The sequence below is a fragment of the Bartonella sp. AA2SXKL genome, assembly GCF_042197205.1.
Lineage (GTDB): Bacteria > Pseudomonadota > Alphaproteobacteria > Rhizobiales > Rhizobiaceae > Bartonella.
The window spans coordinates 173,014-230,684 of record NZ_JBHIRN010000003.1 but is presented as its reverse complement, the minus strand read 5'-3'; the positions used below and the strand labels follow the sequence as shown (position 1 = coordinate 230,684).

General features: G+C 37.5%; 45 protein-coding genes and 3 pseudogenes (1 of these 48 running past the window's edge). 24 read left to right on the top strand and 24 right to left on the bottom strand.

Annotation, left to right across the window (positions count from 1 at the left end; genetic code table 11):
• The first annotated feature begins 308 nt into the window (after positions 1-308).
• The 3 genes from ACFINS_RS03590 (at position 309) to pgsA (ending at position 4,205) form a co-directional block, all read left to right on the top strand.
• Entirely contained in the window at positions 309-1,172 is an 864-nt protein-coding gene (locus ACFINS_RS03590) for a 23S rRNA (adenine(2030)-N(6))-methyltransferase RlmJ (RefSeq protein WP_375700761.1), read from the top strand.
• Between the two features lie 399 nt (positions 1,173-1,571).
• Positions 1,572-3,551 carry an excinuclease ABC subunit UvrC gene (gene uvrC / locus ACFINS_RS03585; RefSeq protein WP_375638105.1) on the top strand — a complete coding sequence of 660 codons (1,980 nt, stop codon included), beginning with the start codon at positions 1,572-1,574 and terminating at the stop codon, positions 3,549-3,551.
• A 72-nt stretch (positions 3,552-3,623) separates the two neighbouring features.
• Complete coding sequence (pgsA, locus tag ACFINS_RS03580) at positions 3,624-4,205, top strand: CDP-diacylglycerol--glycerol-3-phosphate 3-phosphatidyltransferase (protein WP_273723320.1); 582 nt, start codon at positions 3,624-3,626, stop codon at positions 4,203-4,205.
• Positions 4,206-4,540: 335 nt separating this feature from the next.
• Here the strand turns inward: pgsA and ndk are convergent, their stop codons facing one another.
• From ndk to bafA (ACFINS_RS03555), 5 genes and pseudogenes are all read right to left on the bottom strand, one after another.
• The gene (gene ndk / locus ACFINS_RS03575) at positions 4,541-4,963 is read right to left on the bottom strand and encodes a nucleoside-diphosphate kinase (protein ID WP_375612918.1); all 423 of its coding nucleotides are present in this window, start codon (positions 4,961-4,963) and stop codon (positions 4,541-4,543) included.
• A 268-nt stretch (positions 4,964-5,231) separates the two neighbouring features.
• On the bottom strand, positions 5,232-7,820 hold the full coding sequence (gene bafA / locus ACFINS_RS03570) for a BafA family autotransporter (protein ID WP_375705905.1): 2,589 nt from the start codon (positions 7,818-7,820) through the stop codon (positions 5,232-5,234).
• Positions 7,821-8,106: 286 nt separating this feature from the next.
• Positions 8,107-8,332, bottom strand: a pseudogene (locus tag ACFINS_RS03565) (hypothetical protein); the annotation flags it as partial.
• A gap of 323 nt (positions 8,333-8,655) precedes the next feature.
• Positions 8,656-11,220, bottom strand: coding sequence for a BafA family autotransporter (gene bafA, locus ACFINS_RS03560; protein WP_375611249.1), 2,565 nt, complete (start codon positions 11,218-11,220; stop codon positions 8,656-8,658).
• A gap of 360 nt (positions 11,221-11,580) precedes the next feature.
• Positions 11,581-17,085, bottom strand: a complete 5,505-nt coding sequence (gene bafA / locus ACFINS_RS03555; protein WP_375705904.1) for a BafA family autotransporter — start codon at positions 17,083-17,085, stop codon at positions 11,581-11,583.
• Positions 17,086-17,657: 572 nt separating this feature from the next.
• Between bafA (ACFINS_RS03555) and ACFINS_RS03550 the strand changes: the two genes are divergently transcribed.
• Positions 17,658-18,947 (top strand): MFS transporter, encoded by a 1,290-nt coding sequence (locus ACFINS_RS03550; protein ID WP_375611247.1) that lies wholly within the window; start codon positions 17,658-17,660, stop codon positions 18,945-18,947.
• Here ACFINS_RS03550 and ACFINS_RS03545 read toward each other — a convergent pair.
• Genes ACFINS_RS03545 through ACFINS_RS03535 form a run of 3 tightly spaced genes read right to left on the bottom strand, consistent with a single transcriptional unit; the run spans position 18,944 to position 19,822 of the window.
• Positions 18,944-19,210, bottom strand: coding sequence for a hypothetical protein (locus tag ACFINS_RS03545; protein WP_375611246.1), 267 nt, complete (start codon positions 19,208-19,210; stop codon positions 18,944-18,946). The genes ACFINS_RS03550 and ACFINS_RS03545 overlap by 4 nt on opposite strands.
• Positions 19,197-19,376 carry a hypothetical protein gene (locus ACFINS_RS03540; protein ID WP_375611245.1) on the bottom strand — a complete coding sequence of 60 codons (180 nt, stop codon included), beginning with the start codon at positions 19,374-19,376 and terminating at the stop codon, positions 19,197-19,199. Before ACFINS_RS03540 ends, ACFINS_RS03545 begins: the two co-directional genes overlap by 14 nt.
• The gene (locus ACFINS_RS03535; protein WP_375705903.1) at positions 19,376-19,822 is read right to left on the bottom strand and encodes a DNA polymerase III subunit chi; all 447 of its coding nucleotides are present in this window, start codon (positions 19,820-19,822) and stop codon (positions 19,376-19,378) included. Before ACFINS_RS03535 ends, ACFINS_RS03540 begins: the two co-directional genes overlap by 1 nt.
• Positions 19,823-20,219: 397 nt before the next feature.
• Between ACFINS_RS03535 and lptF the strand changes: the two genes are divergently transcribed.
• From lptF to rsmA, 6 genes are all read left to right on the top strand, one after another.
• On the top strand, positions 20,220-21,410 hold the full coding sequence (gene lptF / locus ACFINS_RS03530; RefSeq protein ID WP_375705902.1) for an LPS export ABC transporter permease LptF: 1,191 nt from the start codon (positions 20,220-20,222) through the stop codon (positions 21,408-21,410).
• Positions 21,407-22,498, top strand: a complete 1,092-nt coding sequence (gene lptG, locus ACFINS_RS03525; RefSeq protein WP_375705901.1) for an LPS export ABC transporter permease LptG — start codon at positions 21,407-21,409, stop codon at positions 22,496-22,498. Before lptF ends, lptG begins: the two co-directional genes overlap by 4 nt.
• Positions 22,499-24,859 (top strand): LPS-assembly protein LptD, encoded by a 2,361-nt coding sequence (locus ACFINS_RS03520; RefSeq protein WP_375649554.1) that lies wholly within the window; start codon positions 22,499-22,501, stop codon positions 24,857-24,859.
• Between the two features lie 109 nt (positions 24,860-24,968).
• The gene (locus ACFINS_RS03515) at positions 24,969-25,925 is read left to right on the top strand and encodes a SurA N-terminal domain-containing protein (RefSeq protein WP_375620739.1); all 957 of its coding nucleotides are present in this window, start codon (positions 24,969-24,971) and stop codon (positions 25,923-25,925) included.
• Positions 25,925-26,938: a 4-hydroxythreonine-4-phosphate dehydrogenase PdxA gene (gene pdxA / locus ACFINS_RS03510; RefSeq protein WP_375668198.1), complete on the top strand. Its 1,014-nt coding sequence runs from the start codon at positions 25,925-25,927 to the stop codon at positions 26,936-26,938. Before ACFINS_RS03515 ends, pdxA begins: the two co-directional genes overlap by 1 nt.
• The gene (rsmA, locus tag ACFINS_RS03505) at positions 26,929-27,759 is read left to right on the top strand and encodes a 16S rRNA (adenine(1518)-N(6)/adenine(1519)-N(6))-dimethyltransferase RsmA (protein WP_375611238.1); all 831 of its coding nucleotides are present in this window, start codon (positions 26,929-26,931) and stop codon (positions 27,757-27,759) included. Before pdxA ends, rsmA begins: the two co-directional genes overlap by 10 nt.
• Positions 27,760-27,788: 29 nt before the next feature.
• Here the strand turns inward: rsmA and gmk are convergent, their stop codons facing one another.
• From gmk to ACFINS_RS03470, 7 genes are all read right to left on the bottom strand, one after another.
• Positions 27,789-28,466: a guanylate kinase gene (gmk, locus tag ACFINS_RS03500; protein WP_375705900.1), complete on the bottom strand. Its 678-nt coding sequence runs from the start codon at positions 28,464-28,466 to the stop codon at positions 27,789-27,791.
• 298 nt (positions 28,467-28,764) lie between these two features.
• Positions 28,765-29,874: an endolytic transglycosylase MltG gene (mltG, locus tag ACFINS_RS03495; RefSeq protein WP_375611236.1), complete on the bottom strand. Its 1,110-nt coding sequence runs from the start codon at positions 29,872-29,874 to the stop codon at positions 28,765-28,767.
• A 96-nt stretch (positions 29,875-29,970) separates the two neighbouring features.
• The gene (gene fabF / locus ACFINS_RS03490; RefSeq protein ID WP_375611235.1) at positions 29,971-31,233 is read right to left on the bottom strand and encodes a beta-ketoacyl-ACP synthase II; all 1,263 of its coding nucleotides are present in this window, start codon (positions 31,231-31,233) and stop codon (positions 29,971-29,973) included.
• 101 nt (positions 31,234-31,334) lie between these two features.
• Positions 31,335-31,571 (bottom strand): acyl carrier protein, encoded by a 237-nt coding sequence (locus tag ACFINS_RS03485; RefSeq protein WP_004860281.1) that lies wholly within the window; start codon positions 31,569-31,571, stop codon positions 31,335-31,337.
• A 260-nt stretch (positions 31,572-31,831) separates the two neighbouring features.
• Positions 31,832-32,569 carry a 3-oxoacyl-[acyl-carrier-protein] reductase gene (fabG, locus tag ACFINS_RS03480; RefSeq protein WP_375676182.1) on the bottom strand — a complete coding sequence of 246 codons (738 nt, stop codon included), beginning with the start codon at positions 32,567-32,569 and terminating at the stop codon, positions 31,832-31,834.
• Between the two features lie 18 nt (positions 32,570-32,587).
• Entirely contained in the window at positions 32,588-33,532 is a 945-nt protein-coding gene (fabD, locus tag ACFINS_RS03475; protein WP_375705899.1) for an ACP S-malonyltransferase, read from the bottom strand.
• Positions 33,533-33,609: 77 nt separating this feature from the next.
• Complete coding sequence (locus tag ACFINS_RS03470) at positions 33,610-34,197, bottom strand: undecaprenyl-diphosphatase (protein ID WP_375611232.1); 588 nt, start codon at positions 34,195-34,197, stop codon at positions 33,610-33,612.
• A 335-nt stretch (positions 34,198-34,532) separates the two neighbouring features.
• Here ACFINS_RS03470 and rpsF point away from each other — a divergent pair, with 335 nt between their 5' ends.
• The 10 genes and pseudogenes from rpsF (at position 34,533) to ACFINS_RS03420 (ending at position 45,003) form a co-directional block, all read left to right on the top strand.
• Positions 34,533-34,940 (top strand): 30S ribosomal protein S6, encoded by a 408-nt coding sequence (rpsF, locus tag ACFINS_RS03465; protein ID WP_375611231.1) that lies wholly within the window; start codon positions 34,533-34,535, stop codon positions 34,938-34,940.
• On the top strand, positions 34,940-35,188 hold the full coding sequence (gene rpsR, locus ACFINS_RS03460) for a 30S ribosomal protein S18 (protein WP_012754957.1): 249 nt from the start codon (positions 34,940-34,942) through the stop codon (positions 35,186-35,188). Before rpsF ends, rpsR begins: the two co-directional genes overlap by 1 nt.
• 149 nt (positions 35,189-35,337) lie before the next feature.
• Positions 35,338-36,318 carry a hypothetical protein gene (locus tag ACFINS_RS03455; RefSeq protein WP_375705898.1) on the top strand — a complete coding sequence of 327 codons (981 nt, stop codon included), beginning with the start codon at positions 35,338-35,340 and terminating at the stop codon, positions 36,316-36,318.
• Positions 36,319-36,343: 25 nt separating this feature from the next.
• Positions 36,344-36,940: a 50S ribosomal protein L9 gene (rplI, locus tag ACFINS_RS03450; protein ID WP_375611229.1), complete on the top strand. Its 597-nt coding sequence runs from the start codon at positions 36,344-36,346 to the stop codon at positions 36,938-36,940.
• Positions 36,941-37,534: 594 nt separating this feature from the next.
• Complete coding sequence (locus ACFINS_RS03445) at positions 37,535-39,025, top strand: replicative DNA helicase (protein WP_273791081.1); 1,491 nt, start codon at positions 37,535-37,537, stop codon at positions 39,023-39,025.
• 613 nt (positions 39,026-39,638) lie between these two features.
• Positions 39,639-40,574, top strand: a pseudogene (locus tag ACFINS_RS03440) (DnaB-like helicase C-terminal domain-containing protein); the annotation flags it as partial.
• 6 nt (positions 40,575-40,580) lie between these two features.
• Positions 40,581-41,957, top strand: a complete 1,377-nt coding sequence (radA, locus tag ACFINS_RS03435) for a DNA repair protein RadA (protein WP_375611228.1) — start codon at positions 40,581-40,583, stop codon at positions 41,955-41,957.
• 142 nt (positions 41,958-42,099) lie between these two features.
• Positions 42,100-42,642 (top strand): CvpA family protein, encoded by a 543-nt coding sequence (locus ACFINS_RS03430; RefSeq protein ID WP_375611227.1) that lies wholly within the window; start codon positions 42,100-42,102, stop codon positions 42,640-42,642.
• Between the two features lie 115 nt (positions 42,643-42,757).
• Positions 42,758-44,251: an amidophosphoribosyltransferase gene (gene purF, locus ACFINS_RS03425; protein ID WP_375611226.1), complete on the top strand. Its 1,494-nt coding sequence runs from the start codon at positions 42,758-42,760 to the stop codon at positions 44,249-44,251.
• 2 nt (positions 44,252-44,253) lie between these two features.
• The gene (locus ACFINS_RS03420; protein WP_375611299.1) at positions 44,254-45,003 is read left to right on the top strand and encodes an SDR family NAD(P)-dependent oxidoreductase; all 750 of its coding nucleotides are present in this window, start codon (positions 44,254-44,256) and stop codon (positions 45,001-45,003) included.
• Positions 45,004-45,073: 70 nt separating this feature from the next.
• Here ACFINS_RS03420 and pssA read toward each other — a convergent pair whose 3' ends face one another.
• The 5 genes from pssA to cysS form a co-directional block, all read right to left on the bottom strand.
• Positions 45,074-45,913: a CDP-diacylglycerol--serine O-phosphatidyltransferase gene (gene pssA / locus ACFINS_RS03415; RefSeq protein WP_375611225.1), complete on the bottom strand. Its 840-nt coding sequence runs from the start codon at positions 45,911-45,913 to the stop codon at positions 45,074-45,076.
• A gap of 8 nt (positions 45,914-45,921) precedes the next feature.
• Complete coding sequence (locus ACFINS_RS03410; protein WP_375611224.1) at positions 45,922-46,620, bottom strand: phosphatidylserine decarboxylase; 699 nt, start codon at positions 46,618-46,620, stop codon at positions 45,922-45,924.
• A gap of 117 nt (positions 46,621-46,737) precedes the next feature.
• Positions 46,738-48,621, bottom strand: a complete 1,884-nt coding sequence (locus ACFINS_RS03405) for an ABCB family ABC transporter ATP-binding protein/permease (RefSeq protein WP_375611223.1) — start codon at positions 48,619-48,621, stop codon at positions 46,738-46,740.
• Between the two features lie 115 nt (positions 48,622-48,736).
• The gene (locus ACFINS_RS03400; protein ID WP_375649681.1) at positions 48,737-49,408 is read right to left on the bottom strand and encodes a DUF421 domain-containing protein; all 672 of its coding nucleotides are present in this window, start codon (positions 49,406-49,408) and stop codon (positions 48,737-48,739) included.
• A 39-nt stretch (positions 49,409-49,447) separates the two neighbouring features.
• Positions 49,448-50,956, bottom strand: a complete 1,509-nt coding sequence (cysS, locus tag ACFINS_RS03395; RefSeq protein WP_375705897.1) for a cysteine--tRNA ligase — start codon at positions 50,954-50,956, stop codon at positions 49,448-49,450.
• Positions 50,957-51,455: 499 nt separating this feature from the next.
• On the opposite strand from cysS, the gene ACFINS_RS03390 reads away from it, so the two are divergent.
• Positions 51,456-51,824 (top strand): TIGR02301 family protein, encoded by a 369-nt coding sequence (locus tag ACFINS_RS03390; RefSeq protein ID WP_375612942.1) that lies wholly within the window; start codon positions 51,456-51,458, stop codon positions 51,822-51,824.
• Positions 51,825-52,243: 419 nt separating this feature from the next.
• Here the strand turns inward: ACFINS_RS03390 and ACFINS_RS03385 are convergent, their stop codons facing one another.
• A complete protein-coding gene (locus tag ACFINS_RS03385) occupies positions 52,244-53,572 on the bottom strand; it encodes a dihydroorotase (RefSeq protein ID WP_375705896.1) in 1,329 nt (442 codons plus the stop codon).
• 64 nt (positions 53,573-53,636) lie between these two features.
• Here ACFINS_RS03385 and ACFINS_RS03380 point away from each other — a divergent pair, with 64 nt between their 5' ends.
• The 3 genes and pseudogenes from ACFINS_RS03380 to ACFINS_RS03370 all read left to right on the top strand — a co-directional run.
• Positions 53,637-54,509 carry a YgfZ/GcvT domain-containing protein gene (locus ACFINS_RS03380; protein ID WP_375700758.1) on the top strand — a complete coding sequence of 291 codons (873 nt, stop codon included), beginning with the start codon at positions 53,637-53,639 and terminating at the stop codon, positions 54,507-54,509.
• Positions 54,502-55,119 carry a YfbR-like 5'-deoxynucleotidase gene (locus ACFINS_RS03375; RefSeq protein WP_375700757.1) on the top strand — a complete coding sequence of 206 codons (618 nt, stop codon included), beginning with the start codon at positions 54,502-54,504 and terminating at the stop codon, positions 55,117-55,119. The genes ACFINS_RS03380 and ACFINS_RS03375 overlap by 8 nt, the downstream gene beginning before the upstream one ends.
• Positions 55,120-55,470: 351 nt before the next feature.
• Positions 55,471-55,612 (top strand): annotated as a pseudogene (locus ACFINS_RS03370) (integrase); the annotation flags it as partial.
• 99 nt (positions 55,613-55,711) lie between these two features.
• On the opposite strand, the gene panB reads toward ACFINS_RS03370, so the two are convergent.
• The 3 genes in view from panB to recO are tightly spaced (at most 23 nt apart) and all read right to left on the bottom strand, a layout consistent with a single transcriptional unit that may run on beyond the window.
• The gene (panB, locus tag ACFINS_RS03365) at positions 55,712-56,527 is read right to left on the bottom strand and encodes a 3-methyl-2-oxobutanoate hydroxymethyltransferase (protein WP_375611218.1); all 816 of its coding nucleotides are present in this window, start codon (positions 56,525-56,527) and stop codon (positions 55,712-55,714) included.
• Entirely contained in the window at positions 56,524-57,384 is an 861-nt protein-coding gene (gene panC / locus ACFINS_RS03360; RefSeq protein WP_375700756.1) for a pantoate--beta-alanine ligase, read from the bottom strand. The genes panB and panC overlap by 4 nt, the downstream gene beginning before the upstream one ends.
• Before the next feature lie 23 nt (positions 57,385-57,407).
• Positions 57,408-57,671, bottom strand: partial view of a DNA repair protein RecO gene (gene recO, locus ACFINS_RS03355; RefSeq protein ID WP_375638092.1) — the final stretch only. The gene runs 483 nt beyond the window's last position; only the last 264 of its 747 coding nucleotides appear in the window; its start codon lies off the right edge, out of view; it ends in the stop codon at positions 57,408-57,410.

Below are 57,671 nucleotides of genomic sequence, written 5' to 3'. Positions count from 1 at the left end.
TTTATAGTCTTCCTAGAAGAGTCCGCGATCATAAAAAATTTCTCTTACAACATAAATATCTCTATTGAAATGTTTGATCTCTTCTTGTCTATCTTTCATATAAAAAATTTAAAATTTTAACGATTAATCTCATAATATAAAAATAGCCTTGTGAATAAATGCTCCAATGACATTAATATTTTTTCTGTAGTGTATAATTTGGGAGTGAGGGTATTGTTTGATTTCTACAAGAGTATTTTTATGGATATCAATTCTATTATTCTATGCTAATAATCCGGTACAGTTATACATATGATAGAGTTTACTCCATGAATTATCGGCATATTTATCATGCTGGCAATTTTGCTGATGTTTTTAAACACATTATTGTCACTCGCATTGTAGAATATCTCAAACGCAAAGAAAAAGCTTTTCGCGTTATAGATACGCATGCTGGAATCGGTATTTATGACCTTTCTTCTTTAGAAGCACATAAAACAGGAGAGTGTCGCGAAGGTGTCCAACGACTTTTTTCAACTCCTATCCCAGAAGATTTAAGAACACTCCTTTGTCCATGGTGTGATATCATTGATGCCCTCAATAAAGGGGAAAAAGAAATTGTATTTTATCCTGGATCTCCTGTTCTTATTCGTCAATTATTACGGAAACAAGATCGCCTCACCGCAATAGAATTGCACAATGAAGATTATCATATTTTAGCAAAAAACTTTGCAGGAGATTATCAAACAAAAGTTCTGCATTTAGATGGTTGGCTTTCCTTAAATGCTCATGTACCACCAAAAGAAAAACGTGGGTTTATCCTTGTTGACCCTCCCTTTGAAAAAACTGGAGAGTTTTCCCGCCTTATTGATGGATTAACGAAAGCCTATCGTCGCTTTTCTGGAGGAATCTACGCTTTATGGTATCCTGTTAAATATGACAAAGAAATTGAAAGTTTTCTTCACGCGCTTTATCAAACCGGAATTCCTAAGATTCTACAGCTTGAAATGCGTATCCGAAAAAGTTCAAGTCTACCGACAATGAATGGAAGTGGTATGATTATTATTAACCCTCCCTACCTTTTGGAAGAAGAAATGAAAAAACTCAGCCCCTTTCTTATCAACCGTCTGGGACAAGATGAAAATGCCCAAATAACGCATAAGTGGCTTCAAAAAGAACATCTGTTATGTTAGATCTTTCTCTGATATTTTTTCTAAATCAAATATCATGTTGTAAAATACAAAGGCATTAAATGATAAAGTTCTTTGATTCTTTGGATAATACCAACATATTATAATGGTAAGCTAATAACGATCAGCGTGAATTAATTTTTTTCCTTTTAGAAAGTCTATCCTCTTAATCATCATGGATTTCTTATTTCAATCATTTTAATGGATAAATTGGGCAAATTCATAAAGCTGTCTTAGAATAACAACTCTCATATTTTTTATGAAAGATCGGCTCTCTAAAATCATACTCTTATGTTATAAGATATTATTTATAGAAAAAAATTATAAAGACATAAATAATCATTATTTAATAAAAAAGAATATTTCATATATTAAACAAACAACATATTCGTAACAAACGGAATGGTCCTGAAAAATAATACAAATTGTCCGCAAAATGAACGGGAAAAACTTTCTTTTCTCTCTAATGTTACATGGCATAATGCCAATCAAAGCAATGAGAAAAATCAGTTCCAAGGTATCAAATTCATACAAGAGTTTGTTAGACACCTTCCGCATAAGCCAGGGGTTTACCGGATGATTGGTGAAAATGGTGATATTCTTTATGTTGGCAAAGCCCGTAATCTCAAAAAACGTGTTTCAAACTATACACGTGAACAAGGACACAATAATCGTATTACCCGCATGATTCGTGCAACATATCATATGGAATTTATCGTCACCCATACAGAAACAGAAGCACTCCTTTTAGAAGCCAATCTCATCAAAAGATTGCATCCACATTTTAATGTACTCCTGCGTGATGATAAAAGTTTCCCTTATATTATGATTACAGATGATCATCGAGTGCCTGCACTTTACAAACATCGTGGTGCTCGAACACGAAAAGCTCACTATTTTGGTCCTTTTGCTTCTGCTGGTGCAGTGACACAAACAGTTCATGTTTTACAACGCGCCTTTTTATTACGAACCTGTACTGATTCAGTTTTTGAAAACCGTACACGCCCCTGTTTGCTTTATCAAATTAAGCGATGTTCTGCACCTTGTACTCATGAAATTAGTGACAGTGATTATAAAGAACTGGTGAAAGGAGCAAAAGCGTTCCTTTCGGGAAAAGATCAATCTATTAAAAGCGATATGGTTCAAGCTATGCATAAAGCCGCAGAAAATCTTGATTTTGAACAAGCAGCTTCCTATCGTGACCGCTTATCAGCCCTTTCTCACATACAAAGCCATCAAGGTATTAATCCTCAAACGATAAAAGAAGCGGATGTATTTGCAATTGCGCAAAAAGAAGGAATGACCTGTATTCAAGTGTTCTTTTTTCGCATGGGGCAAAATTGGGGAAACCGTGCCTATTTTCCTAAAGCAGATCCCTCTTTTTCCCGCACTGAAATTTTAGCGAGTTTTCTTGCCCAATTTTACGATGATAAACCACTTCCCAAAAGCATCCTTTTATCTGAAGAAATTGAAGAAAAGGCACTTCTTACAGAAGCATTTAGTCTCAAAGCAAACCACAAAGTATCCCTCTCTTTACCCAAACAAGGTGAACGGAAAACTCTTGTTAATCGTGCCTATCTCAATGCTCATGAAGCACTTGAACATAAGCTTTCTGAAACAGCCACCCATACAAAATTGCTTCAAGGTCTTGCTAAAACATTCCAACTACCTTTTCCTCCACACCGGATAGAAGTCTATGACAATTCTCATATCATGGGAACAAATGCTGTAGGGGCTATGATTGTTGCTGGTCAAATGGGATTTATTAAAAATCAATATCGAAAATTCAACATTCGCTCAACAGATATCACGCCTGGCGATGATTTTGGCATGATGAAAGAAGTGATTAAACGAAGATTTTCACGCCTTATCAAAGAGCATGATCTGCCAAATAGAAGTCATAACATAAAAGATGATGATCTTTTTCCCATTTGGCCTGACCTTATCTTAATCGATGGTGGTGAAGGACAAATCAACAGCGTACATGCAATACTTGCTGAATTACAATTAAATGATCTCTTCACAGTTGTTGGAATCGCCAAAGGTGTTGACCGTCATGCGGGACGTGAACGATTTTTTATAAAAGGTATTCCCCCCTTTACACTTCCTCCACGTGATCCTATCCTCTATTTTTTGCAACGTCTGCGTGATGAAGCACACCGTTTTGCGATTGGAACTCATAGGATAAAACGAAAAAAAGCAACATTCAAAAACCCACTTGATGAAATCGAAAATATCGGTCCGACAAGAAAGCGTGCATTGCTTCATCATTTTGGAAGTGCCAAAGCTGTTGCTAGTGCCTCATTTGAAGATTTAAAAAAAGTTACGGGAATCTCTATGACAATTGCACAAAAAATTTATAACCATTTTCATGAAAAATAGGCTTGTTTCATTACCTTCGCCTTGTTACGTTTAGGAAATATATTCTCTTTCACAAGAATTAAAAATGGCTCCATGAAAAATCATACTTTTTCTTTTCCAAATATTTTAACTTATGCACGAATTGTTGCAGTCCCAATGGTTGTTGCATGCTTTTTTTTAGAAGGGCGACTACAATCAAGTGATATCACTCGCTGGATTGCTGTTTCCATTTTTATCGTTGCATCCATTACTGACTTTCTTGACGGTTACCTTGCTCGTATTTGGGAACAAACATCCAATATTGGTCGCATGTTAGATCCAATTGCCGATAAACTTCTCGTCTCTGCTTGTTTGCTCTTGCTTGCCGCAGACAGTACCATCGCTGGGTGGACTCTATGGGCAGCTATTATCATTCTTTGCAGAGAAATTCTTGTATCAGGATTACGTGAATATTTGGCGGAGTTAAAAGTTAGTGTTCCTGTCTCTCGTCTTGCAAAATGGAAAACTTTTGTACAGATGATCGCTATTGTATTTCTTTTAGCTGGACCAGCCGGTAATAAAATTTTCCCTTACACAGTAGAGTTTGGCATTACTATGCTGTGGATTTCTGCCCTCCTTACATTGTGGACAGGGTGGGATTATTTTCGTGCAGGTTTAAAACACGTTATCCTATGAATAGTATGGAATTTTATAATGATGATTTATCTTTTTGTACTTAAATAAGAGATGAGAATAGCATAAGATTGATTTATTTTAAATCTATTAATGATAGATCAATAAAATGCTTTTTTGCACATTACAAGTAAGGGTAGCGTGTAGATAAAAACTCTTCAGAAAAGAGTAAATAGCCTTTATATTTTCGTAAAAGCAGCTGCAATATTAAAAGCTAAAAAAAACGATTAATGCTCCATATGCTTTCAAAAAAATCTATAATCTCATAAGCAAAAAACCGAAATATAGTGTTTCGGATTTTTGCTTCTTATATACGCTTTATTATTATAAACGCTTTATTAACCAACAATTTCTACCTCAGGAAACCAAAAGGCGATTTCTGTTTTTGCCGTTTCAGCACTATCGGATCCATGGACAGAATTTTCACCAATCGATAAAGCATGAACCTTACGAATTGTCCCTTCTTCTGCATCACTAGGATTCGTAGCCCCCATTACTTCACGGTTTTTAGCTATTGCATTTTCACCTTCCAAAACTTGTACAACGGTTGGACCAGAAGACATGAATTCAACCAATTCACTAAAAAAAGGACGTTCTTTATGAACAGCATAAAATTTTTCAGCCTCACGTTTGCTCATCCAGACACGTTTAGACGCAATAACACGTAGCTCCGCATCCTCAAGCATTTTAGTAATTGCGCCAGTCAAATTACGACGGGTTGCGTCTGGTTTAATCATCGAAAAAGTACGCTCTAAAGCCATTTAACCACCTTTATTTCATTTATAATATTCTCTAGCCATTTCTATAGCGAGCAAGGAGCCCTTTGCCAAGTGACTCTGCAAAAATCTACACAAATTCTCAAAAACATAGAATAAATTATAAAGAAAACTTTAATAAAAATACCTGCAATTGCTCATCCCATCATAAAGATACGCTACAGAATCTCAATAAATATTGAATCTTCTTTCATAATCTTAAATGCTTCCTATCAAAATTATCATTGAAATCAATCAAAAAATAACCATGTCGTTAGAAACTATAGCGTACACCTAAAATACCCTGAAAGGACTGTTTTGTTTTACGCCCTTTAATATAATGGGCCTCACCATATAACTTTAACTTCTCACTCACTAAACTGCTTAAACCTATTCCTAATTTACCTGCATTCCCTGATAAGTCCGTGGTAAATGAATGCCGTTGATTAATTAACGTTTGATTGTCATCTTTATTCTCACGCAACCATGCTGCTGTAATATACGCAAGCGATGAGGAATCCATGTGAAAACCAAATTCATATCCTAAAGATAAGCCAACCTCACTGCGTAATGAAGTAAATGGACGCATGTCACCTGTCATGCCATTCGATAATTTGATTTCTTTACCCTCAATACGCAACCATGTAAATTGTCCATAAGGCTGCAACCAACTGTTCTTTGACGTCTTAAGTCGATAACCAGCTTCAAAGGAAGTTCCCAATGCCCTTTGAGTATATGTTCCTTCAATCTCTAAACCATTCGTTGATACGGCTTTTAGAGTATTTTGATAATGATTGTATTTTAAAATACCATCGAGATACCATCCACTATGATCAAAATAAGTGACATAAGCGCCAATACCATAAGTATTGATTCCACTGTTACCCCCCCGTGCATGCGCAACACGGGCACGATCATAACTGCCAAAACCACCTATATAAAACTCTCCATTTTCCCACTCGCCTAAACCATTGATCCCCAAAACGATACCGGTCTGATCCAGTTTAAAATCTATATGCTCTGTCGCAATGCTCTCTTTAGATTTAATCGCATAAGTCCATAAAGCTGCATTCTTTTTACTTTTATCTAGAACTCCTCTTCCCGCACGTACGGTTTGCATTTCATTGTGAAAAACCATCACTGGAGCCACAGACATAGACAATACCGCATCTGTAGAGGGAGTGGTCAAAAAGTGAGAAACTGAAAGTTTCTCACTCAATTGTGGAAAAGGTTGTTCTTTATGAACTGGACGCAAAGTCATTTGATCGGCTAAAGATTGAGAAGAGGTTGAAACAGCAGTTTGTTGTTTTTCATCAGAAAAAGGATGAAGACCTGATAGAGGAAACGCTACAAGAGTCTGATTTTCTTGAGAGGGAGATACAGAAACACTAGAGACATTCTGTGCCCCTCTTAAATGACGTGGAGGTCGTGGTTTAGATGGCTGTTTTTTAGTAAGTGGACGAGGACCGGTATTTTTTCCTTCAGAAGAAGCCCCTTGATCAGACTGTATACCCGTATCAGCAGACAATGCAAGAGGAATCTTCGCTTTCTTATTCACACACTCTACTTCAGAATTAGAACCTTCCGTATCTCCAGAAGCTCTACTTAAATACCAAATTGTAGCACTACCACTAGAATCAGCACATCTTCCTCTCTTCACTAAGCGATACTGATAGGTTCCACCATCAACAGCTGTAATGTCCTTGCCCAAAAGATCTGCCAGAGTAAAATTAGCTCCGCCATTGTGGCTTCTATCGGTAATTAACGGAAGCTCAGTAACCAAACTATTCCTTTGTGAGAGAGGACCTGTAATTTCACGTCCAGAATCTGCAATATTTATTTTGTGATTCCCTGAGCCCTCACCAATCAACAAATAATCACTCGCATCCCACGTAGCGCTAATATTGAATCGAAAATGTAAATCCCCTGAAAGTCTCTCAACATAAAGTGAAATATGACGTGGATCATACGGAATAGAAGAAAAAATAACAGTCCCACCCTGCCCCCCTAAATCTTTAATTTTAATCTGTGGTTTTTCTCCTATCTTCCGTTCACCAACCTCAAATATTATCTCATCCACGCTCTCTTCTATAGGAATTTTTTTCTTAGTTATATGATTTGTCCTATCGCCAGCGAATAAATAAAGTTCTCCGCCACCATTGATCCTTACTTCTCCAACGACTTCTTGTACACCAACATGGAACCACGATTTAGCAAAATCGGTAATTGTTAAAGTATCTACAAATCCCATAGGATATACAACTTGAATAGCTTGATCCTTCAAAGTAGTTTTCACAGACTCCCCTAGTGCTAAGACATGCTGTCTCCCATTCCCAGAAACTTCTGTAAACATTGCTCTCCCCCCTTCCTTTCTTTGCCCCGCATAAATATTTTGTTCTCCATCATTTCCCACTTTCGCATACCAAGCACCTCCCCCATCATACACATTCTGCTGCCCTATTGCTCCATCTACACCAGTAACTGTGGAATTATATGCACTACTCCGTCTCAACACGCGTGTAAGATCAATATTGGGCTCTTCATGAATAAACTGCTTACCACCTCTAACTTCAGCATTAATTGCAGTTCCTCCGCGTACAACTATCTGCATCCCACCTTTTTTAATATTAGATCCTACGGAGGATTTTCCATTATCAACAAGCTCTACATCACCATCTTTGAGAATAGTATTATTGCGAAAAAAATTAGACATCAGTGCTATTTTTTTTTCTTCCTCTTCTCTATTTACCACATGTGTTGCTCTTGTTAGCACTCTATTCCTACTCTCAACTGCACTTGCAGATTGCACAAGACAACTACTGATCATCAATACTGAAAAACTTAATTTGTATCTATACCGCATTATCCACACTCCACTCTCAATTATTTAGAAAAATACCCCGCGGCTACATAGGTAGCTCGTTTTAGATTGTATCATAATGTGTTTTATTTATGTCTAAATACAATTTTTTAGTGTATTTTTTTAATTTAAGCAACTTTAAGTTGTTTATCTATGAGCCACTAAAAAACTCTAACTTAAGGCAGAAAAATTGAATAAAATTCAAAATGTTCACTTAAATTCAAGGAATAATTTGCATATCTGGAATTATAGATGAAAAAAATGCTCGTGCCCTTTAATGGGGCCCCTCTTCACGTAAAACAAAACGCCATTGGGTTGTACATTCACACACTTGTTTTAAAGAGATATCTCTCAACGCACCCAAGCCCATTTCGCGACGTCATCCATGAATGGTATACCGGTAAAGCCATTGAACCCCCATACGCTTATGGCGTAAGCAAACCGGTACCATCACACACTTTTCCAGCCCTAAAATGTTGCAACGCGACACCCTTTGGTACTTGAGGCAGTTTAATAAGAGGTATTTTTAGTTCTTTCTTGTACAATTTTTATCCACGCAGGCTTGCCTGCTTGTGACGTGCAAGAAAATGGTTTTGATTGATTCAACATAAACAGATTTGGAATGAGAGAATCCTATGATTTTCGCGACTCTCATTCAACATGCATAAAAATGAATTATTATTATAAATTCAGTATGTTGCCTTTAAAAGAGAGAGTATAAAGACATTTCTACTATTTGAGAAAGTCCTTAAACTCTCGAGAAGACATAGCCGAACGTTATCTGTTTAAGTTTGCAAAACAATTACATTTGTAAAGTTAATCAGCCATGCACACATATTTAGAAACTATAGCGTAATCCTAAAATACCTTGAAGAGCATTCTTAATCTTATGTCCTTTTAGATAATGTGCTTCCGCATAAAGTGTTAGTTTATCATTGACCGAACCGTTTAAACCAATTCCCAATTTACCCGCACTGCCTGATAAATCTGTAATAAATTTATACTGGTTATTAATTGTCGTATAATTATTATTTATATTCTCACGCAACCAAGCTGCCATAATGTAAGCTGTTAATGAAGTTTCTGAACTCACAAAAAATTCATGTCCTGCAGTCAATCCAACTTCACTGCGGAATGAAGTTAACGGGCTTAGATCACCTATCATTCCATTGGAAAGTTTTATTCTTTTACCTTCAACCTGCAAACCTGTTAGCTTGATATAAGGCTGCATCCAAGTATTCTGTGCCGGTTCAAAATAACAGCCAATCTCAAATGATCCACCTATCGCCCACTGATTGTAATGACTTTGAATGGCTAAACCATTCGTTGAGATGGCTTTCAAATCATCCTGGTAATAATTATATTTCAAAACACCATCCATATACCATCCACGATGATCAAAATAAGTTGCGTAAGTTCCAATGCTATAAGAGCTCAGATCACTATCACCACCTCGTGCATGAGAAATACGTACTTGATCATAACTCCCGAAACCACCAACATACAACTCTCCATGCCTTAATTCACTCAACTGATCAGCACCAAAGACTAAACCTGTCTGCCCAAGCTTAAAGTGTGTATGGCCTGTCGCAACACGTTCTCTGCTCTTAATCCCATAAGTCCATAGTTCGATATCCTTCTTATTTCTGTCCCAAATTTTTCTACCATTCCGTATAATTTGCAACTCATTATTAAAAATAAGCCCAGGAACTACGGACAACGTTAACACTGCATCTGTAGAGGGGGTTGTTGATGTTTCTCCAGGAAAAAAAGGATTTGTCGGATCTGGTATAGAAGGTTCTGGTCCATTGAGGCGGTCTGCCGATAAAAACCAAACTTTTCCATTTTCATCCTTTCTTTCTTTCAAATCATACATATAAGTTCCACCATCAATGGCGTTAATTTTTTCACCCTTAAGATCTGTCAGCGTAAAATGCGCTCCACCACTTTGATCCGTAATTAAATCACGCTTATTTGAAAAAGGATCCGTGATTTCAACTCCAGAATCAGCAACACTTATTGTATGTTTCCCAGCGCCTTTCTCAACCAAGAGATAATCACCACGGTTATGGGCAATCGTAGTATTGAACGCGAAATGTAAATTTCCTGAAAGATTATTCACATGAAGCTGAGAATAATATGGATCAGAACCTGTAAACGAAAAAATAACACTCCCTTCACCACTTAATTTTTGTATCAAAGAACTTTTTCCATCAAACTCATCAGTAATAGAGTATAGTTTTGTATCTTTTCCATTTAAAATAATATCTTCTACTGTGGTGCGTTGTTGATCATTTCCAGCATAAAGATGGATCTGCCCAGAATGGTTTACCTGTGTCTTGCCTTCTAATGTTGCTCCAGCATACACCCATGATTTTGTTTGATCATTCATTGTTAGATTTTTTACAGATCCATCAGTATATATTTCCTGAATAGCACTCTCATTTAAAGTGACTCCAATAGCCTGACCGCCTTTTAAGATACGTTGTTTACCACCACCAAAAACTTCTGTGTCAAATGCAAAACCACCATTTTTTGCACTTTGAGACTTTTGTCCAACCTCTTGGACACCCCCTTGCATAACTTTTGTATTCCAAACTTTTCCGCCATCATATACTTTTTGTTGGCCTAGTGTTTCATCTTGACCATAAATGATAGTATGAGAAGCACTACTGCCTTTAATCTCTCCTCCAATATCCCCCTCGCCGAAAACAAGCTGCTCACCGCCATAAATTTTAGTCCCCTCTACTTTCCCTCCATTTCCAACACTTTGGTGCCCGCCTTCTTTAACAACAGCATTTTTCGAAAAACCTTGTTTTCCCTTTAAAGCCTGAACATTTTCAATTCCACCATGTTCAATTTTACTATTCTCACTGAGTCCTCCTGCATACACATAAAGCTCTGCACCATTCCTTACAGTGTTATTAATGGATCGCCCTGGACTATCAATCTCACCATCATTTGAAATGTATGCTTTACCTTCATTATCAAGGATATAATTTTCTAATATTGCCCCATCTTTAATGGAAATAAGTTCAGGCTTTTTAAGAAACGCAGTATTTTGTTCTTGTGCATTATATCCAGCATTGTCACGATGACTGCTGTCAAGCTCCTGTTGACTCGCAAACACTCTAGCACCCTTATCCATGATAAAATCGCTAGGCTTTTTCAAAAAGTCTAATTCATTGCGCGTTCTTATCATGACATCATGAGAGGCTCCAAGTATGCATCTGCCTGTTTTCATATCCTCATTGTATTGATCGTGAAATACCTTATCATTTTCATAACTTGAAGATTGACAAAAAAGTGCTGCTCTTCCCTCATTTGCAGCAGCAGCTTGCACAAAACAGCTGCTCAACATGAGTATCCAACAATGTCGTTTCCATTTATATTGTAGAGCCATATCCTCCCCCCTTCACGCCTGCATAGACACTGAACGTAATTAGCTCTACAAAACATATTTTCAACCTTAGATTGCAACAATCCTTCTTAAAAATCCTCCTTATTTCATAAAAAACCGTTCTTTACAGTTTTTTTAATACTTTTTTGATCAAGAATATAAGGGCGTTTTTATAGTGCTTCTTTAGCATTTCCTCAGAATTTTCTTATCAAAAAAAAGTAATGCATAATCAAGTATATAAGGGTATACAGTTTATCATGAACAACGAAGCTGCGTGCTCTGAAAAATTGTTCTCTGATGCTGCATTAAAAACTTAAAAAAACTAATCATACATTTAAAGATAACTAAAAAATAACCATATCGTTAGAAACTATAGCGTACACCTAAAATACCCTGAAAGGACTGTTTTGTTTTATGTCCTTTAACATAATGGGCCTCACCATATAACTTTAACTTCTCACTCACAAAACTGCTTAAACCTAATCCTAACTTACCTGCATTGCCCGATAAGTCCGTGGTAAATGGATGACGTTGATTAATTAACGTTTGATTGTCATCTTTATTCTCACGCAACCATGCTGCTGTAATATACGCAAGCGATGAGGAATCCATGTGAAAACCAAATTCATATCCTAAAGATAAGCCAACCTCACTGCGTAATGAAGTAAATGGACGCATGTCACCTGTCATGCCATTCGATAATTTGATTTCTTTACCCTCAATACGCAACCATGTAAATTGTCCATAAGGCTGCAACCAACTGTTCTTTGACGTCTTAAGTCGATAACCAGCTTCAAAGGAAGTTCCCAATGCCCTTTGAGTATATGTTCCTTCAATCTCTAAACCATTCGTTGATACGGCTTTTAGAGTATTTTGATAATGATTGTATTTTAAAATACCATCGAGATACCATCCACTATGATCAAAATAAGTGACATAAGCGCCAATACCATAAGTATTGATTCCACTGTTACCCCCCCGTGCATGCGCAACACGGGCACGATCATAACTGCCAAAACCACCTATATAAAACTCTCCATTTTCCCACTCGCCTAAACCATTGATCCCCAAAACGATACCGGTCTGATCCAGTTTAAAATCTATATGCTCTGTCGCAATGCTCTCTTTAGATTTAATCGCATAAGTCCATAAAGCTGCATTCTTTTTACTTTTATCTAGAACTCCTCTTCCCGCACGTACGGTTTGCATTTCATTGTGAAAAACCATCACTGGAGCCACAGACATAGACAATACCGCATCTGTAGAGGGAGTGGTCAAAAAGTGAGAAACTGAAAGTTTCTCACTAAATTGTGGCAAAGGTTGTTCTTTATGAACTGGACGTAAAATCATTTGATCGGCTAAAGATTGAGAAGAGGTTGAAACAGCAGTTTGTTGTTTTTCATCAGAAAGAGGATGAGAACTTCCTGAACCTAAAACTTCAATAACGTGACTTCCAAGAGAGAAAACAGTTGGAGATACAGAAGCCTGAGATTTTTGCCTTAAGTTTTGGCAGTTCTCTCTTCGACGTGGCAATTTTATAACATGCGCTTGTGGTGCTGCAATCGTTGAAAGAGAAGAAACCGATTGATTTTGATTTAAATGCCGCACAGATCTGCTTCTACTACGTGGTAAACTGTTGAGAAATGAAACATTATCAATAAATACTGCAGATAAATACCAAACTTTTTCGCCCCCACCCTCATCAATTCTCTGTTTTAAACCATACGTATAGGTTCCGCCATCAATAGTTTTAACATTTGCACCAGAAAAGCTTCTCAGGGTAAAATGTGCTCCTCCACTTTGATCAAAAATTAAATCAAGTCCTGCTGAAGAAGGATCAACAATTTCAATACCAGAATCTACGACACTTATTGTATGAAAACCACTCCCATTCTCAATAAAGAGGTAATCACCTTTTCCTTCTGCAAGGCTAACATTAAGGTCAAAATGTAGACTCCCTGCTAGATTATCAATATAAAGCTGAGAGTAATATAAATCATCTTCAGAAGAAGTAAAAATGACTTTTCCTACACCGCTTAACTGCTGAATGCGTGTACTTTTATCGTCAAACCCACGAGCAACGGAGTATAATTGAGCGTCTTCTCCGTTTAATTCAATGTTTTCTACTATAGTTTGTTGACCATTATCTCCAGCATCAAGATGGAGCCCACCAAAATCCTGAACTTTTATTTCTCCTCCTAATATTGCACCAGGAGAAATCCATGAATTAGCATTACCTTCAATCGTTAGATTCTTTACAATTCCACCTGCATAGACTTCTTGAACACCACCAGTGCGTAAAATGACTGTATTTGCTTCACCTCCTGCTAAAACACGCTGCACACCCTCTGAAAAGATTTCAGCATTTACAGCTAAACCGCCGGCTTTTTCTGCAAAGTTATCATCATTAGGAAACCATTTAGCAAGAGTTTGTATTCCTCCACTCATCACTTTTGTTCCCACAGCCATCCCATCATCATATACATTCTGCTGTCCTGGCGTATCACCTTGACCATACAGTATCGTGTTATAAGCGCTGCTCCCCACAATTCCACCATTTACATAACCATCTCCGAAAACAAGCTGCTCCCCACCATAAATTTCAGCTCTCAATGCGGTTCCTCCTCCCTCCACTCTTTGTTTTCCATCCTCGTAAATAATCGTAAATTCTGAAATCCCTTGTTCCCCTACAATCTCAACACCACCATTTTCAATGGTTGTATTTTTACTGAAACCACCAGCTTCAACATAAAGTCTTCCTGATCCCTGAATTGTATTATTAATAGACTTCTTAAGAACACCTTGCTCTCCATCATCAGAGACATAAACTACGTTATTATCACCGAGCCAAGAGCTTTGTAGAATTCCTCCTCCTTCCCCAATGCTGTAATGAATTACATCAGAGATACTAAAATCTTTTGACGATGTCATATTTTCTTCTTTTTCAGGAAGCTTATCTATAGGCGACTCCACATGAGGTGAAGGAATTACAGGAGCAGAAGTTATTTGTGATGTAGCCAAAGACCAAGTCTTTCCCCCATTATCATCTTTTGTCTTTAAGCCATACATGTAAGCTCCACCATCAATCGTACTCGTCTCTTCACCAGAAAAATCTGTCAGAGTAAAATGCGCATTTCCGCTTTGAACATGAATTAAATCAAGCTCCAAAACTAAATTCTGATCTTGTAGAGGAGAATTGGTAATTTCAACACCAGAATCGATAACACTTATGGTGTGATTACCTGATCCTTGTTTTATCAGAAGATAATCACCGCGCTGTTCTGCAAAATTAGTATGCAACCTAAAATGTAAACTCCCTGAAAGATCATTGATCTCAAGTTTAGAGTAATGTGGATTAAACATGGTAGAAGTAAAAATAACACGACCATTCCCACTCAGATTCTCAATCAAAGAACTTTCACCATCTATATTAGAGGCAATCGCGTACAATTTTGTATCTCTGCCATTTAAGACAATTTTTTCTACTTCAGTACGAGATTGCTCTGCACCAGCATAAAGATAAATCCGTCCAGAATCATTAACCGTTGTCTTTCCTTCCAATGTTGCGCCACCATGTAACCATGATTGTGCTTGATCCTTAACGGTTAAATCTTTTACATAACCTCCTAAATCTATTGCCTGAAAAGCAGTCCCTTCTAAAAGAACGCCAATCGCGATTCCTCCCGCTAAAACATGTTGCTGTCCACCAGAAAAGACCTTCGTATCAAAGGCAAAACTGCTATACTCGTCTAGATCCTCTTCTCCATAAAGATTTTGTATCCCTCCTTCCATGATCTGTGTGTTAAAAACCTCTCCATCACCATACACATTCTGATATCCTCGCACTCCATTCTCACCAGAAACGATAGTGTCATAGGCGCTGCTCCTCACCGTCGCACCTTTAATATCAGACTTTCCTGAAACAAATTGCTCACCTCCGTAAATTTTAGCCCCTTCAGCTTTTCCCCCCTCTTTAACCTTTTGTTGCCCACCTTTATGAACAATAGTATCCTGTGAAAGACCCTGTGTTTTAATAAGCTCAGTGCCACCTCTTTGAATTGTCGTATACAAGCTAAAACCACCGCTATAAACGGAAAGCTTTCCACCATCTTTAACTGTATTACTAATTGAAGTTTCTCCATTGCTATCAACTTCCTTGCTACTCGTGTCAAAGCTAGGATCTGCAATAGAAATAGTTGTTCCTTGATCAATTGTGAGTTCTGTAAGTAAATCACTTGATGAACCAGTATATGGTTTCAATACACTATCAAAAACTTGAGAAGTTGTCTCATCAATGGTGTGGTTTGCATCTAAGTACCAAATTTTACCAGTACCCTTATTGTTTCTATGTTTCAAACTGTACCGATAGGTTCCGGCATCAACAGTTCCGATTTTTTCACCAAAAGTGTTTGTCAGAGTAAAATGGGCATTTCCGCTGCGATCAGTAATTAATTTAAGCTTTTTGTAAGAAGAATTTGTAATTTCACGCCCAGAATCAGCCACACTTATTGTGTGAGAACCAGAGCCCCTTTTTTTAATCACAAGATAATCACTAAGCTGCTTGGCAAAATTGACATTAAAATCGAAATGTAAAGAACCTGAAAGATCATCGATATTAAGCTGTGAATAATGCTTATTAGTCCCTAAAGACGTAAAAATAACTCTCCCATTTCCTTTTAAATTCTTAACATTAATCTCAGTTTTTTTGCCGTTATCTTCAGACGCAATAATGTATAGTTTGCTATCTTCTCCATTTAAATTAAGATTTTCTACTTCCGTAACAGCTTCACCATTTCCAGCATAGAGATAGAGGTTGCCAAAATCATTAACATTTGTATCCTTATCTAATATCGCACCGGCAAAAACCCATGATTGTGCTTGATGATTAATTGTTAGATTATCCACGTATCCAGAATCATATATCTTCTGAGTAGCTCTATCGTATAAAGTAACTTCGCTCGCATTCCCTCCTGCAAAGATATTCTGCATACCATTTTTAAAAAGTTCGGTACTCAGTGCAAAAGCCCCCTCATTAATTGTAAAATCTTCATCTTTTATATCGGCTGTATCAGCATCTTCTGAGAAACCGTTATGAAAATTCTCTTTACCATCAAGATTCTGGACACCACCTTTCATAATCTTTGTGTCAACAGCCATCCCCCCACTATAGACACTTTGTATTCCTAGCATTCCATCTGCAGCATGAATTTCAGTGCCATAAGCACTACTTGCCTTATCTTCACGCGACAAACCATCCCCAAGAAACCCCTTACCAAAAATAATCTGCTCACCGCCATGGATTTGAGCCCCTTCTGCATTTGCACCACTCTCAACAATTTGTTTTCCCCCTTTTTTAACAGCGGCATATTCCGAACTGCTCAAGTTTTGGACAAACTCAATCCCACCATGCTCAATTGTCGTATCCCTGCTAACACTTGCTGCATCAATGTAGAGTTTTCCCCCTTCTCTAACCGTATTATTAATGGAATAAGCTGCATCTTTATAGTTAAAGCTATTTATTTCAGAACCTTCAGAGTCACGGTTAGTAATATAGATCGTAGCACCATCGCTTATTATTGAATTTGGGAGTACTTCAAAGAATAGCTTTTCTAATCTCTTCCTTTCCTCTTCTGAAAGATCACTTCCTTCTACTGTCTGTTTATTCTCTATCTTTTTTGATCCCCCCTTTTTTTCTTTTAGTCCCCTCACTTCCGATAACAACTTTCTTGTCTCTTCTAGGTGTTCACTGATACTTACTGGTGTTAATAACTTTTCTCTTGGTGTAGCTACTCCATATGCACTCGCAATCTTGACAAAAAAACCACTGGCCATTACCGCACAAAAACTTAATTTCAATTTGCGTTGCATTATTTACACTCCATAATTTTAAATTTAAATTCTCCCATTTAGAAAAAAGTGCATAGATCAAAACAACACAACGTAATTGCTCAACCTCATGTCTTTTAAGATAGCAAAGCATTCGATGGATTAAGCTCTGACAGATCAAATATACACCATGTGTTTTAAAATGCATGCACAACTAAAAGATTTAATTTGTTTTAGATACACTTTAAAAGTGTTATAATTGCATCCATGAAAAATATTTTTAATATTTTGAGACACTAAACACTGATCTACGAATAAGATTGATTCCTTAATAGATAAAAATGGCATTAAACTTTAAAGGAAACAGCAATGTGAATGAGAGCTGCGTTTATGGCCACCTATTGCCATCTTCTACAGCATTTAAAACAGTGTCTTTATTTTATTCAATATGGATAATATATAGACCACTTATTCATACTCATCAGTCCATAATCATTGTTCTAATATATAACGAAGTGTCATAATATTGACTCGACACCGATTTGAAATTTCTATAGTTATAGTCAGTTAACTCGTCATTTGATTTGTCATATACTAAAAGGGACATTCTATTCATGTCTATAAACTCAGAAATGAAAGCTACAAGCAACAGAAACTCCCCTCGTCGGATTTTATTTGCAAGCCTTATTGGCCCAACAATTGAATTCTTTGATTTTTATGTCTTTGGCACTGCCGCAGCTCTTATATTTCCTCATGTGTTTTTTCCAACACAAAATGATCAAATTGCTATTTTACAATCTTTCCTAATATTTGGAGCAGCCTTTTTTGCCCGCCCTTTTGGATCAGTTGTTTTTGGACATTTTGGAGATAAGATTGGAAGAAAAGCAACACTTATCGCTTCTCTTCTCACAATGGGTCTTTCAACAGTCATTATTGGTTTTCTTCCTACTTATGAAATAGCTGGGTGGTTTGCCCCTTTCCTCTTAACCTTGTGCCGTATTGGACAGGGAATTGGATTAGGAGGAGAATGGGGAGGAGCTGTTTTGCTCGCTACAGAAAATGCCCCTCCAGAAAAGCGCGGCTGGTATGCAATGTTTCCCCAATTAGGCGTTTCAATAGGTTTGTTTTTATCTATTGCTGTTTATTTGGGTCTGCTGCATTTCCTTGATCGTGAAGAACTTTTAGCTTGGGGATGGCGTATTCCTTTTATTGCTTCAGTTGTTTTTATGATTATAGGATTATGGGTCCGTCTTTCAATCAATGAAACTGTTCAATTCAAAAAAACTCTTGAAAGTAAAAAACATGTCAAAGTTCCTATCATAGATGTCTTTTTAAAATGTCCACGAATCCTATTTCTTGGAATATTTTCTGGTATGGCAACTTTTGTTTTGTTTTACTTGGTTACTACATATTTGTTAAGCTATTCAACAAACCATTTGCAATTGCCATTTCATCAAGCTCTTCAAATCGAAATTGTCGGTGCTATTTTTTGTGGGATTTTTACTGTCATCACGGGAAGACTCGCTGACCGTATTAGACGTAGAACTTTGATGATTTGGATTACAATCATCACCGGTATTTATTCTTTCGCAATTCCTTATTTCTTAAATTCTGGAGTTATAGGAGTCCTTGCAATGTCTGTCATTGGCTTATCTCTCATGGGAATGATATACAGTCCTCTTGGTGCTGTTTTGGCTTCACCATACCCAACAGCAATTCGATATACCGGTTCTTCTATTACTTTCAATTTATCTGCTATTGTAGGAGCATCTCTCGCGCCTTATATTGCAGAATATCTGGTGCAACATTTCGATACATCTTATATCGGTTATTATTTGCTTCTTGCTTCTTTTATTTCACTGATTTGCTTCGTCGGATTTACAGATGATGAAATATCCAACTAAAATATAATAACGAAGAATAAAATAAGGACTGGCGGCAAAAATGCTGCCAGTTTCGTTTTTAAAGATAGGGGTTGAGGTATTTTCCACCACAATATTCCTGCAAACAAGGCACTCAAAAAGAAAAATAAAAAATCTGCAATATTGCTTATATAAGAAACAGCAAACATTTCTGATAAGATATGCGTTGTCCCCAACCATGAAACGCAAAAGAAGGCCAACATCACAGCCCATAAAACAAGCAAAATTCGATCAATAATTATCATTATGGCGTTTCGTTTTTTTAATTATAGTCCATATATTTAACATGCCTAAAAGAAAAATCACAATAAAAACCCAACGCCCTCCCCCTGAGCCTTCCGTAATAAAAAGTGCAGGATTTACTATTCCCAGTAATCCTATAAAAATCAGAACAATAGATACAAGACGCATTAAACCTGTTTTTCCCAGCGACAATCTTCAGTCTGTTGCCAATACGTTAAATTATGATTTTCCATTTTATATTTTTTCCACTGTGCACGAACGAGATTCAACTGCTCTTCACTTCTACCATCAAATATCACGACAAGCCGTTGATAAGCATCAATATCCGAACAAACAGCTCCCTCTATGAGAAAACGAATCTTTGAATCATTCGGATTTTCTTGTCCTGTCGTAAGAAATACAGGCTGAAAGTTTGGATATTGATCACACTCCGTTCCATGTCCAATAAATGATTCATCAGTATAAACCCATAAATGTATATCTATAGAATCGCGTTGTTCTTTACTCACACACTGTACTGTTACTTTACCAAAACGAGCCAATGCACGCTCCACAAGCGTCGGCAAAATATCCTTCAGCGTTGACTGCGTCAAATGATAGAATAAAATATCCAATCTCTTAAGCCTTCATCATTCTTTATAAAAAGCTAACATCTTTTTAAAAAAAACTTCTATATCCCTAATACAAAGGAAACGGTTCAAGATATAAACCCTCTTTTTTGATTGAGATGCATTATCTTTTTGCACGTGTCTTTAAAAGACAAAAATTTTTATCTTCAACGTTAATAAAAAAGTTTTTTAAGTTATTTTCTAGATTCTTTGTAGACTATAGTTGAAAATAAAATATAATGTACGGAAAATTTAAAGAGGACCTCATAGGCAATTTTATATTATTTATTTGGTAAAAATATCCAATTCATGAAAGGGTATTTTTTCAAACTTTATTACATTTTAACCGAAAGCAGTAAGAATATTTGCTATCGAATTAAAAACTGAGGATTTTCCCCAATTTATGCGTATTATTGAGTTCTACATCCTGAAACGTGTCATTGTTTTGTTTAGTTCTGTCATGATTGCAGCAGTGGGCGTTAGTTGGACTATACAAATTCTTGCACGGATAAACTTTCTCACAACAAGTAAACAAACACTCCTCACAGTCTTACAATTTTCACTCTCATTGGTTCCTTCTGTTATTTTTGTTGTCATTCCGTTTGCATTAGTGATCGCAATTACAACCATCCTCTCAGCAATGCATCAAGAATCAGAACTTGCTGTCATCAATGCCTCTGGTTTTCCTAAAAGTACTGTTTGGAAACCTATCCTTCTTCTTGCTATTGTTGCATCCTGTACCTCCTTTTCTATAGCTAATTTTGTTGTTCCTCAAGCGCGTCTTCATATGCGACAAATGCTAGCAAGCGCTCATTTTGATCTTATTAATCTATTCATTAGTGAAGGGAGCTTCCAAAAACTCACCAATAACCTTTACATAGAAATTGGCGAACGAAATCCAAATGGAACACTTGAACGCCTTTTCATTGCCGACCAGCGTGATCCTAAGACTGATCTTTTTTATTATGCAACAGACGCATCCATTGTGAGCAATAAAAACGGCAGTTTTCTGGTTCTCAATAACGGTGAAATAGAAAGAGTCAATCATCAAAATAACAGTGTTTCAATCGTGCAATTTAGCTCATATACTTTTAGCCTAGGAGAGTTTATCCCCAGTGATAAAACACCTACTCTTTATCCAAAAGATCGGTCTCTTTCTTATTTACAAAACCCTGACCCAAAAGATCCCTACTATCAACGAAAACCACTCCAATATAAAGCTGAATTTCACCGCAGATTAACACAATGGCTCTACCCTATTGTTTTTTCACTTATTGCATTAGCAGCAGCAGGGGATGTACGCTCCCATCGACAAGCTCGTCATTCCGCAAATCTCTCGGCAATTGCCCTCTCTTTTCTGGTGTATTGGATAGGATATTTTTTCGCAGAAAAAGCAAAAAGCGATCTTGCATACGTTCCTCTCCTTTATATTATACCCATAGGAACAAGTGCATTTGTCTTTTTTATGCTTTTAACGAATCATAAAATTGGGCTTCCCACAAAAGTTAATGAGATACTTCAAATCGCTTTTCAAAAAATAATGAACAAATTTGAACAGCAAAAATCTCAAGATTCCTCGGATAAAATATCATGATTGGGTGGACACTTGGACGATATTTTTTTATACGGTATCTTAAAATAACTTGTTATTTCTGGGGAAGCATTTTTGTTCTTGCTCTTTTAATCGATTTCACAGAGAATTCTGGTAGGCTATCTTCCCTTCCGCATTATACAGCAAAAGATGCATTTTTCCTCTCTGCTTTACGCATCCCTTTTATCATGCAACAACTTATCCCTTTCATTGCACTCTTTTCTGCAATGGCAACGCTTATCTCGCTCAACAAAAAACTTGAACTTGTAGTGACTCGTTCAATCGGTGTTTCTGCATGGCAATTTCTTATGCCAGCTTGTTTTGGAGCTTTTCTTTTGGGATTATTTTCAATTCTTCTCATTAATCCACTTGCTGCATGGGGATTTTCTCAAGCAGAAAAAAAGATGACTGAATGGCGCAATCACAATGTACTAACACCTCTTCACAATACAAGTATCCACTGGTTAACACAACGTACAAATTTAGGCAGAACAACCATTGGTGCCAAATCTATCACCGATCAAGGACTTTCTCTTCTCGATGCCACCTTTGTACAATACAATGACAACGCAACCGTCAAAAATTGGATTAACGCCCCAAAAGCAACCTTGACTAATGGATTTTGGCTATTAACAAATGGAACAATCTATAAAATAGGGCATCCTCCTGAAAAATTTACCGTGTTGCAAATAAAAACCAATCTAAAACCTGAATTTTTAACGGAACGTTTAGTGAATCCCGCAACTATTTCATTTTACCAATTGCCAAAAAAAATTATGATTGCACGTTCATTTGGCTATTCTGCTAATAATTTTGATATGTATTTTCAATCTTTGATTGCATTACCGGCATTGCTTGTGGCAATGACCCTCATTGCAGCAACTGTATCTTTAAATTTTACACGTTTTGGGCAATCTAGAATGTTGATTCTTGGTGGCGTAATAGCTGGGTTTATGCTTTATGTTATTTCCGTACTTGTTCAAGCTTTCGGTAATGCTGGATATATTCCACCAATTATTGCAGCTTGGACACCCGTTGTTATTGCGTTATTCTTAGGAATCTCTTTTTTACTTCATAAAGAGGATGGCTAAGTGAAAGCATTAACACTTAAAAAAACTATTTTAACAAAATTAAGTGCTCTCGCTTTTAAAAGTGTTGTGGGGGTTATTTTAGGAAGTGCTTTGTCTTATTGTGCGCACGCTCAAAGCCTTCAATCTCCTTCTCAAAGTCGCATTCAAAATCTGGAACCTCCTCTTTTGCTCTCTGCGGATGAACTCATCTACAATCGTGATGAAAACACTGTTTCTGCACACGGTAATGTCCAAATCGAATATGATGGCAATAAAGTTGTCGCTCAAAAAATTATTTACAATCAAAAAACAGGACGGCTTATAGCACAAGGGAACGTTGAAATTACTCAAAAGGATGGTAATAAAATTTATTCCAACCAAATTGATATGACCAAAGATCTTGGCGAGGGTTTTGTAAACGCCCTACGTATTGATACAGCCAACAATGTTCACTTTTCAGCCCAAAATGCTACACGCAAACACAATCACATAACAGTCTTTGAAAATGCAACCTATACAGCCTGTGAACCTTGCTCTTATAAACCAGATAGAGACGTCCTATGGAAAATTAAAGCAAGAAAGATCATATGGAATAATAGCGTCAAAAAAATTCGGTTTGAAAATAGCAGTTTTGAAGTTTTTGGTGTACCGATTATAAAATTTCCAAATTTTGAGATCTATGATCCAACGGTCAGGCGTGCTAGCGGTCTGCTTACTCCTCATTTTTTTTATACTGATTATCTCGGTATGGGGATAAAGAATTCTTATTTCTGGAATCTCGCCCCCCATTATGATTTTACCCTTTCTTCTACGGTTTATACCCAACAAGGGCTTTTAACCGAAGGGGAATGGCGTCAGCGTTTAAAAACGGGACGTTATAACATTCGCTTTGCTCATATATATCAAATGAAACCGCATAGATTTGATAATGATACGATTGATGCCCAACATAAAAACCGTTATATGCTGGCGACAAAGGGGGATTTTCGTATTAATTCACACTGGACTTATGGATGGGATATTCTTGCACAATCAGATCGGCATTTTAGTCGTGCCTATAAACTTGAAAACTATAACAATCCTACACAACTTTCTCAGATCTATCTGAATGGTCTTGCAGGAAAAAATTATTTTGATATGCGTTTTTATCATTTTAAAGTTCAAGATTCAATATTGAATGATCCTCATTATGAACGTCACTCTCGGCAAGCGTGGGTCTTACCACGCATCGATTATTTTTTCACACCAGATGAACCCATTTATAATGGAGAGCTTACCTTCCATAGTAATATGCAATCAGTTTATCGTCGCCATGCTGACTTCAGTTCACCCGACCAGAACGGAACCCCTCTCAACACAGTAAAACTTTCTGGTATGGCTGGAAATAGTTTGCGTTTAACAAACGAGCTTCAGTGGAAAAAGCGCTTCAACACGCACAACGGACTCATCTTAACCCCTCTTCTCTCTCTACGAGCTGATATCATTACAACCAATGCAAGCGAAAATCACACAGATTTTATAGAAAACAATACCTTATCCGCAATTCATGGTTCAGCAATTCGTGGCATGGCAACAGCAGGGTTGGAACTACGCTATCCCTTCCTCATTACAGCTGATCATTCTACACATATTATAGAACCAACTGCACAAATTTTTATACGCAATAATGAACAATATATTGGACAAATTCCTAATGAAGATGCTCAAAGCTTTGTCTTTGATGCAACCACTCTCTTTCAACGAGACAAATTTTCTGGTTATGATCGTGTAGAAGGTGGTACAAGAGCCAATATAGGTATAAGATATTCTGGAAGCCTTAATGATAATTGGTCTCTTTATGGTCTCATTGGACAATCCTTTCATCTAGCAGGAAAGAATTCTTTTGCAGAAAAGGACTTTATCAATGTCGGTACTCATTCTAGCTTAGAGGCAAAACGTTCAGACTATGTTGCAATGTTTGGTACAACCCATAAAAGTGGTTTTTCCTTAGAAACGCGTGGACGCTTTGATAAAAAAACAGGAAAAATCCGCCGTAGTGAAATCGAAGCATCACAAAAATGGCAAAATTTTTGGGCGGCTCTACAATATGCCTATATCGCAAAGCAACCAGATTATGAATATTCTCAAGAGCGCCAAGAAATTTCTTTTCAAACAGGACTTAAATTGGCAGATTATTGGTCCATTAATAGCAACGCCGGTTATGATTTAGTATCTGGTACATTTATAAAGCGAGGAATTAGCTTGAGTTATATGGATGAATGTTTCGGGTTAACATTCGGTTATCAACAGGTAACGAATCCAGGCAGGAAAGCACCCTTGCAAAACTTTAATTTCTCTCTTTCATTGCGTACGATTGCAGATATCGGAAAAAAGATAGATTAATTTATAAAGGGAATGTATCAGTCATTTAACTTATCATTGTTTTTATGAAAGAAAGCGTGTATTTTAAGTTGTTGATGAGAATTAATAAACAATGCGAAAGCCTATTTACATGAATAAATTGAAAAAGCGTTTTCTTGCTTTATTTTATATTGCATCTTTGAGCGTAAGTAGCCTGCTAATAAATGGATTTTTGATTCCGACAGTCTTTGCGCAGACTTCTATTGTTGTTACAGTTAATGGCAACCCCATCACAAATTATGATATACAAAGACGCCTTGCTTTTCTCAGGCTACAACAAAAGCAAGGCAATTTGGTGGCACAGGCTAAAAAAGAGCTTATTGATGAAAAGCTAAAAAATATTGAAATAAAACGTCGTAATATTGAAGTAAGCAATGATGAAGTTGATAGAGCTTTTGAGAATTTTGCGACACAAAATAATATGACGATTGATCAGCTCAACCAGATTCTGATCCAAACTGAGATCACAGTGCAACACTTTAAAGATTACATCCGTGGACAAATAGGATGGGGGCGTCTTGTTAGCGCACGCTATCAAGCTGAAACAGGTATGATTAGCGAACAAGAAGCTGTACGCAGAATATTAAAAAATGGTGGTGTAAAACCTTCAACCAACGAATATACATTACAGCGAATTGTTTTTGTCATTCCTGCACATCGTCGTTCAGAGATCTTTGAAAGACGTCAAAGAGAAGCAAGTAATTTTCGCGCACATTTCCGTGGATGTGCCAATGCTCACAATCAAGCAAGAGGTATTTTAGACGTTACTATCCGCCACTTAGGAAAGTTTCTGGAGCCACAACTTCCTAATGCATGGGAACAAGCTATTCTTGAAACGCCTGCTGGAAAAATGACAAAATTACAAGAAACATCTGATGGAATCGAAGCAATTGCTGTCTGCAAAATAAAAAGAGTTTCTGATGATTATGTCGCTCGACTGATATTTTCTCTTCAAGATAGTAAAAAAAGAAGCCCGCAAAAACTTGAAGAATTAAGCGACAAATATTTAGGAGAACTGCGCCGAGTGGCACGCATTCAAAATTCATAATGGCTGCTCTTATTGTTAGCGGTGGTGATCCTGCCGGAATTGGTCCTGAAATAGTACTAAAAGCGTGGAATTTGCGTGTTACGCGCCAAATTCCACCTTTTGTACTTCTTGCTGATCCAGATGTTATTCGTTCGCGCGCTCGTTTTTTACAGATTGATGTTGAGGTGCAATCTGTTTTAATCAATAATCCTGCAAAAAATTTTCAAAGCGCTCTTCCTATCATACCGTTAAAAAACAAACAAAGTGATCAATTAGGTATACCTTCATCGAAAAATACAGCTGGAATTATTGAAGCAATTAAACGCTGTGTTCAATTGATTCAAAATGGCCATGCATGTGCACTTATCACTTGTCCTATTGCAAAAAAGAGTCTTTATGATGCCGGTTTTCAATTTCCAGGTCATACAGAATTTTTAGCCGATTTAGCCCATAAAGCTTTTCATAAATGTTATCATCCAGTTATGATGTTAGCAGGACCTCGATTAAAAACAGTACCAATAACTGTTCATATTCCATTTAAAAATGTTCCTTCACAGCTTACCCGTGATTTAATTATTCAAACGGTACTTATTACTGAATATGACTTAAAAACAAGGTTTAAAATAACATCACCCCGACTAGCTGTTGCTGGTCTTAATCCTCATGCTGGAGAAGGAGGTGCAATGGGAAAAGAAGATATTGAAATTATCACTCCTGCTATTGAATATCTTAAAAAGAAAGGACTCAATATTGCAGGCCCGCTGCCTGCCGACACAATGTTCCATGAATGCGCAAGAAAAGCATATGACGTTGCCATTTGTATGTATCATGATCAAGCCCTTATCCCTGTTAAGACATTAGACTTTGATAGCACTGTTAATGTCACGTTAGGTCTACCTTTTATTCGCACGTCTCCAGATCACGGAACTGCTTTTGACATTGCTGATAAAGGGATAGCCTCTCCCGAAAGCTTTATTGCTGCTCTTAAACTTGCAAATCAACTTGCAAAAAATAGTTTAAACCCATGCCAATAGATAATCTCCCTCCTCTGCGTGAGGTCATTGATATATATGGATTACAAGCGCATAAATCTTTGGGGCAGAATTTTCTTTTTGATCTTAATTTAACATCTAAAATTGCTCATCAAGCAGGCAATATAGAAGGAAAACCTGTTCTTGAAATTGGTCCTGGTCCTGGAGGTCTCACACGTGCCTTGCTAGCAAAGGGTGCCATTGTAACAGCAATAGAACGCGATGAGCGCTGCATACCGGCTCTCTTAGAAATAGAAAAACACTATCCTAAAAAATTAAAAGTTATTTGTAATGATGCACTGAAGCAAGATTTCTCAAAACTCTTTGAAACAAGCCCTGTAAAACCGCGCATTATTGCAAATCTTCCCTATAATATTGGGACACAACTCTTATTAAATTGGCTTTTGACTGAACCATGGCCTCCTTTTTATGAATCAATGACATTGATGTTTCAACGTGAAGTTGCCAAACGGATTACAGCTAAACCTCAATCTACTCATTATGGACGTCTTAGTGTCTTAACTGGCTGGCGTACCACTGCTAAAATTGCTTTTGATGTCCCCCCTCAAGCCTTCATACCAATACCTAAAGTAACGTCTTCCGTTGTTCATATTATTCCGCGAATACAACCTCTTTCCTGCTCTGCACAAAAACTAAGCCTCGTCACAAAAACCGCCTTTGGGCAAAGACGAAAAATGCTTCGTCAAAATCTCAAAATACTTGGAGGTGAAGAGCTATTAGAAAAAGCTGGAATTGATGGAACGCGCCGTGCTGAAACGCTCTCGATTTCTGAATTTGTAACTTTAGCGCATCTAGTGCTCTAAAAAATGCACTTTGTGTTATAAAACCTTTTTTAATCACAACATTTATCGATTTTTTCAGCAACAAGCCCATCAACAAAAGAGCCAAGATAAGAACAACGCTCACGTTTTACGGTTTCAGCTAAATAAATTGATTTAATAAAAGATAAAGACTGATCTAAATCTTCGTTAATCACAACATAATCATAAGAAAGCCAATGCTTTAACTCCGTTCGTGCATTTTCCAATCGCAAATTGACAGTATCTTGACTATCTTCTGCTCGACGATGTAAACGCGAAACAAGCTCTTTCATTGATGGTGGAAGAATAAAAACAGATACAGTGTCTCCTAGCATCTTTTTTTGCAGCTGCTCGGTACCTTGATAATCAATATCAAATAACATATCTTGGCCAGCATTCAATGCGCTTTCAACAGTTTCACGTAAAGTGCCATAATAATTTCCGTGAACTTCTGCCCACTCAATAAATTCATCCCTATCACGCTTATATTCAAACTCTTCCTTTGAAATAAAGTAATAATGCAGCCCATCTACTTCACTAGGACGCCTTTTCCTTGTGGTCATACTTACGGAAAGCTCTAATTGTCCCTCTTTTAGAAGTAATCGAGAAATTGTTGATTTACCAGCACCTGAAGGCGAAGAAAGAATAAATAAAAAACCGCGGCGTTGATTTATTTTTATAGCACTCAATTTACTTTCAAAGACTGTCATTACATCACTCTACTTTGTTCATAAATGTTTCTCCAAAATTTGAATTATACATTATCTCAACCTCTCCCCTAATCAATGTGTTTTCTTAGCAATTCTCAATGTTATTTTGCTCTTTTTTGAGATAAGGTATTAGCAGTATATTCACTTTTTTCTTAAATATTTTTATCCATACGCCAACCCACTTGTGACAGACAAGAAAATGATTTTTTATCATTCTCATAAAAAATTTAAATAGAAAAATTTTACTATATTTGGGATTCTCATTTACGATGCAAAAAGATGTGTTATCACTATAAATTCAATGTTTTGCCTTTAATTCTCGCCACTTGCGAACATTCATATTATGTTCCTCTAAAGTTCGAGAAAAAACATGCCCTCCTGAACCATCAGCAACAAAATAAAGTGCATCACTGCTTGGTGGATGTGCCACCGCTTTTAAAGAATCTCGACCTGGATTTGCAATAGCCGTTGGGGGCAAACCATTAATTTTATAAGTATTATATGGTGTTTCCTTCTCAAGATCTGAACGATAAATTGCACGACCGGATGGTTTTCCTTTTCCTCCGAAGAGACCATAAATTACTGTTGGATCCGATTGAAGACGCATATGCTTTGTAAGGCGGTTATAAAATACCGCAGCAACCATTGGTCTTTCTGCTGCAATTCCCGTTTCTTTCTCAACAATTGAGGCTAATATAACAAATTCATCAATTGATTTAATGGGTAAATCAGGTGAACGCGTAGCCCATATAGCATGAATTAATTTTGTCTGTCCTTCACGCAACCTGTTTACAATCTCTTTACGCGTTGTTCCCCGAATAAAACGAACAGTATCCGTCATTAAATAACCTTCTGGAGGCAAAATTTTTGGAAGGTCTCCAATCAAAATTTCATTCGCAGCTAATCGATCGAAAACTTGCTGAACCGTTAAACCTTCAGGTACTGTAAATGTATACTCTATAGATTTTCCTTTCACAAGAATATCCATAATATCCTGCATCGAAGCATGAGCTGGAATTAAATATTCACCAGCCTTCAGATGCGTTGTTTTTTGGTGATAACCAACCCCATAAACAAAAATATCTGATGATCGAATGAAACCACGTTTTTCTAGCAATGAAGCAATTTCACGAATTCCGGTACCAGGATGGATAAGAACAATTTGTTCTTCCTCAATTTTTCCCTTTTCTTCAAAAATACTTTTTCCAATATAAAGAGGAATACTTATGGCAAAAAGAATAATCACAATCAGCATAAGAAAAAAATGACCGAGAATGACCAACGGATTACGGACGATAGATGATTTCTTTCGTTTTTTATGTATTAACATGTCATAACTATCTGCTAAATGATTCGAAGAGGAATCACTTACGTCCTTTAATGATTTTCCATTTTTCACATCGGACATAACCCCTCAATAGCGATTAAGGATAATATTATAATTTCTTATTCACCTTATAATAAAGTAGAAAACTCAAAAGCAAAAATTAAATAAAAATACTTATTATCCCCTAAAACGTCGCATCACCAACGATGCATTTGTCCCACCAAATCCAAAAGAATTAGAAAGAATCGTATCAATCTTTCGTTCACGCGGTTTGTGTGGTACAAGATCGATTTTCGTTTCAATCGATGGATTGTCAAGATTAAGTGTCGCTGGGGCTATATTATCCCGTATAGCTAAAATAGAAAAAATAGCCTCAGCAGCACCGGCTGCACCAAGTAAATGCCCGATAGATGATTTCGTTGATGACATAGAAACTTGTGGTGCATAACTCCCTAAAACACGCTCAACAGCCGCTAGCTCTATGGAATCAGCCATCGTAGATGTACCATGAGCATTAATATAATCAAGTTCACTTACATTCACTTGTGCACGCTTAAGAGCAGCTATCATACTACGCTGAGCCCCTTCACCACTTTCTGAAGGCGCTGTAATGTGGTAAGCGTCACCAGATAAACCATAGCCAATAACCTCAGCATAAATACGCGCTCCTCGTTTTTTGGCATGTTCCAGCTCTTCTAAAACAACAACAGCTGCTCCTTCCCCCATCACAAAACCATCACGATCAATATCATAAGGACGTGACGCCCGTTCAGGATCATCATTGCGACAAGTAGAAAGAGCTCTACAAGCTGCAAAACCTGCAAGAGATATCCGATTTATCGGAGATTCAGTCCCCCCTGCCACCATGACATCTGCATCACCAAACATAATCAAACGTGCCGCATCACCAATTGCATGCGCCCCTGTTGAACAAGCCGTTACAACAGAATGATTAGGCCCCCGTAAACCATATTGAATAGACACATAACCAGAAGCAAGATTAATCAAACGACCTGGAATAAAAAAAGGAGAAACACGACGTGGGCCCTTATCACGAAGCGTATAACCAGCTTCAACAATACCCTCAACTCCCCCAATTCCCGAACCAATTAACACGCCTGTACAAATCTGATCTTCATCACTCTTAGGAAACCATTCGGCATCTGCAAGCGCTTGGTTAGCAGCTGCCATTGCATAAACAATAAATGCATCAACTTTACGTTGCTCTTTAGGTTCCATATACAAATCAGCATTATAAGTCCCCTCTGTTCCATCCCCTAAGGGGATACGCGCAGCAATCTGGCATGGCAAATCTGACACATCAAACTCAGTGATACGTCGGACACCACTTCTTCCTTCAAGAAGTCGTTTCCAACTATATTCAGTATTACCAGCTAATGGAGATACCAACCCTAAACCAGTAACAACAACACGTCTCATAACTTCTAACCTTGAACTAAACTTCACCTCTCAAAGCTCTCTTTTCAAAAGAGCTCCGAAGAATATAGGCAAAAGCAATTTATGCCTTTGCCCTTTAGTAATCACGCAGAAGCTTTATCAATGAACTTGACTGCATCGCCAACTGTAAAAATCGTTTCAGCAGCTTCATCTGGAATTTCTACCCCAAACTCTTCTTCAAAAGCCATAACGAGTTCAACCGTATCAAGGCTATCAGCCCCTAGATCATCGATAAAGCTTGCATTTTCTACAACTTTATCAGCATTAACCCCAAGATGTTCCACGATAATTTTCTTAACGCGCTCTACTGTGTCACTCATGTTGAAATCCTCGAATTTATATTTCCTATAATTTGGTTAACTATATCGGTTCATCTAATCAAGCAATAGATGCATTACTTTAAAAGATTTTAGTAATGATTTAAAACATCCTGTGGATATCCCCTACAAAATGAACCAATCTGACATTCCGACATCAATTGATCAACGACCATATTAAAGAAATAGATGCATCTATCCATTTCAATCGTTACTATCTAAAATAATACAACTCATAAATCAATGTGGAATAAAATAAATACTCAAATCATTGCCATTCCACCATTGATATGGAGTGTTTGACCTGTCGTATAGGCTGCTTCATCGCTTGCTAAATAAACAGCAGCAGCGGCTATTTCTTGCCCACTTCCCATACGCTTCATTGGAATCGCAGCCATAATGGCTTCTTTTTGCTTTTCATTAAGCTTGTCTGTCATTGCAGATTTAATAAATCCTGGAGCAATACAATTGACCGTGATATTTCGCGAAGCAATTTCTTGTGCCAATGCTTTAGAAAAACCTATCAATCCTGCTTTTGCAGCACAATAATTCGTTTGTCCAGGATTTCCCACAACACCAACAACAGATGTAATGTTAATAATCCTTCCATAACGGCGGCGCATCATAGAATGTATTAATTCACGCGTCAAAAGAGAAGCAGCTGTTAGGTTAACTTCTAAAACATCATCCCAATCTTTATCTTGCATACGCACAAAAAGACCATCCTTAGTGATTCCAGCATTGTTAACCAAAATATCGACGCCATCCATTTCTCTTTCTGAAACTTCAACCAATTGTCTAATCGATTGGCGTTCAGAAAGATTAGCGGGAAATACAAAAACATTCTGCCCTAATTCTGCTGCCACTTCTCTAAGCTTTTCTTCACGTGTTCCATGAAGTCCAACAATGGCTCCTTGTGCATGAAAGCAGCGTGCAATTGCCTCACCAATTCCTCCTGATGCCCCCGTTATAAGAGCTTTACGCCCTGTTAATTTAAACATTTTTAAACTCCTTATAGATTAAATGCCAAGCATACCTAGCGCTGATTCTATTTCATCAACTGTTCCAATAGTTACCCCTTTTATATCCTTGTTAATACGACGCGTTAAACCTGTTAATACTTTTCCAGAACCAACTTCAAAAAGCGTATCAACCCCATTAGCCCCGATCCATTCTATTGTTTCACGCCACCTCACCCTCCCCGTCACTTGTTGGACAAGAAGAGTAGCAATACGTTCTGGATCCTTTTCTGGTGTAACAGAAACATTGGCAATTAAAGGAACAATAGGTTCCATTTTATTAACAGTCAAAAGCGCTTTCTTCATGGCATCAGCAGCAGGCTGCATTAAAGACGAATGAAAAGGTGCAGAAACTGGAAGAAGAAGTGCACGTTTTGCACCTTTTGTTGATGCAATCTCTACCGCTGTCTCAACTGCTTTTGCTTTACCTGAAATAACAATTTGCCCACCACCATTATCATTAGCAATCTGACATAGTCCTTCTCCAGAAACAGTTTCGCAAATTTCTTCCACAATGTGCTCTTCTAAACCAATTAATGCAGCCATAGAACCTTCTCCAACCGCGACAGCAGCCTGCATAGCATTGCCACGAGTACGCAAAAGCCTTGCCGTATCTGTGAGAGTAAATGTATCAGCAGCACAAAGAGCCGAATATTCGCCTAAAGAATGACCAGCAACAAATCTTACCTTGTCTTCTATACGAAGCCCTAATTGTTTCATCACACGAATGACAGCCATAGATACAGCCATTAATGCCGGTTGTGCATTTGCTGTTAACGTTAAAACATCTGCTGGTCCTTCAAAAATAATCTTTGATAATTTCTCACCCAAAGCATCATCAACTTCCTCGAAAACCATCCGTGCGGCAATAAATTGCTCTGTAAGCGCCTTTCCCATACCAACAAGTTGACTCCCCTGCCCTGGAAAAATAAAAGCTGCACCCATTTATCAACTCCTAAAACTGTACAATTAAATTATTTTCTTTTGACCTTATTCATCCGCACAAATCAAGATAAAGCCCTTTATTTAAAACGAATACCACACTTAAAATTATATTTTAAGGGCGGAATTTGATATAAAAACTTAGGGAAATAGGGTGCTATAAACTGAATAACACCCAAACTTATGAGACTTCCTAAAAGTGCACCTGCTAAAATATCAAAGGGATAATGTACGCCCACAAAGATGCGCGCCCAACAGATTAAGCATAAAAACACTACGGCAAATTTAAAAGTAACTTTGTATCGGTAAAAATAAAAGTTAGCTGCATAAGATGCAATGGTCAAGGCATGATTACTAGGAAAAGAAGCTGTTGCACGATGTTGAATAAACGGTGTCGTCAGCCCTACCACGAATGGGCGAGGATGAAAATAAAAAAGAGAAATGAGATAACCTATGAAAAGAGATGCACAAATACTCATGCAAATGCTTAGCACAACACACCGTTCCCTCTCCCCACCACAAAACCACAACGCACAAAGATGGAGAGGAATAATATAAATTAAAAACTTTGCACAAAAAATACTAAACAAAACTACAATCGACCAAGCTTGATGATTGCCGACAAACATTTCAAAGAGTGTAACATCAATCTGGTTTAAAAAGTCCATTTTTCCCTCCTTTGCCTTTATATTACAGTATTATCTTTTTGTAGAAGAAGGAAATATATCAAGATTTAACAAATCAATTTTTTTATGTGCATAAACTTGCTATTTTAAAAGATAACCTGTAGATATGAAATATTCTTTGCCGGCACTTTAGCTGGAGGTTGAACGGAGGGCTGTAAAATATCAGTAGGAAATACAATGTTTCCGGCCTCCCGTATCTCCGCTCTGAGATGTCTCGAATTGTAAACGCGTCCTTTCTTCTTTGGATTTCCAAAAAAGACAAGTCGCAGAGGCTTTGCGCTAAAACCGGTGAAATTTAATTGAAGAAAGGCAAAACAATGGCTCTTTATGAACATATGTTCCTTGCCCGACAAGACATTGCACCGCAGCAAGTTGATGAACTTTTGAGTCTCTACAAAGGTGTCATTGAAGTGCATGGTGGAAAAGTTGGGCGTATAGAAAATTGGGGACTTCGTCCTCTTGCTTACCGTATTCGTAAAAACCGTAAAGCTTATTATGTCTTAGTCAATATTGATGCACCAGCTTCAGCAATTGCTGAAGTGGAGCGTCAGATGCGCATCAATGAGGATATTTTGCGTTATATGACCATTCGCGTAGAAAAACACGAAAAAGAAAAATCTGCTATGCTCTCACACCTTGATCGCAATAGTCACATTGGACATGATGAAGAGCGTCCTCGTTTTCCACGTCGTCAACGTGAAAATACTATAGAAGGGGTAGAATAATGACTGATACTAATCAAAACTCTGCACGTCGCCCCTTTCATCGTCGTCGTAAAACGTGTCCTTTTTCAGGGACCAATGCTCCCAAAATTGATTATAAAGACATCAAGTTGTTACAACGTTATATTTCCGAACGTGGGAAAATTGTTCCTTCACGGATTACTGCTGTTAGTCAGAAAAAACAGCGTGAATTAGCTAATGCTATCAAACGTGCTCGCTTTTTAGGCTTACTTCCGTACGTTATAAAGTAAGCAATCAATACGCTATGCAACTGGAGAGTTTCTCCAGTTGCATTTCTTATATGGTTAAAAAATAGCTTGTTGTATCCTATGTTAAGCTATTAAATGTCAAAGTTGGGGTATTGACACACCTCTAACTGCAGAAAGCAGGACAGCAATAAATGAAAAAAAATCGTACTTATGAGATATTAACCGGTATTTTGGCAGGATTATTTGCTGTTGTGATAGGACTGGCAATCATCAGTGTTGCAAATATTGGGCCCTTTTTTTCTCTTCTTCTTGGCTGCTTTCTTTCATTGCCAATTTTTATTGTTGCGTTCGGTCAAGGAACATTAGCCAGTCTCATCGCCCTCATAAGTGCCACTGTTGTTCTTATCATAACCACTAATACCTATATTGCTCTTGGCTTTATGTTCTTATTTTTCCTTCCTGCTGTCTATGCTTCTTGGCTTCTTGGGCTTGCACGACCAGCGCAAAAAGAAAACGAACTGATATGGTATCCATTATCATCGGTTATTTTTCATTTAACTAATTTTATCGCTCTTATAGCAACTTTCATTGGGCTCTATGTTCAAACACGTCCTTCCACACCCATCGTTGCAAAAAAAATCACCGAAAACATAGCACAAACTCTGCAACAAACACAGTCAATAAAAGAAGCCGATATACGCGCTTTTAATGAGCTTTTAATGACGCATACAGCAACTTTTACTGCTTTTTCTTTGACTATTTATAGTTTGGTTTTTCTCATTGGTAACCTTTACTTTTCCATGATAGCAGCACAACATATGAAATGGCTGAAAAGACCCCGTGATGATTGGAGCCAAACTCTCCGCCTTCCCATTTCTGGAATTGTTATTTTCATTATTGTTTGCATAGCATCGATGGTTGAGCTGAGCGCTTCTCTTAACTTGAGTACCCGTGTCTTTAGTACTGCATACATTGTCATCATATTAATTAGCGGTCTAGCATATCTTCACAATATTACAAAAGGGGTAAACGGTCGGATTATTATACTTTCTCTTGTTTATATTGCTATTTTAACAGTCGTTTTTACTCCACCTATTGTTTTCATGATGCTTTTGATGGGAATTTGGGCTGCTATTCAATACAATTTTCAATCACGCAAAAAACTCCACTAAATTTATTTGTTCGAAAGGAAAAACTATGGATATTATTTTACTTGAGCGCATTCCTCGTCTTGGTCAGATGGGTGATATTGTCTCAGTTAAAGATGGTTATGCGCGTAATTTTCTCTTGCCTCAAGGTAAAGCTTTACGCGCAAATGAAGCTAATAAAAAACATTTTGAGATACAACGTGCACAACTTGAAGCACGTAATCTTGAACGCAAAAGCGAAGCGCAAAAAATTGCTGAAAAACTTGATGGACAATCATTCATTGTTGTTCGTTCTGCTGGTGAAACAGGACAACTTTATGGTTCTGTGTCAACACGTGATATTGCTGAAATCATAACAGATGAAGGCTTTTCTATTGGAAGAAATCAAATCGAACTTAATCATCCAATAAAAATGATCGGTCTTCACACTATCACTCTTAGCTTACATCCAGAGGTTCAAATTTCTGTGATTATTAATGTTGCGCGTTCTACCAGTGAAGCACAACGCCAAGCAGAAGGTGAAACCCTCACTTCGGCTAAAGAAATATATAATATTCAAGAAGAATTATTAGAAGAAAGTCAGGAAGAATTATTGGCAGAAGAAATTAATGACAACGATATAAACAGTTCTCATCAAGAAGCTTAATTTCTATTTTTTCTTTCTGTTTTATATTTTTTATTCCATTTTAAATATCGATCATAAAATACTCGCACTTTAAAAGTGAGTATTTTATGGCTATCGTACATAAAGAACCTAATTTTTATGAAAGAATTAGAAATATACTATTTAAAGGCATTACATGCCGAGAATGGTAGTATCACTAAGAGGAAATGTCTTTTGTTTTCCAGCATATAAAGTAAAAATAATTTAAAGTTCTACCCTTAAGACTAAAGTTTGTATGAGCGTTAATTTGATTATATCCTCACATGATCTGAAATAATTTCAGTTATAAAAAATAATTCTACTTACACAGATATTGGAATTTTAAGGTTAAGTAACTTAAAAAATACTTAAATTTAGAGTAGCAAAACTTCCACTTTAAAATCACATATTATAAAATAAAATAGATAGACGTTATATAAATAATACACAAATGATAAATGAGGAACGAAAAGAGAGTTTTAAAAAATTATATAATTTTAACTTAAAATGAAGGTTTGTAGCTCTATTCTTTTAATTATACGATTTTCAATTTATCGCCTAAAGTAGCTAGACTTAGAATTTTAGTGGAAAAATATTATGGAAGAAACTAACGTTGTTAATGTCAGCTCTTCAAAGAAAGAGGATTCTCCTTCTTTTCGGCAACTTCCGCATAATATTGAAGCTGAACAGGCATTGCTTGGTGCCATCTTTATCAACAATGATTCTCTTGACCGCGTTTCAGATTTTCTAAAACCAGAACATTTTTTTGAACCATTGCATCAAAAAATTTATCATGTTTTATCTCACCTTATTAAAACAGGAAAACGTGTAGATCCAGTTACAATCAAGCCCTATATCCAAATGGAAGAAAAAATTGGAGATATTACTGTATACCAATATGTTGTTCGCTTAGCCACAGAGGCAGTCACTATTATTAACGCTGAAGATTATGGACGCGTCATTTACGATCTTTTTATCCGACGGTCTTTGATTAACCTTGGAACTCAAGTTGTCAATACAGCCTTTGATGCTCCTGTAGAACTCACGCCTACCCAACAAATTGAAACTGTTGAAAATCAGTTATTTGAGCTAGCAGAAAAAGGGAAATATGGAGGTGGATTTGAAAATTTTAATGAGGCTATTAAAAAAGCTATCGATATGGCAAGTGCTGCGAAAAAGCGCTCTTCACAATTATCAGGGATAGCCACCCATATTAAAACACTTGATGAAAAAATGGGAGGATTACAAGCATCTGACTTAATTATCCTTGCGGGCCGCCCTGGTATGGGTAAAACCTCACTGGCTACCAATATTGCCTTTAATATTGCTAATGCTTATAATCGTAATGCCAATATCCAAGAAAATGAAGGCGGCATTGTGGGATTCTTCTCACTTGAGATGTCATCCGAACAGCTTGCAACCCGTATTATTTCTGAACAAACAGAAGTCTCTTCTTCTGATATTCGGCGTGGCAATATTTCAGATGAACAATTTTCAAAAATTATTCGTGCGGTGAACCAACTACAAAAGGCACCACTTTATATTGATCAAACTGGGGGAATATCAATTACGCAATTAGCTGCTCGTGCGCGGCGTCTCAAGCGGCAACATGGTTTAGATATCTTGTTTATTGACTATATCCAACTCATGACAAGCAGTTCAAAGCGTTCATCAGAAAATCGTGTTCAAGAGATTACAGAAATTACCACAGGATTAAAAGCATTAGCGAAAGAACTTAATATTCCTATTATCGCTCTCTCTCAACTTTCACGTCAAGTAGAAAATAGAACAGATAAACGTCCACAGCTCTCAGATTTACGTGAATCTGGTTCAATTGAGCAAGATGCCGATATCGTTCTGTTTGTCTATCGCGAAGAATATTATCTCAAAAATGAAGAACCAAAACTAGGTAGCTTGGAACATACGAAATGGCAAGAAATAATGGATAAAGCTTTTGGAAAAGCTGACGTTATTATTGCAAAACAGCGCCATGGGCCGACAGGAATCGTGCCCCTTGCCTTTCAATCTGATTTCACACGCTTTAGTGATCTGGCCGATAGCAATTACCTTCCAGAGCAAATTGGTTAAATCGACATGGCGCGTAATCGTATTCAATTTATCTGTCAAAATTGTGAAACCATCCTTCTCATTAAAAAATGTAGTTCTTATCAAGAATGATAATTTCTTACAAAGAATCATTTTTCAATGATTCTAGCCACCGTTATTTGCTATTTAATAACATTCTTCTTGCATGAAATGATAACACATCTCTTAATGTTGTAAGTGGGGTACATATATTAAAATCCATAGCTAATCTAAATCTTTCTATATTGTTCCTTCTTTTAAAAAACTCCTTCTCACAAGACACTCATTTTCTTGTTTTTAAATTCAAAAATAATTGCTGCTGTTGTGCAAGGCTGACTATTATGTAGAATATCAGAAACTTTCCTCTTTATAGGACAACCTCTAACCTTTTAACAAAAATATTTTCTAATCTATCTGAAAAATTACCCTAATTACCGCAATATAAAAAACAAGCAGTGTTTTAAATAATACAGCACAGAGAAAATTCTACAACATGCAAAATATTCTTGATATAAAATTGCATAAAAACTGATATCTAACAAAAGGAAAGTGTATAATTATGCTAGAAAAAAAAGAAGACTGCGATAGTAGATTTGACAGTCTTGATGACGCTATCAAAAGAGTTGTTGATATAGCAAGTGCTGCAAAAAAACGCTCTTCGCAAATATCAGGGATAGCGACTCATATTCAAACACTTGATGAAAAAATGGGAGGATTACAACCATCCGACTTAATTATCCTTGCGGGACGCCCTGGTATGGGTAAAACTTCACTTGCTACCAATATTGCCTTTAATATTGCCAATGTTTATAATTATAATGGTAATATCCAAGAAAATGAAGGCGGCATTGTGGGATTCTTCTCACTTGAAATGTCCTCAGAGCAGCTTGCAACACGTATTATTTCTGAACAAACGGAAGTCTCTTCTTCTGATATTCGACGTGGTCATATTTCAGATGAACAATTTTCAAAAATTATTCGTACGGTAAATCATCTCCAAAAGGCACCCCTTTATATTGATCAAACTGGAGGAATATCAGTTTCACAACTGGCTGCCCGTGCTCGACGTCTCAAGCAAAAACATGGTTTGGATGTCTTAATTATTGATTATATCCAACTCATGACAAGTGATTTAAAATACACATCTGAATATCGTATTCAAGAAATCACTGCAGAATTAAAAGCCTTAGCGAAAGAATTAAATATCCCTATTATTGCTCTTTCACAACTTTCACATCAAGTTGAAAACAGAACAGATAAACGCCCAAAACTTTCAGATTTAGGTGGATTTGGTTCTATTGAGCAAGATGCCGATATCGTTTTATTTGTCTATCGTGAAGAATATTACCTCAAAAATGAAGAACCAAAGTTCGGTAGCCTTGAACATATGAAATGGCAAGAAATAATGGATAAAGTTTTTGGAAAAGCTAACGTTATTATTGCAAAACAGCGCCATGGGCCGACAGGAATCGTGCCCCTTGCCTTTCAATCTGATTTCACACGCTTTAGTGATCTGGCCGATAGCAATTACCTTCCAGAGCAAATTGGTTAAATCGACATGGCGCGTAATCGTATTCAATTTATCTGTCAAAATTGCGGAACCATCCATTCTCGTTGGGCAGGGAAATGTAGCGCTTGTGGGGAATGGAATTCCCTTATCGAAGAAACTATAAATAGCGGCATAGGAAGTGGTCCTAAGCAGAATGCTCGTAAAGGACGCATTGTCACACTCACATCTCTTTCTGGAAATATCGAAGATGCTCCACGTATTCATTCTGGTATTGCTGAACTTGATCGTGTTACCGGTGGGGGCTTTGTCCGTGGATCAGCACTCCTTGTTGGAGGTGATCCGGGTATTGGTAAATCAACATTGCTAACACAAACAGCTGCTGCTTTATCTCGTAAAGGATATAATGTCATCTATGTTTCAGGTGAAGAGGCTATTGCGCAAATTTGTCTGCGCGCACAAAGGCTTGAAGCTAACAATACAGAAGTGAAACTTGCTGCTGAAACCAATGTTGAAGATATTCTGGCAACCTTAAGCGAACATAAAAACCTTGATATGGTGATTATCGATTCGATTCAAACCCTATGGTCAGATACAGCAGATTCAGCACCTGGCACTGTCACACAAGTACGTATCGGTGCTCAGGCAATGATCCGCTTTGCCAAGAAAACAGGAACCGCCGTTGTTCTTGTTGGGCATGTTACAAAAGATGGACAAATTGCTGGTCCTCGAGTCGTTGAACATATGGTTGATGGCGTTCTCTATTTTGAGGGTGAAGGAGGACATCATTATCGCATTCTTAGAACTGTAAAAAATCGCTTCGGACCAACAGATGAGATTGGTGTCTTTGAAATGTCTGATAAAGGATTACGCGAAGTGATAAATCCATCTGAATTATTTTTAGGGGAACGTAATGAAAAAGCACCAGGCGCTGCTGTTTTTGCAGGAATGGAAGGGACACGCCCGATACTCGTAGAAATTCAAGCGCTTGTTGCTCCTTCTTCCCTTGGGACACCAAGACGTGCAGTTGTCGGATGGGATGGAAATCGCCTTTCTATGATTCTTGCCGTTTTAGAAGCCCATTGTGGCATTCGTTTTGGACAGCATGATGTCTATCTGAACGTAGCAGGTGGATATCGCATATCAGAACCCGCTGCTGATTTAGCTGTAGCCGCTGCTTTGGTATCTTCTCTTGCCAATATCGCATTGCCAACGGATTATGTATATTTTGGTGAAGTCAGTCTTTCAGGAGCTACCCGCGCTGTTGCACATTCAGCACAGCGCATCAATGAAGCAAAAAAACTCGGCTTTCAAGGAGCCTTTCACCCCACAACAACAACCGAAATGATGAAGTCGCTCAACTTTCAACAAAAAACTTTCTCCGACCTTCCCGAACTCGTTGCTACTCTTACCGTAAGTAAAAAATGATCTGCACCACAGATATGATAATATAGAAAAAACTCTATAAAATACAAAAGATCCTTGCTATAAGAACAAAAAATGGCATAACAAAAAATATATTTGCACACAGACTTAAAAGAACACAACTTTATGTATAAGGAACAAACAAATGATCATAACAATCCTTGATGGAATTGTCGTAGTAATCATCCTGTTGTCCGCTTTTCTTGCTATGCTTCGAGGATTTTCACGTGAAGTGTTATCGTTGATTTCTTGGGCAGTTGCAGCTGTTACGACACTGTTTTTATTCAAACCTGTCTTACCTTTCTTTGAACAATATCTCTCTAATAAAATGATTGCATTGATCACAACATTGGTCACAATTTTTATTATTGTTCTCATTATTACTTCAATTATTACAATGAAGATCTCTGATTTTATTATTGATAGTCGAATTGGTATCCTTGACCGTGCTATTGGTTTTATTTTTGGAGCACTTCGTGGTTTATTTATCATGGTCATCGGTATGTTGCTGCTTAATGCACTGATTAAACCCGAGCTTCAAGCGAATTGGTTAAAAAATGCAAAAACAAGGCCTATTTTAGATTCATTGGGACAAAAAGTTTGGGAAATACTCCCCAAAGATATTGGATCTGTTCTCGAAAAGACGGAAAATTTGTTTAAAGACAGCAATAAACATACGTATGAGTAACACTCTCATGAAAAGATAATTTTCAAAAAATAGAGAATAGTTTTTCATGAGGAAAGAGAACTAAATGATGTAAAATGTGATATTAATGATTCCTACATATCACAACTGAAAGAATATGATGATAAAAAGCGATGTTTTCTGTCAAGAATTTTCATTAGATGATGATACCCTTCATGAAGAATGTGGAGTTTTTGGTATTCTTGGGCATGAAGATGCCGCAACATTAACAGCTCTTGGACTCCACGCACTTCAGCATCGTGGGCAAGAAGCAGCTGGGATTGTTTCTTACCATAATAAAATATTTCATCAAGAAAAGCATTTAGGTCTTGTTGGAGATCACTATACAAACCCTGCAACACTTGCGCGCTTACCAGGAAATCGTGCTATTGGACATACCCGTTATTCAACAACTGGAGAAGTGGCATTACGCAATGTTCAACCCCTTTTTGCTGAATTGAAAGTTGGAGGTATTGCTATTGCGCATAATGGTAATCTTACCAATGGTCTCACATTACGCCGTGAACTCATCGCTTCTGGTGCTATCTGTCAATCAACGTCGGATTCAGAAGTTTTTCTCCATCTTATTGCCCGCTCACGTTATGAGTCGTCCTCTGATCGTTTTGTTGATGCGATTCGGCAAGTAGAAGGTGGGTATGCTATGTTAGCGCTCACACGTACAAAACTTATTGCGGCACGCGATCCAACAGGAATTAGACCTCTCGTGATGGGGGAACTTGATGGTAAGCCTATCTTTTGTTCTGAAACTTGTGCTCTTGATATTATTGGAGCAAAATATGTCCGTGATGTTAAAAATGGAGAAATCATCATATGTGAAATACAAAAAAATGGGGAAATTACAAAAAAAATTATAAAACCAGAAAATACACAACCAGAAAAACTTTGCTTGTTTGAATATGTTTATTTTGCCCGCCCAGACTCAATCGTTGGAGGGCGTAGTGTTTATACAACACGCAAAAATATGGGAATCCGTTTAGCACAGGAAGCCCCTTGTGAGGGTGATGTTGTGGTTCCTGTTCCTGATGGAGGAACGCCTGCTGCAATTGGCTATGCACAAGAAATTGGAATTCCCTTCGAGCTTGGCATTATTCGTAATCACTATGTTGGCCGCACTTTTATCGAACCAACACAACAAATTCGCGCTTTTGGCGTCAAGTTAAAACATTCGGCAAACCGTCCTGTGATTGAAGGAAAACGTGTTATTCTGGTTGATGACTCTATTGTGCGTGGAACAACATCCCTTAAAATTGTACGAATGCTTCGCGATGCAGGAGCAAAAGAAGTTCATATGCGCATTTCTAGCCCTATGATTTTTTATCCTGACTTTTATGGTATTGATACACCTAAAGCTGAAAACCTTTTAGCAAATCAATATCCAGATTTAAAATCTATGTGTGATTTTATTGGAGCGGATTCATTAGAATTTCTTTCAACGGATGGATTATATCTTGCTGTAGCAGGGGAAAAACGGAATAACGCCAATCCACAATTTACTGACCATTATTTTACTGGATATTATCCTACGCATCTGGTTGATCAAGAAAATCTCTCCAAAATTCATCAATCATCTGTTCTTAAAACAAGAGATTAATGATGACAAAACGTGACTTTAGTCTCCATGGGCGTGTTGCACTTGTTACTGGCGCATCAAGAGGGATTGGCTATCATTTGGCACTCGAGCTTGCTGCACGCGGCGCTCATATTATTGCTCTTGCACGAACAGTCAGTGGACTTACTGAATTAGATAATCAAATCCGAGAAAAAGGGGCTCATACAACCCTTGTTCCCCTTGACTTGCATCATATGGAAAACATCGATACCCTTGCTATCTCAATTGCCAAACGCTGGAAAAAACTTGATATTATCGTTGCAAACGCAGGAATTCTTGGAACACTCTCACCAATAGCGCATATAGAAAACACGGTATTTGAAGATGTTTTTCAAATAAATCTTTTCAGCCAATGGCGCTTAATGAAAGCCGTTGAGCCTTTATTACGTGAATCTGATGCTGGACGAGCCATCCTGTTATCCTCAAGCGTTGCGCATGCTGCGCGCCCTTTCTGGGGAGCTTATGCAGCCTCTAAAGCGGCTTTAGAGGTGATTGCCCGCTGTTGGGCAGAAGAACTCAAACAAACCCCTATTAAGATTAATTGTGTCAACCCTGGTGCCACACGCACTGCCATGCGCGCTGAAGCTATGCCCGGTGAAGATCCACAAACTCTCCCTTCACCACAAGAGGTTGCAAAAAAGATAGTCCATTTGTTATCACCTGATTTAAAGGAAACTGGAAAACTCTTTAATGTCCATAAAAATCGGTTTGTAGATTATCATGTACCTGATTGATCATCATATGAGAAGTAAATCGTTTGACTCTCTCTTTTTCCTGTGATTTTCGACAGAAGAATGAAGCACTTTATAATTCTTGGATAGCTTTAGCATCAGCCTTTTTCTCTTCTAAAGTAGCACGTTTATTATAAGCGATAAAACTACACGGGAGAAAAATCATATAGCTAACAGCTGTAATCAATAAAGTTTCCCATGTGTAAGTCGCAAGAAAACCGACATAAATAACAATGACCAACATGCACGGTATAACGATATCGCGCCTTAAATTTTGATCAATTGTTTTTGCATTCCATACCGGTAAACGACTAATCAAAAGAAAAGCAATAATTACAGTATAAAGACTAAAAAATAATGCCCACCCCCAATTGGGGACCAAACCAAGAGTGCCTAAATAGGTAGGCAATAAAAGTAATAATGCTCCTGCTGGTGCTGGAACACCAACAAAATAACTTCTCTGCCACTTAGGTATATTGGGGTTATCTAACATCACATTAAAACGTGCTAATCGCAAACAACAAGCAACACAATAAACAAGGGCAGCAACCCACCCAATATGATTCGCTTGATTCAAGATAAAAGAATAAACAATGAGTGCAGGGGTAACACCAAAATTTATAACATCAGCAAGAGAATCCATCTGTGCCCCAAAAGATGAACTACCATCTATTAAACGGGCAATGCGACCATCAGCACCATCTAAAACTGCAGCCAAAAGCACCATTAAAATAGCAGCTTCATAACGATGTTCAAAAGCCAAACGAATGCTGCTCATCCCTGCACAAATTGCTAAAATAGTAATGATATTAGGAATAACATACCGCATTGATGTAGGTGAACGCCGCCGATTTGCAACATCATCATGCTGCCCCTCAGGATTGAATGAAGAAAATGGCGAAAAATTTTTCATTGTGAGTCCTAATCGTATCTGAAGCCCGTTGTGGCACTCTTATCATCAAAAGAACCCAAAACTGTTTCTCCAGCAATTGCTGTCTGTCCAACTGCAACACGCAATTTCATTTCAGTTGGTATATAAACATCAAGGCGAGAACCAAAACGAATCAATCCAAATCGCTCACCAGTCATAACGGCATCGTTTTCTTTTGACCAGCAAACAATCCGGCGTGCAACCATTCCCGCTATTTGTACGACACCAATTTTACCATGTTTGCTATCAATTACCACCCCATTACGCTCATTAAACTGACTAGCCTTATCAAAGTCAGCATTGGTAAATCGACCTGGATGATAAACGATAGACTCTACTGTACCACTGATAGGAATACGATTAATATGGCATGAAAAAACATCCATAAAAATGGAAATACGAATCATTTCATCTTTCCCTAATCCTAATTCTTCAGGTGGAACACATGATTCCACAAATGAAATACGCCCATCTGCAGGCGACATAACCCAATTTGAATTCAAAGGGATCACACGATCTGGATCACGGAAAAAGTATACACACCACACCGTGAGAACGAGACCAAACCAAAACAACGGACTCCATATCCAACCAAGAATGAGCGAAATAACAAAAAACGCTACAATAAAAGGATAACCTTCTTTATGAACCGGTACAAAGCTATTATGGAAAGATTGCAGAATACTCATATAATTTCCTATTCATCGTAAACTTAAACAAGCAACAAAGCTTTTTGTTCCTCTTGTGTCTTTTTATGTATTTAATCAATCACTCCATATAAAGATATAGATTACATTTTGCTCTATTTATTTTTTACGATTAACAACACTCGTCTCATCTTCTTCACGCATTTTACGTAATTTTTCTTCCGCTTGCGATGCTTCAAGCTGCTTATTCCACATTGAAGCATAAAGACCTTTCTTGCGTAAAAGCTCTGTATGCGTCCCATTTTCAATAATACGACCACTTTTAAGAACTAAAATTTCATCCGCATTGATAACAGTAGAAAGACGGTGCGCAATAATCAATGTTGTACGTCCACGGCTTACAATATCCAATGCTTGTTGAATTTCCTGTTCCGTCGCCGTATCAAGAGCCGCCGTTGCTTCATCTAGAATAAGAAGTGGAGGAGCTTTTAAAAGTGTCCGTGCAATAGCCACGCGTTGTTTTTCACCACCTGATAATTTGAGACCTCGCTCTCCTACCACAGACTGAAAACCTTCCGGTAAAATTTCAATAAATTTTGATATTTGTGCCATTTCAGCAGCTTTGCGCATCTCTTCATCTGTAGCACTTGGACGCCCATAGCAAATATTATAGGCAATTGTATCATTAAATAACACCGTATCTTGTGGGACCATGCCAATCGCTTCACGCAAACTTTTTTGTGTTACATCACGAATATCCTGCCCGTCAATTGTAATAGATCCTGCATCAACATCATAAAACCGAAAAAGCAACCGAGAAATAGTAGATTTACCGGCACCCGATGGACCGACAATAGCGACTGTTTTTCCTCCAGGAACTTCAAAATCAATATCTCTGAGAATCTGACGTCTCGAATCATAGGAAAACTTTACCTGATGAAAACAAATGGTCCCATCGCTTATCTCTAACGGTTTAGCATCCGATTTATCAACGATCTCTTTCTGAACATCTAAAAGATCAAACATTGCTTCAATATCCGTTAAACCTTGTCGAATATCACGATACATTGAACCAATAAAATTTAGTGGAATGGAAAGTTGCATTAAAAGCGCATTAATAAAAACAAAATCTCCTAAAGTTTGTGTCTTATAAAAAACTTCATAAGCTGACATCAGCATCATGATCGTCATTCCAATACCAAAGATAAGAGTCTGACCAAAATTAAGCCAGCTTAAAGATGTCCAAATCTTTGTTGCGGCTTTTTCATAACCTACCATAGAAGCATCAAATCGATCGGCTTCTAGAGTTTCATTACCGAAATATTTGACCGTTTCAAAATTCAAAAGAGAATCAACAGCGCGAGTATTCGCCTCAGTATCCGCTGTATTCATTTTTTGCCGAATACGAATACGCCAATCACTCGCCTTAATGGTAAACAAAATATATAATCCAACCGTTACAACAACAATGAGAAGATAATGCCACCCATAACTTATATAAAATACCAGTGCCGTTAATATAAATTCTAAAACTGTTGGTACTGTACTAAGAATTGAAAATCTTACGATCGCTTCGATTCCTTTTGTTCCACGCTCAATCACACGAGAAAGCCCACCTGTTCGGCGTTCCAAATGAAATCGCAAGGATAACTCATGCATATGTACAAAGGTTTTATAAGCTAATTGACGAACAGCGTATTGACCAACAGTGGCAAACAGGGAATCGCGTAATTGATTTAATCCAGCCTGCATAATACGCGCGACATTGTATGCCAAAACAAGCATGATGGGAATAATCCAACTGGATGGGAACCATTCAGGTAGCTGAAAGCTTGAATCAAGCACATTCGTAGAATATTTAAATAAATACGGTACAGATATGAGAACGAGCTTAGCCAAAACAAGATAAAATATTGCCCATAGCACACGCATTTTTAGATCACGCCGACCTACCGGCCACATATAGGGCCATAAATTGTAAAGTGTGTGCAGAGTCTTCCCTGTATCTGATGATACAGTTTTTGTCATTTCATTGCGTTTCATAAAGTCCTTACTTCTCTATCATCCGCACAAACAGGCAAAATACCCTCTGTGGTTATTTATAGATTCATCTCTTCATTACGGCTTCCAATAAGCTATACCTACCCGTTTTTTGAAGTTAGACTGTTTTTGAAAAAGGAACAAGAAATAATCCACTATATAATTTATTATTTGGGTCTGTATTCTCATACCACTCTGCTGCAAATAAATTTTCAACTTTTACATGTTTTTTTTTCAGTTCTGCATGAAGCCACTTTTTTGTTTTACCAATCTCTTTCAGCCCCTTATCAAGAATTTCACCATTTTGTATTAAAATGATAGACTTCTTTCCTTCTTCCTTTTTAATAACGGAACAATCGCCATTGGTTTCTAAACGAACGAAAGCAGCTTCATGTAAACTACAGCCTTTAATGCGCAACATTGTAATCAGATCATTCACACTGATACCTAATTTTTTAATCTTATCCACTTGAAATACTCCATCTAAAACCAATGCAATATGTCGTCCTGCAATGAGACGACGAAAAAAAACTGAATAGCGCATCAGAAAATTAAGAGATGTGACTAAAGTCTGCCAAATAAATAAGACGATCAACAATTGAATACTGCTAACATCCGAACTATAAATAACGCCTCCAATAATACTTCCCATGACAAAATTACTTACCAAATCAACTGGCGTCATTTGACTAAGACTACCACGACCTGTGGTTCTTAAAATCAAGAGGAAAGCGATAAGTCCTACAACTAATTTTAGTGCGACATACCCATAATGATATAAAAATTCCATCATATTCTCCTTTTTTATGGAGCTGCTGGAATAGAGACATTAGTGTCGCTTTATTTCCCACACAGTTATGCGCTCACCACTCTGCGGATCCTTACTGTCTTTTAAAAGAACCCCCTCGGCTGCAAGCTCATCACGAATTGTATCCGCAGCTTCCCACTCTTTATTATGGATAAGTCTTAGTCTTTCGGCAATGCGCTGATCAATAAATTTTGTATCAAGGAAAGTTTTTCTCATAAATAATGGGCAATCTATTTCTTTAATCCATTCTTGTCTTAACAGTCCTAATAAATTCATCCCATTCAGAAGAGCCAAAGCATCTCCTTCTTTATAAAATTTTCGCAAAAGAGTCAGTGCTTTTGGAGTATTAAGATCATCACTAAGTGCATCTATCAAAGTATCATCAACTACTTCATTGTTTTTCATCTCACTCTTTTTGCTGCGAAGCCATTCATACCAACGATACAGTTCGCTGCTCGATTGTATTAAACGCTGTGCTGTCCAATTTAATGGTTCACGATAATGCGTTTGCAACATCGAAAAACGCGCAGACAAACCAGCCCAATTTTGCTTCATTTCATCGGATAAAATACCATTAAACTTCAAAAAATTATTCTCTAAAACAGAACGAATAGTTATGAAATTGCCAAAGCTTTTCGACATCTTTTTACCTTCAACTTGTAAAAAGCCGTTATGCATCCAAAAATTAGCCATTCGCTCCGTCCCAAAAGCTGAACAACTTTGTGCAATCTCATTTTCATGATGAGGAAAAATTAAATCAAGTCCACCACCATGGATATCAAAAACATTGGCGGTCGGATCATCACAGGTTAAACCACCGCCATAGGGCGCTAATAACTTTGCCATTGACATTGCAGAACATTCAATATGCCAACCTGGACGACCTAAAACAGGAATTCCGCCCGGTGATTTCCAACCTGGTTCTCCTTCCTCAGAAGGCTTCCATAAAACAAAATCCATCTCTTCCCTTTTATAAGCAGCAACATCGATACGCGCCCCCGCCCTCATTTCATCTAAAGAACGATTTGCAAATGCCCCATAATGGGGAGGATTTTTTATGCTACTTACAGAAAATAATATATGATTTTCCGCTTCATAAGCGTGCCCCTTTTCAAGCAACCTTTCAATTAAAGAGCGCATCTCCTCTAAATGCTCAGTGGCGCGTGGCTGACTGGTTGGCAACAGACAACCAAGTGCTATGGTATCTTGCTGAAACTGAGAATATGTACGTTCTGTTAAGTGACGAATAGCCTCATTCAATGATACGTTTGGATATTCGCTAGCTGCTCGTGCATTAATTTTATCATCGACATCTGTAATATTACGTGCATATAGAACATGCTCATTGCCATAAACATGACGCAATAAGCGAAATAAAATATCAAAAACAATAACAGGACGTGCATTTCCTATATGCGCATAATCATAAATTGTCGGTCCACAAACATAAAGACGTACTCTTGTCGCATCTATTGGTGTAAATTTTTCTTTTTTACGTGTTAGCGTATTATAAAATCGCAACTCTTTCATTTATTGACTCCATGGACGATATTATGCACCGATCCTTTTAGATGTATCTTATCTCAAATCATTGTATTACGCGGTTTAAGCTAAAAACTTGTATCTTTTATAGTAAATTCTTCTTACCATTTTCCCATTGTATTTACGGCTGTATTCATCGTTTATCATAAAAACAATCTATTTTATTTGATTGGACAAAAGCGTTCTATCATTAGAGATGCTTTCTCTCCTTAAAGAAAATGAGCTTAGAAAAAAATCTATAGGCAATACAATATAAATCTATGTGAAAAATAGATAGTTTGCAGAAAGAAAATCTTAAATTTTTAACCACACAAAGCTTCGTCAGTATTTTCAATATTCCACAATGGGTTCCTTACTGCCTCTTACGCCCTATATTTTATAATCAATAATTGAGAATAATGTAGCAATTAACTTTATTTTTACACCGTTCTCATGACAAAATTATTTTATCTTTACAGAGTTTTATTCAAAGAAAGCAATAAAAATAATGCGGTATAGATTGATGAACATCATTATTTTAATATTTCTTGTCATTTCAATGCCAACCTTTGCACAACAATCTCCACCTTATGAAAAAAAATTACTCCGACTAGCAGAAATTTTGGGATCATTGCATTCTCTCCAAAATCTTTGCGAGCCTCCAACAAACCAATGGTATGACTATATGAATGCACTGATTGAAGCAGAACGCCCCATTCCACAAAGACGTGCTTATTTTTATGAAGCGTTTAATGAAGCGTATCGTGCTTTCTCAGAAAATTATCATCATTGTACACAAGCAGCCATTGAAGCCAACCAAAGATACATTGAGGAAGGAAGAATTTTATCTGAAAACCTCCTCATGCATTATAAATAATTAATCTATACAAAAAGTATCTCTCTCAATTTTAGCGGTATCAATGATACTCCTTTCACAAATGCGGGGAGCAATAAACCAGCTCTGAAAATAGAGAGACGTTTAAAGAATAATGTCTCGATACGCTTTTATTCGTATGAGCGCCTTTTTCCCCATACAAAATCGCTCTTTGGCTTCCTCCCCACACCTCAAAGGACGAAGATTTTTAACTAAATTTGCTCTGTAAATAATCTAGGTTCTTGTTGAACAAGGTTCCTCTTGGCTTCTAACGCATGTAATTTGCTGCATAGTTTCTACAAACAAGCCTAAGAATATTCACCACGCATTAAAAAAACACTTATGTATCAAAGAGGCTGACATACCCTATATCACCACTCTAAAAGATGGTATTTTACGGCATACTTATAATTTTAATCTGTTTACACCAAAGTTTCCATAAATTTAACAGGCTCTCCTTGTGAAGGTGTAACAATTTCACCTTCCCACATAACGCGCATACCACGGATAATAGTCCCAACAGGCCAACCTTTAACTTTTTGACCATCATAAGGTGTCCAACCGGCGCGAGAACCAATTAAGCTATTCGTAATAATTTCCTCTCGCTTAAGATCAACAATGGTTAAATCAGCATCAAACCCAACAGCAATGCGCCCTTTACAACTTATACCAAAAATACGACTAGGGCCATGTGAAGTGAGATCAACAAAACGTTCAAGAGATATTTTTCCTGCATTCACATGTGTCAACATAATTGCTGCTGTTGTTTGCACGCCTGTCATACCTGAAGGTGAAGAGGGATAAGGTTGAAGTTTTTCTTCAAGAGTATGAGGCGCATGATCTGAACCTAAGACATCAATAATTCCTTGTTGAACACCGTACCAAAGAGCGTCACGGTGGCGCGGCTCACGAATAGGCGGATTCATCTGAATTAATGTACCAAACTTCTTATAATCATCAGCCGTGAGCGTCAAATGATGTTGTGTCACTTCAATTGTTGCAACATCCTTATGTTTTTTTAGAAAATCAATTTCTTCTTCTGTCGAAAGATGTAACACATGAATCCGAGCCTTCGTCTCATGAGCAATTTTTACCAAACGCTGCGTACATTTTAATGCCGCAACTTCATCACGCCAAATCGGATGTGACGATGCATCCCCTTCAATACGCAATATTTTACGCTCTTTGAGCCTCGCCTCATCTTCAGAATGAAAAGCTGCACGACGGCGTGTATTCTTCAAAATAAGGCGTACACTTTCATCATCATCAACCAAAAGATCACCGGTAGAGGACCCCATAAAGACTTTAATTCCAGCCGTACCAGGAAGTCTTTCTAATTCAGACAATTCATGAGCATTTTCACGCGTTCCTCCAACCCAAAATGCAAAATCACAATGCATTCGATGAAATGCGCGTTGAACCTTATCGCTTAATGTTTCTTCTGATGTTGTTAATGGACTGGTATTAGGCATTTCAAAAACTGCCGTAACCCCCCCTAACACGGCAGAATACGAGCCACTTTCCAAATCCTCCTTATATTCATTTCCTGGTTCACGAAAATGCACTTGGCTATCAATAATTCCTGGTAAAATATGAAGCCCTGTACAATCAATGACCTCACTAGCCGATGCACATGTAAGGTCGCCTATTTCAGCAATACGACCATTTGTAATACCAATATCACGCTTGCTTCTTCCATCATGATTCACAAGTGTTGCACCTTTAAAAATTGTATCAAATGTTTTAAACATAACCACGCTCCTTACATATTGCTCACTTATCGATTATGTAACTTTGAGCAGAAAGGCAAGAACCATGATTAAAAAACAAAATGCCATTTGCTTAAAAAACCGCGGGCTTATTCAAATTACAGGCGAAGAAGCAACAGATTTTCTACAATCCCTGATCACGACAGATGTAAAAAAAATCAGTCCACAGGAACTTTTCCCTGGAGCCCTTTTATCCCCACAAGGAAAGGTTCTTGCTGATTTTCTTATCGGAAAAAAAGAAGATGGTTACCTGATTGATATCAGGATGCCTTTAGCTGATACGCTCCATAAGCGTCTGTTGCTCTATAAGCTGCGCAAAAAAGTAGAAATTACACAACCATTTCAAGAGCTTGTTACAGTTTCTTTGAATAATGAATCAGATTCTTTAAATTTTGATTCAAGTTTTGTTGATAAACGCTTCCCACAACAAGAAAAAATAATACGAATCTATGGCAAAAAACCTTTTTTAACTTCAGAATATCATGACACATGGAATCAATTGCGTATCCGTTATGCAATTGCGGAAAGTGATCAAGACTATGAAATTGGCAAAGTCTTTCCTCATGATATTAATTACGATCAAATCAATGGACTTGCATTCAATAAAGGATGTTATATTGGACAAGAAATTGTTTCACGAATGCACCACCGCCGTGCAGCACGTCGCCGTATTTTTATTGTAAAAGGCCAGTGTAAATTAACCCCTCAATCTAACATTGAAGCAGGAACAAAAGTGCTTGGCTACTTGGGAACATGTGTAGAAAATGAGGCTCTTGCTTTAATGCGTATTGACCACGTCAAAGATGCTATGGATTATAACATCCCCTTTACTGTAAAAAACATTCCTGTCACTATAAGCATTGCTGAAAATATGAATTTTACCTTTCCTGAAAATACTATAGAAAATACTCATGGCTAAAGCTGAATTATTAAAAAATGGAGAAGCCCGCGCTTGGCAAAGAATGCTCTCTGGAAGGCGACTTGATCTTCTCAACCCTTCTCCTTTTGATGTTGAAATTGAAGATATTGCCCATGGACTTTCTCGCGTGGCACGTTGGAACGGTCAAACACGAGGAGAGCATGCCTATTCTGTTGCACAACATTCACTTTTGGTTGAACAAATATTTCAAAAACTTTTTCCACAATCGGAAAGCAACGAATGTCTTTATGCCCTTCTTCATGATGCTCCAGAATATGTCATCGGCGATATGATTTCCCCTTTTAAAGCTGTCATAGGAAAACAATATGAACGCGTTGAAAAGCGCATCCAAGATGCTATCCACATGCGCTTTTCTCTTCCCGTTGATCTTTCTCAAAAACTTTTAAAAAAAATTAAACAAGCCGACCGTATTGCTGCCTATTATGAAGCGATTACGCTTGCTGGATTTAATACAGAAGAAGCCCTTCGCTATTTTGGCTCTCCCAATAATATTCTACCCGATGATCTTAATTTATCCCCCTATTCTACACAACACATTGAAAACGCATTTTTAACGCGCTTTAATGACTTGGATGCCCAAAGATTATAGACTCTTCGCATTGTTGATTCCTTGTCATTACAGAATCATCACACTGACTTATAATAATAATTCATTGTTTTTTCATTTTGAATGAGAGCTCCTAATATCGTAAGCTTCACTCATTTCAAATCTGTTTATATTGAATCAATCAAAATCATTCTCTTGCACACCACAAGCGGGTCTGGCGTGTGGGTAAAATTTTTTAAAGAAAGAGTTAAAATGCTCCTTATGAACCATCTCAAGTGCTAAGCGCTGTCGCAGCATTGAAAATTGGCAAAGTGTGTGATGATGCCGGCTTGCTCTCTTATGAAGCGTAAAGACGGGAGTACTCTATAAATTTTATAAACTTCATAAGGGACTTACCACTATACTATTAACGAACGCCGTCGCGAAATAGGTTGGGTACCTTAAGAAAGCTTTCTTTAAAAAAGCACGTGAATTAGCGACCCAATGGCGTTCTGTTTTGCATGAGAGGCGTGACTTCATTAAAGAAATGGAAAAAATCACAGTTCAAATTGCATACAAAATATATTAAATAATGCACATTCATTATCAAAATAAAAAATGTTCTCTTGTCAAACCTTTCATCTTAAACTGAAGTTTATTTTAGTTTATAAACTTCATTATCCGCTGGGAAAGCGCGAGATGTGACATCCTCTGCATAATTCTTTATTGCAGTTTCCATGGCTTGTTCAAGGTCTCCATAACGGCGTACAAATTTTGGCACATGAGAACCATAGCCCAACATATCTTCCATAACCAATACTTGCCCATCACATTGATTGGACGCCCCTATACCGATCGTAGGGATAGAAAGCTTATCTGTCAGTTTCACCGCTAAAGGTTCGACCATTGCTTCTAAAACAACAGCAAAAGCACCTGCCTCTTCAATCGCTGCTCCATCTGCTTCAATTCTTTGCCAATCATTCTCCTTGCGTCCTTGTGTTTTAAAACCACCAAAACGATTCATTGCTTGGGGTGTAAGACCGATATGCCCCATCACTGGAATGCCACGTTTACACAAAAAATCTATTGTTTGGGCTATATAAACACCCCCTTCAAGCTTAACTGCACCACACCCCGTTTGTGCAAGAATGCGCGATGCATTTAAAAAAGCTTGCTCTGGACTTTCCTCATAAGAACCAAAAGGCATATCAATAACAACAAGAGCTTTTTGAGATCCACGCACCACGGCTTTCCCGTGTGAAATCATCATATCTAAATTAACAGGAAGCGTTGTCTCAAACCCATACACAACCATCCCAACGCTATCACCAACCAAAAGGATATCGCAATATGGATCAGCAATCCGCGCAGTATAAGCTTGATAAGCTGTTAAAGAAACAATTGGCTGTTGTCCCTTTCGTGCACGTATTTCGGAAGATGTTATACGCTTTACGGTTTTATGTACACTCATTTTCCACCCTTCTCTTGCAATATATATTGATCAATCAGCCTTATCTCACCAAAGCGGACAGTAAGAAGTAAAACTGCTGGTTTATTCAATGTTCCTTTAACCACGCATAAAGTTTCCATATCCCGTAAATCTATCGCTTCAATGATTGCACGCGTTTCTTGTTGTAAAATATCACGAACAGTTTTGCATAATTTATCAACCGACCGTTCACCTTCATGATAAAGCTTTTCAGCAGCTTTTCCACTTTCAGGAATAATTTTGGCAGCTTTACGATCTTCTAATGTTAAAAGCTGATTGCGTGAAGAACACGCTACACCATCTGACTCCCGTAGAATAGGAACTCCAACGATTTCAATAGGAAAAGCCAAATCTTCAACCATACGCCGAATAATTAAAATTTGTTGAAAATCCTTTTCCCCAAAAAAAGCCTTATCTGGTTGGACAATGTTAAAAAGTTTAGCAACAACGCTTGTTACACCACAAAAATGCCCTGGACGTAATTTTCCCATCAAAATACGTGATAATTTTTTCACTTGTACAATTGTATCATTCCCCAGTGGCCACATTTCATCTACAGAAGGAGCAAAAACACATTCAACACCTGCTTCTTTTAACAAAGCACAATCGCCCTTCAAATCTCTTGGATATTGAGAAAAATCTTCATGAGGTCCAAATTGCTTTGGATTGACAAAAATAGAAACCACTACGCGATCACACATTGCTCTTGCATACTGTACTAATGCATGATGGCCATCATGCAATGCCCCCATTGTTGGAACAAAACCAATCGAAAAACCTAAACGTCGTTCCTCTGAAGTATATTGGCGGACTTCAGCAATTGTCTTTAAAATTCTCATTTTCCCATTCAATTATCATCAGATCAACCAATTAATGCCTGTACACCAAATTGACGCTCAAACAATTGTATCAAATTCATGCGCACTGACGGCTGCTTTATATCTCGTGGCTCCCAGACATGACGCATAAGAAAAAAACCCGTCAGTATAAAACCATTTATTATGTCACTAAAATCAGCAGGACGAGTCGTTCTGTGTACAAGAAACTGTGGTAGAATGAGAAGCTTTTTTTTCCAAGGTTCCCCTGCTTCTTCACAGACAGCCCGTCCAGATTTTGGTGATACGTA

Bases quoted from the DNA above. Each gene is read 5' to 3' on its own strand.
- ACFINS_RS03590 (WP_375700761.1), top strand. From the start codon at position 309: ATGAATTATCGGCATATTTATCATGCTGGCAATTTTGCTGATGTTTTT.
- uvrC (WP_375638105.1), top strand. From the start codon at position 1,572: ATGGTCCTGAAAAATAATACAAATTGTCCGCAAAATGAACGGGAAAAA.
- pgsA (WP_273723320.1), top strand. From the start codon at position 3,624: ATGAAAAATCATACTTTTTCTTTTCCAAATATTTTAACTTATGCACGA.
- ndk (WP_375612918.1), bottom strand. From the start codon at position 4,963: ATGGCTTTAGAGCGTACTTTTTCGATGATTAAACCAGACGCAACCCGT.
- bafA (WP_375705905.1), bottom strand. From the start codon at position 7,820: ATGCGGTATAGATACAAATTAAGTTTTTCAGTATTGATGATCAGTAGT.
- bafA (WP_375611249.1), bottom strand. From the start codon at position 11,220: ATGGCTCTACAATATAAATGGAAACGACATTGTTGGATACTCATGTTG.
- bafA (WP_375705904.1), bottom strand. From the start codon at position 17,085: ATGCAACGCAAATTGAAATTAAGTTTTTGTGCGGTAATGGCCAGTGGT.
- ACFINS_RS03550 (WP_375611247.1), top strand. From the start codon at position 17,658: ATGTCTATAAACTCAGAAATGAAAGCTACAAGCAACAGAAACTCCCCT.
- ACFINS_RS03545 (WP_375611246.1), bottom strand. From the start codon at position 19,210: ATGATAATTATTGATCGAATTTTGCTTGTTTTATGGGCTGTGATGTTG.
- ACFINS_RS03540 (WP_375611245.1), bottom strand. From the start codon at position 19,376: ATGCGTCTTGTATCTATTGTTCTGATTTTTATAGGATTACTGGGAATA.
- lptF (WP_375705902.1), top strand. From the start codon at position 20,220: ATGCGTATTATTGAGTTCTACATCCTGAAACGTGTCATTGTTTTGTTT.
- lptG (WP_375705901.1), top strand. From the start codon at position 21,407: ATGATTGGGTGGACACTTGGACGATATTTTTTTATACGGTATCTTAAA.
- ACFINS_RS03515 (WP_375620739.1), top strand. From the start codon at position 24,969: ATGAATAAATTGAAAAAGCGTTTTCTTGCTTTATTTTATATTGCATCT.
- pdxA (WP_375668198.1), top strand. From the start codon at position 25,925: ATGGCTGCTCTTATTGTTAGCGGTGGTGATCCTGCCGGAATTGGTCCT.
- rsmA (WP_375611238.1), top strand. From the start codon at position 26,929: ATGCCAATAGATAATCTCCCTCCTCTGCGTGAGGTCATTGATATATAT.
- gmk (WP_375705900.1), bottom strand. From the start codon at position 28,466: ATGACAGTCTTTGAAAGTAAATTGAGTGCTATAAAAATAAATCAACGC.
- mltG (WP_375611236.1), bottom strand. From the start codon at position 29,874: ATGTCCGATGTGAAAAATGGAAAATCATTAAAGGACGTAAGTGATTCC.
- fabF (WP_375611235.1), bottom strand. From the start codon at position 31,233: ATGAGACGTGTTGTTGTTACTGGTTTAGGGTTGGTATCTCCATTAGCT.
- ACFINS_RS03485 (WP_004860281.1), bottom strand. From the start codon at position 31,571: ATGAGTGACACAGTAGAGCGCGTTAAGAAAATTATCGTGGAACATCTT.
- fabG (WP_375676182.1), bottom strand. From the start codon at position 32,569: ATGTTTAAATTAACAGGGCGTAAAGCTCTTATAACGGGGGCATCAGGA.
- fabD (WP_375705899.1), bottom strand. From the start codon at position 33,532: ATGGGTGCAGCTTTTATTTTTCCAGGGCAGGGGAGTCAACTTGTTGGT.
- ACFINS_RS03470 (WP_375611232.1), bottom strand. From the start codon at position 34,197: ATGGACTTTTTAAACCAGATTGATGTTACACTCTTTGAAATGTTTGTC.
- rpsF (WP_375611231.1), top strand. From the start codon at position 34,533: ATGGCTCTTTATGAACATATGTTCCTTGCCCGACAAGACATTGCACCG.
- rpsR (WP_012754957.1), top strand. From the start codon at position 34,940: ATGACTGATACTAATCAAAACTCTGCACGTCGCCCCTTTCATCGTCGT.
- ACFINS_RS03455 (WP_375705898.1), top strand. From the start codon at position 35,338: ATGAAAAAAAATCGTACTTATGAGATATTAACCGGTATTTTGGCAGGA.
- rplI (WP_375611229.1), top strand. From the start codon at position 36,344: ATGGATATTATTTTACTTGAGCGCATTCCTCGTCTTGGTCAGATGGGT.
- ACFINS_RS03445 (WP_273791081.1), top strand. From the start codon at position 37,535: ATGGAAGAAACTAACGTTGTTAATGTCAGCTCTTCAAAGAAAGAGGAT.
- radA (WP_375611228.1), top strand. From the start codon at position 40,581: ATGGCGCGTAATCGTATTCAATTTATCTGTCAAAATTGCGGAACCATC.
- ACFINS_RS03430 (WP_375611227.1), top strand. From the start codon at position 42,100: ATGATCATAACAATCCTTGATGGAATTGTCGTAGTAATCATCCTGTTG.
- purF (WP_375611226.1), top strand. From the start codon at position 42,758: ATGATGATAAAAAGCGATGTTTTCTGTCAAGAATTTTCATTAGATGAT.
- ACFINS_RS03420 (WP_375611299.1), top strand. From the start codon at position 44,254: ATGACAAAACGTGACTTTAGTCTCCATGGGCGTGTTGCACTTGTTACT.
- pssA (WP_375611225.1), bottom strand. From the start codon at position 45,913: ATGAAAAATTTTTCGCCATTTTCTTCATTCAATCCTGAGGGGCAGCAT.
- ACFINS_RS03410 (WP_375611224.1), bottom strand. From the start codon at position 46,620: ATGAGTATTCTGCAATCTTTCCATAATAGCTTTGTACCGGTTCATAAA.
- ACFINS_RS03405 (WP_375611223.1), bottom strand. From the start codon at position 48,621: ATGAAACGCAATGAAATGACAAAAACTGTATCATCAGATACAGGGAAG.
- ACFINS_RS03400 (WP_375649681.1), bottom strand. From the start codon at position 49,408: ATGGAATTTTTATATCATTATGGGTATGTCGCACTAAAATTAGTTGTA.
- cysS (WP_375705897.1), bottom strand. From the start codon at position 50,956: ATGAAAGAGTTGCGATTTTATAATACGCTAACACGTAAAAAAGAAAAA.
- ACFINS_RS03390 (WP_375612942.1), top strand. From the start codon at position 51,456: ATGCGGTATAGATTGATGAACATCATTATTTTAATATTTCTTGTCATT.
- ACFINS_RS03385 (WP_375705896.1), bottom strand. From the start codon at position 53,572: ATGTTTAAAACATTTGATACAATTTTTAAAGGTGCAACACTTGTGAAT.
- ACFINS_RS03380 (WP_375700758.1), top strand. From the start codon at position 53,637: ATGATTAAAAAACAAAATGCCATTTGCTTAAAAAACCGCGGGCTTATT.
- ACFINS_RS03375 (WP_375700757.1), top strand. From the start codon at position 54,502: ATGGCTAAAGCTGAATTATTAAAAAATGGAGAAGCCCGCGCTTGGCAA.
- panB (WP_375611218.1), bottom strand. From the start codon at position 56,527: ATGAGTGTACATAAAACCGTAAAGCGTATAACATCTTCCGAAATACGT.
- panC (WP_375700756.1), bottom strand. From the start codon at position 57,384: ATGAGAATTTTAAAGACAATTGCTGAAGTCCGCCAATATACTTCAGAG.